Origin of the sequence: Mesorhizobium sp. B2-5-4 (assembly GCF_006441095.1) — a bacterium.
Lineage (GTDB): Bacteria > Pseudomonadota > Alphaproteobacteria > Rhizobiales > Rhizobiaceae > Mesorhizobium > Mesorhizobium salmacidum.
Genome location: NZ_VFUR01000008.1, coordinates 1 through 55,922, shown reverse-complemented (window position 1 = coordinate 55,922; position 55,922 = coordinate 1). Strand labels below are relative to the sequence as shown.

The window sequence follows — 55,922 nt, the reverse complement described above, 5'->3', positions numbered from 1 at the left end:
GAGGCAATGACATTGACGATCGATTCCAGCGCGTCCGAATAGAGCGCGACGGATCCGGTCACGTACCAGGCGGCGGCCTTGAGCGCGAGCACGACAAAGGCGACCACGATCGACCAGAAGGCGAGGTTGGCGACCTTGCGCTTCGCGGCGGTTTTCGCCGCGATCGCCATGGTGTTCTCGGCTTCGGCCATTACCGTCAGGCTGCCTTTTCCTTGGCCTTGCGCGGCAGGTGGGCGACGATGTTCTCGATGATGCGCATGCCGGCATTGTGGCCGAGCGTCATGATCGATTCCGGGTGGAACTGCACCGCGGCAATCGGCTCCTTGCGGTGCTCGAAGGCCATGATGACGCCGTCCTCGGTCTCGGCCGTGACCACGAAATCGTCAGGCAGGCGCACCGGATCGGCGAAGATCGAGTGGTAGCGGCCGACGGTGACTTCCTTGGGCAGGCCGGAGAAAATGATGCCCGGCTTCGAGACGCGGATACGCGACGGCTTGCCGTGCATGGGAGTGTGCAATTGCCTGAGTTCGCCGCCATAGGCTTCGGCCAATGCCTGCAGGCCAAGGCAGACGCCGAAGATCGGCAGGTCGCGGGCGCGCGCTCGTCTGATGGTCGCCGCGCAGTCGAAATCCTTGGGCGTGCCGGGTCCGGGCGACAGCACGACGAGGTCGGGCTTCAGCCGCTCGAAGACTTCCTCCGGCACCGGCGTGCGCACGGTCGAGACATTGGCGCCGGTCTGGCGGAAGTAGTTGGCCAGCGTGTGGACGAAGCTGTCCTCATGGTCGACCAGCAGGATGTTGACGCCGTCGCCGACGCGCGCCGTGGTGCGCTCGGTGCTGGTCGAATTGCCCATCTTGGCGTCGCGGATGGCGGAGAGCATGGCGGATGCCTTCAGTTCGGTTTCAGCTTCTTCTTCCTCGGGAACGCTGTCGAAGAGTAATGTAGCGCCGGCGCGCACCTCGGCGATGCCGTCCTTGATGCGGATGGTGCGCAAGGTGAGCCCGGTGTTCATGTCGCCGTTGAAGTTGACCATGCCGATGGCGCCGCCATACCAGGCGCGCGGGCTCTTCTCGTTCTGCTCGATGAAGCGCATCGCCCATAGTTTCGGCGCGCCGGTGACCGTGACCGCCCAAGCATGCGACAGGAACGCGTCGAAAGCGTCCATGCCTTCGCGCAGCCGGCCCTCTATGTGATCGACCGTATGGATCAGGCGCGAATACATCTCGATCTGGCGGCGGCCGATGACGCGCACCGAACCTGGATCGCAGACCCGCGACTTGTCGTTGCGGTCCACGTCCGAGCACATTGTGAGCTCGGATTCATCTTTCTTGGAGTTGAGCAGCTTGATGATCTGCTCAGAGTCCGAAATGGCATCGTCGCCGCGCTTGATGGTGCCGGAGATCGGGCAGGTCTCGACGCGGCGGCCATTGACGCGCACGAACATTTCGGGCGACGCGCCGATGAGGTATTCGTTCTCGCCCAGATTGATGAAGAAGGAATAGGGCGACGGGTTGATCGACTTCAGCTTGCGTGAAATCTCGGATGGCTGCGTCTCGCAGCGTTCGTAGAACATCTGGCCGGGGACGACCTCGAACAGGTCGCCGCGCTTGAAGCTGTCCATCGCCCGGCGCACCAGATTGGCGTATTCGCCCGGCTCATGGTCGCCGCGCGGCGGGATGCGGTCGGCGGTCTTGAACGGCTCGGCGATTTGATCGCGTGGCAGGCCTTCGGTCGAAAAACCCTCGCCCGCATAGTCGTAGCGGTCGGTCCAGGCCTTGGCCGAATAATGGTCGACGACCAGGATCTCATCGGGCAGGAACAGCACGAGATCGCGCTGGCTTTCTTTGCGAACGAGCGTGTGCTCGACCGGGTCGAACTGGAAGGCAAGGTCGTAGCCGAAGGCGCCGTAGAGGCCGAGATTGGCGTCTTCGGCAGTCCTGAACAGAGCGGTGATGGCGCGCAGCACGGTGAAGATGGAGGGAACGCGGCTGCGTTCCTCCTCGGTGAAGACACGGCCGGGCTTGGCGACGTCGAGGCGGATCAGCTTTTTGGTGGTCTCGGCGATCGTGACTTCGGCGAGACCGCCCAGTGTCCTGCCGATGACCGGCAGCAGCGCCTCGCCGCGGCCGTTCAGCGCCTCGATGCGCATGGCGCGACCGCGTGCGGAGATAACCAGCGGCGGATCGATGATGGCCGTATCCCAGCGCGTATAGCGGCCGGGATATTCGTAGTTCGAGGAAAATACCGCGCCCCGGCGCGAATTCAGCCCGTCGACATAAGCGTCGATCGCACCTTCATAGGGCCGGCCATGGCGCTCGCGGGTGATGGTGATGCCACCCCCCGTCACGAAGCTTTCAGCGCCGGTTTCCAGAACCTTCAACGTCATTGCCGTCTCCATCAGCTACTTGGGCAACGGACCCGGGAATGGCTTTGAAAAACAAATGGCCGCCCGGACATTCCGTTGCGGCCACCTCTATTTTCACGCGCACGCGTTCGAACAGGCCGCTGTCAGCAGGCCCACCACCAAATGGTCTTGATCGAACGCATGTTCATGGCGATTCCCTTAGCGGCGATTGGGCGGCCGCGCAACTGGATTCGACGGAGGCTAATCCTCCAGCGTACCCGACCGGGCGTCGGTGCTCTTCCTGTCGCCGACCAGTTTCAACAGGTCTTCGCCGGCGCGGATGATGCGGCGCGAGCGGCGGGTCAGGATGATGCCGTCCTGCGGCGCGAAGACTTCGGTGCGGCCGTCGGCTTCGCCCGGCGCGTGGACGATGGTGGCGAGGCGCGCGCCCCTGGTGACGCGGTCGCCAGGCTTCACGTCGTAGAGGACGGCGCCGCCCCGGGGTGCCGGCATCATGTCGATGTTTTCCAGCGGTGCCGCGACACCCTTGAACGGGCCGGGCGCGGGCAGGGCGCTGTCGGATATCACGCCGCGCGCCGCCAGCAGCCGGTAGAGGCCTGCCGCGTCGGCCGAGGCAAGCACGCCGTCGACATCGAGGATGCCGCGATATTCGACGGTGGTGGCGACGCGCCTGTCGAACTTCGCCACATCGGCGGCAGCGTTCTGGTAGGGCATGATCGAAGCGCCTTCGAAGGTGCCGTCGGTGTCCTCGCTCCACAGCACCACGGCATCGACGCTCATGGCGGCGGCGCAATCGGCCATTTCAGGCCACAGGCTGGTGTGGACGTAGAGATAGGCAAGGCCCTCATCGTCGCAATGCAGGTCGAGTACGATGTCGTGGCCCAGCGAAAGCTGCACCAGCCGCGACTTCAGCCGCTGGTCGGCGCCGCCAAAAGAGGCGTCCGGCAAAAGCCTGGTGTCGGGCGCGGCAAGCAGCGGAAAGCCGCGGTTGAAATTGGTGCGGGTGCCCAGATGAAAGCGGCCCTGGTGCTCGCCGAAATGATATTGCGCGCGGCCGATCGGGTTGGCCCAGGGCACGATGGTGATGTTGCCCTTGATGCGACCTTCGGCCTCGGCTTTGTTCAGCATCGGCATCAATGCATCGATGGCGACGACGCCAGGCAATTCGCCGGCATGGAGCGCCGCCTGCAGATAGCCCGAAGGTGCTGCCTTGTCGGCACCGGCGAAGCGGAACACCGGGAATTCGTAGGAAACGCCTTCGCTGTCCCCGGCGATGCGTTCGATCGATTTCTGCATGATATCCTCCATCAAGCGCGAGAAGACATGCCCATGTGAAGGCGCCGATGTCGATTGGTCCAGCCCGCCGCGCCATGGGCGCAAGCGAGTCTTTTGCCTTGCTGCATGTCGTTGTCCCAAAACCGCTTCGCACTTTTGGGCGACAGGCAGTTACTCCGCGGCAGGCTGAAGGGCGGCGACCGGCGCGCGCCGGTCAAGCGTCTGCGACAGCACCGCGACGGCGACCGCCAGCAGGGCGAGCACCGCGCCGACCAGTGGCAGATTGGCGTAGGAAACGCCCGCGGACAGCGCCACGCCGCCGATCCACGCGCCGCCGGCATTGCCGACGTTGAAGGCGCCCTGGTTCAACGTGGCGGCAAGGTTCGGGCCTTCCGACGCTGCCTCGACGACGCGGATCTGCAGCGGCGGCACGACGACGAAGATGAGCAGGCCCCACAGGAAGACGATGCCGACGGCAACACTGGCGATCGCGCCGAACTGCATGAAGCCGACGAACAGCAGGGCCATCAACAGCAAGGTGGCGATCACCGTCGGCATCAGTTTCCAGTCGGCCAGCCTGCCGCCAATGATGTTGCCGATGGTCATGCCGGCGCCGAACAGCAGAAGCACCCAGGTGACCGCCGCGGTCGACAGGCCCGACACGTCGGTGAGGTAGGGTTTGATGTAGGTGAAGACGGCGAACAGGCTGGCAGAGGTCAGCGCCGCGATCAGCATCGCCAGCCAGACCTGCAGCTTGCCGAGCACTCGGACTTCGGCGCGTAGGCCGCCGCCGCTCGGTTCCGTGACGTCGGACGGCACCAGCCAGGCGATGGCCGCGACCGAGATCAGGCCGATGCCGACCACGGCCAGGAAGGTGGCCCGCCAGCCAAAGGCTTCGCCAAGCGCCGTTCCAGCGGGAACGCCGAGGATATTGGCCAGCGTCAGCCCGGCGAACATCAGCGCGATGGCGCTGGCGCGCTTGTTGCGCGGCACCAGGCTGGCGGCGACGACCGAGCCGATGCCGAAGAAGGCGCCATGGCCGAAAGCGGTGAAGACGCGCGCGGCCATCAGCAGCCAGTAATTGGGCGCGATGGCGCAGAAGAGATTGCCGACGACGAACAGGGCCGCAAGCCCCACCAGCACGGGTTTGCGCGGCAAATGCGCGGTGGCCATGGCCACGACAGGCGCGCCGAAGACGACGCCCAGCGCATAGCCGGTGACCAGCAGGCCGGCGGCGGGGATCGTCACGCCCAGATCGGCGGCTACTTCCGGCAGCAGGCCCATGATGACGAATTCGGTGGTGCCGATGCAGAAGGACGCAATGGCAAGCGCAAGGATTGGCAAAGGCATGGGGGTCCAGACTGAATCGGTTCAATTTGAAGACTGCGCGACGATCCCGACTGGGCGCAACAGACATTGCCGCAATGCAGCAATGCAGAAAGCGTGGAGCTGATTGAAAACGGGCGCCGAGGCGCCCGTAGAGCGGCTCGGCAGTTTGCCAACGCTGAACCGCTCCAGTCTCAGGCCAGCGGCTTGAGTTCCTGGGCTATCGTCGGCAGCAGTTCCGAAACCGTCGGGTGGATGTGCATCGCGCGCGCCAGCGTGTCGACCGGCGCCTTGGCGTACATCAGGTCGAGCACGCAATGCACCGCCTCGTCGCCGCCGGGGCCAAGCACCGAGCAGCCGAGGATTTCCCTGGTGTCGGCATCGACGAGGATCTTCATGAAACCTTGCGTCTCGCCCTTTTCGACGGCGCGGCCGACGCGGGTCATCGGCCGCTGGCCGACCAGCGCGCGGCGTCCCGATTTCTTCACAGCGGTCTCGGTCATGCCGCAGCGGCCGAGCGGCGGGTCGATGTAGAGTGCGTAGGCCTCGATGCGATCACTGACCTTGCGCGGATCATTGTCGAGCAGATTGGCGGCGACGATTTCATAATCGTTGTAGGAGGTGTGGGTGAAGGCGCCCTTGCCGTTGCAATCGCCCATCGCCCAGATGCCTGGCACGCTGGTGCGCAGCTGGTCGTCGACGACAACCGCGCCGCGTCTGTCGACCTCGACGCCCGCCTTGTCGAGGCCGAGATCGTCGGTATTGAGCGTTCGGCCCAGCGCCAGCAGCACATGCGATCCGATCGCGGGCGGCTTGCCGGCGGAGAAGGTCACGGCAATATCCCCACCATGTTTGACGAAGCCAATGTTGTCGGCGCCGACATGGACCGCGATGCCTTCGTTTTCGAGGATCGACAGGATGGCGGCCGAGACGTCCTCGTCCTCGCGGCCGGTCAGGCGCGGGCTCTTTTCGATGACGGTAACTTCCGAGCCGAAGCGGCGGAACATCTGCGCGAATTCGAGCGAGACGTAGCTGCCGCCGACGACGATGAGGTGGCGCGGCAAAACGTCGAGATCCATCATCGACGAGTTGGTCAGATAGTCGATGTCGTGGATGCCAGGCAGGTCCGGCACCGAGGCGCGGCCGCCCGTGTTGAGGAAGATCTTTTCGGCGGTCAAAAGGTCGTCGCCGACACGCACCGTGTTGGCGGATTCGAAGCGTGCGTGGCCGCGATAGAGCGTGCAGCGCTCCATTCCGGCGATCCAGGTCTCCAGATTGCCACGGGCGTCGTTGGTGACCTTATCCTTGCGCGCCTTGATCCTGTGATAATCGACCCCGACGGGACCCGGAAGCGTCACGCCATAGTCGGCGGCGCGCCGCGCCAGATGCGCGGCATAGGCGCTGGCGACCATGGTTTTGGTCGGCATGCAGCCGGTGTTGACGCAGGTGCCGCCGACCAGCTTGCGCTCGATCAGCGCCACGCTCATGCCCGCGGCCGTCAGGCGACCGGCCAGGGGCGGCCCCGCCTGGCCAGCGCCGATGATGATGGTGTCGAAGGTTTTCGCCGTCATGCCACCGCCGCCACGATCAGCAGGCCGCCGACAATCGCCACCGCGTCCTCGATGAAGGCCGCGGGCTGGTCCTTGCCGAAAGCAGCCGCCAGCCGGCCTCGCGCTTCGGCACCGCCCAGCGTGCCCATGACCGCGCCGATGGCGCCGGCGATCAGGCAGACGATAGTGGCGCCGCCGGCCGCGCCGAGCACCGCGCCGGAAAAGGCGCCGAGCAGGATGCGGGCGCCGAACTGCTGCGGCACTTTGCGGCTTGGCGTCGACGGCAGCTGATCGGTGACCAGTTCGACAATGGCCAGGATTGTGAAGATGCCGACTGCCGCCCAATGGCTCATGAAGCTCGCCCAGCTGCCGGCAACCGGCAGCCAGCCGAGATAGGCGCCCCAGGCGATGGCGGCAGGTGCCGTCATGGCGCGCAGGCCGGCAACGACGCCGATCAGAAGTGCAAGAATGTAGAGCATGCCGATCCCCTCGATGCCGGGCCGGAAGAGCCCTGAAACGGCAAGCTACCATAGGTCGGATATTTGGCTAGGCCGCACACTCATGAGCGCAGCCACAGCGGATCGAGGCGAGTCAGTTGCTTGATGGAGCGTTGACCGCAAATTGCGCGGCGAAGGCCCTGATATAAGCGGGCCGAGCTTCCCCGCGCGCCACATAGGCGGCCAGGTTTTGGTATTCGTCCAGAATGCCTGATATTCTCAGTCGCAGCAGCACGGACACCATCAGCAGGTCGCCGGCGCTGAACGCATCATTGAGCCAGTCGTCGACGCCAAGGTGAGCCGAGAGGCTGTCCAGCCGGGACCGAACACGGTCCTTAACCAGCGGCAAGCGCGCCTCGCTCCAGGGCTTGTCAGCTTCGAATATCCTTGCCGTGGTCAATTCGAGGATCGGCGGCTCGACGGTGTTCAGTGCGGCAAACATCCACGTTATCGCGCGGGCGCGGGCATTGCGATCCTTTGGCAACAGGCCCGCATGCTGCTCGGCAAGATGAAAGACGATCGAGCCGGTCTCGAACAGCGAGAGAGAACCCTCCTCATAGGTGGGAATCTGCCCGAAGGGATGGATAGCCAGATGGTCAGGCGCCTTCATCCTTGCAAAGGAAACAAAACGAACCTCGTAAGGCTGTCTCACCTCTTCCAGCGCCCAGCGAACACGGGTATCGCGCGCCAGCCCCTTGCCGCCATCGGGCGATCGTTCAAATGCCGTGATGGTGATTGTCATCGCAGTCGTTTCCTTGCTCGGGCGAATTTCTCCGGCTTCCTATCGAGGACGAACGAGTTACCCGGAAATCGACAGTGGTTTTGAACTATTTCATTGCCGGGCGCGGATCGCGAATGTCCGCTTGCGATCGAAGGTCGTGAGGGCACGGTGACCAGTTCCGTAAAGCCGCTATCCCGGTTTATAAGTTCACGTCCTGGTCCTTGCCTCGGCGCTGTTCGCAATGATGTCAAACGGAGGCACTGCCATGGTTCAGAGCGAACATGCGAAAATGGCGGCCGGCGAGTGGTATACGTGCCTGGATGACGACCTTGGCGTTTTGCGCGGCTTGGCCGCGGATGCCGTGTTCGAGCACAATACGCTCCCGCCCCGTCAACGCGGGAGCCTCGGGCCAGCCCTGCGGACACTGCTGGGCGGCGTGGGCGAGAGGGTCCGGATCGAGGCGCCGTTTCACTGTGCCTACGGATTCAACATTTTCCTCGGCGACCGCGCTTTCCTCAATGCCGGCTGCACTATTCTCGACACCGCGCCGGTGCGCATCGGCAAGGGGACGCTGCTTGGCCCCAATGTGCAGATTTATTGTGCCGAGCACCACAAGGAGCCGGCAGGGCGGCAGGCGGGACTGGAGATCGCCAGGCCGGTCACGATCGGCGACAATGCCTGGATCGGCGGCAGCGCGGTCATCCTTGGCGGTGTCAGCATTGGCGAGGGCGCCATTGTCGGCGCCGGGGCGGTGGTGACACGCGACGTGGCGGCGAACACGACGGTGGTCGGCAATCCGGCGCGGGTGGTCAGTCGGGGCTGAGTGCGCTCACGTGCCCAATCAATGCAGCCGGGAGATGCACCATGCGCTCGCCGACATCGGCCCGCCTGGAAAATTCACGCCGGTATTGCGCCGGCGAGGTCCGGAGCCGTGCGGAAAAGTGCTGGCGCAGCGATGTGGCGCTGCCGAAGCCGGCCTCGAAAGCCACGATGTCGATCGATTTGTCCGTGGTTTCCAGCAGCCGTTGCGCCAGTTCGATCCGCTGGCTGGTCAGCCAATCGCCAAAACTGGTGCCGATCGATTTCTGAAAACGGCGGGTGAAAGTGCGCCGTGTCAGGCCTGCGGCGTCGGCGACGCTGTCGAGGCTGTGCGTTTCGCCCGATGTCGCGCGAACCGCGTCGAGCGCCTCGGTGAAACGGTCGGCATTGGCGCTTTTTGCCACCGGGCGCTCGATGAACTGCGCCTGTCCCCCCTGCCGGTGCGGCGAAAGCACGACGTGCCGGGCGAGCCGCAGTGCCGCCTCGGCGCCATAGCGGGCACGCACGACGTGCAGGCAGCAGTCCAGCCCGGCGGCCACGCCGGCGGAGGTGACGATGTCGCCATCGTCGACGTAGAGCACGTCGGCATCGACTGAAATGTCGGGATGAAGGGCCTGCAACTGCTCAGTATAGGCCCAATGCGTGGTCGCCTTCCGTCCCGAGAGCAGGCCGGCGGCGGCGAGGGCAAAGGTGCCGAGACACAGGCCGACGATCAGCGCGCCGCGCCGGTGGGCGCGGCGGAGCGCTTCCTCGATCGGTTTTACCAGAGGTGCTTCGAGGTCCTTCCAGCTCGGGATGATGACGATATCGGCGTCTTCGAGCGCGGCAAGCCCGTGCGGGACCAGGATGCTCAGGCCGGCATCGGTCCGGATCAGCCCTTCCTCGACCCCGCAGACACGGAAGTCGAAGCGTGGCAGGCCGAGGTTGGTGCGGTCCGCGCCGAACACCAGGCAAGGCACGGAGAGATGGAACGGGCTGATGCCGTCGAAGGCGAGGACGGCGATGATGGGAGTGGTCATGGGAGCGTTTCCAGTAAGAGCTTGGATTGTCCCAATTCTTTCGGATGATGTCAATCGGGACACTGTTGGCACGTAAGCCAGCAGGCTATTTTCGGCCCATCGCATTCAAGCCTGAAAGGAAACATCATGTCTGACCCAGCCAACGCCGCGCCGCGCCGCGCGCTCGTCGTCATCGACGTCCAGAACGACTATGACGGCGGCAATCTGGCCATCCAGCATCCGCCGTTCCGCGACAGCGTCGTCAACGTGGCGCGCGCGATGGACGCCGCGGCGGCCGCAGGCATCAAGGTGGTGATCGTCAAGCAGATGGCGCCCGAGACGTCGCCGATCTTCGCCAAGGGCAGCCATGGCGGCGAACTGCATCCGGAGATCGCCAAGCGTGGCCGCGACCATTATGTCGAGAAGAATTTGCCGAGCGCCTTCACCGGCACCGACCTCGAGGACTGGCTGCGCGCCAATGCCGTCGATACGATCGCGGTCATCGGTTACATGACGCATAATTGCGACCTGTCGACCATCATCCACGCCGTGCATATGGGCTTCGCGGTCGAGTTCCTGTCCGACGCGACCGGCTCGGTGCCTTACGCCAACAGCGCCGGCTATGCCTCTGCAGAGGAGATCCATCGCGTGGTGAGCATCATCCTGCAGTCGCGTTTCGCCGCGGTGCTCAAGACCGCCGAATGGATCGACTGCCTCAAGACCGGCGCGCTGCCGGAACGCGACACGATCCACGCGTCCAACCAGCGGGCGCTGGCGCGCAGCGCCGCGTAGGACGATCGGCAAAAAAAGGGCGCCGCAGCGATGCGGCGCCCTTCTTAATTATCGGGACAATATCAGAACAGGCCTTCGATCTGGCCGGCCTCGTTGAGGAAGATCTTTTCCGAGGATGGCGCCTTTGGCAGGCCGGGCATGGTCATGACCTCGCCGCAGATGATGACGACGAAGCCCGCGCCCGCCGAAAGCCTGACCTCACGCACCGGCACGGTGTGGCCGGTCGGCGCGCCGCGCAGGTTCGGATCGGTCGAAAAGGAATACTGGGTCTTGGCCATGCAGACCGGCAAATTGCCATAGCCTGCCTCTTCCCAGACCTTGAGCTGATCTCGCACCGACTTGTCGGCGATGGCTTCCGAGCCGCGATAGATGCGCTGGACGATTGTGTTGATCTTCTCGAACAGCGGCATGGCGTCGGGATAGAGCGGCGCGAACTGCGAGGCGCCGGATTCGGCCAGCGCCACCACCTTGTTAGCGAGATCCTCGATGCCGGCGGAGCCCCTGGCCCAGTGCTTGCACAGGATCGCCTCTTCGCCCATCGAGGCGACATAGTCCTTCATCGCCTGGATCTCGGCATCGGTGTCGGAGTAGAAGTGATTGATGGCAACCACCGCCGGCACGCCGAACTGCCTGATGTTCTCGATGTGGCGGCCAAGATTGGCGCAGCCCTTTTTCACCGCCTCGACGTTTTCCTTGCCGAGGTCTTCCTTCTTGACGCCGCCATTCATCTTCATGGCGCGCACGGTGGCGACGATGACGGCCGCCGCCGGTTTCAGGCCCGCCTTGCGGCACTTGATGTCGAAGAATTTCTCGGCACCCAGGTCGGCGCCGAAGCCGGCTTCGGTGACGACATAGTCGGCGAGCTTCAGCGCCGTCGTGGTGGCGACGACCGAGTTGCAGCCATGCGCGATGTTGGCGAACGGGCCGCCATGCACGAAGGCCGGATTGTTCTCCAGCGTCTGCACGAGGTTGGGCTGCATGGCGTCCTTGAGCAGGACAGCCATGGCGCCGTCGGCCTTGAGGTCGCGGGCATAGACCGGCGACTTGTCGCGGCGGTAGGCGACGATGATGTCGCCAAGGCGCTTTTCCAGGTCCTTCAGGTCGGTGGCAAGGCACAAGATAGCCATCACTTCCGAGGCGACGGTGATGTCGAAGCCGGCTTCACGCGGGAAACCGTTGGCGACACCGCCGAGCGAGCAGATGATCTCTCGCAGCGCCCGGTCGTTCATGTCCATGACGCGGCGCCACACGAGGCGGCGGGTGTCGATGCCGAGTTCATTGCCCCAGTAGATGTGATTGTCGATCAGAGCCGACAGAAGATTGTGCGCCGTGGTGATGGCGTGGAAGTCGCCGGTGAAATGGAGGTTCATGTCTTCCATCGGCACGACCTGCGCGTAGCCGCCGCCGGCGGCACCGCCCTTGACGCCGAAATTCGGGCCAAGCGAAGCCTCGCGGATGCAGACGATCGCCTTCTTGCCAATGCGGTTCAGGCCGTCGCCGAGGCCGACGGTGGTGGTGGTCTTGCCTTCGCCGGCCGGGGTCGGGTTGATGGCGGTGACGAGGATCAGCTTGCCGTCCTTGTTGCCCTTCACCGACTTGATGAATTCTGCTGAGATCTTGGCCTTGTCGTGGCCGTAGGGCAGCAGATGTTCGGTCGGGATGCCGATCTTCTTGCCGATCTCCTGGATTTGCTTTTTCCTGGCGCCACGCGCGATCTCGATGTCGGACTTCACTTCGGCCATGACGGCGTTCCTCTGGATTGGACGGTGGAGGGGACGGGTTGATCTTACTCACAAGAAGGCTGGAGCCGGACGCGCGGGGCATCTAACCCTGTCGCTGCGGCGGCGTCAACTTTCATGCAACTATGTTTCCTAAAGAGAAAATTCCTCTGCGGCGGGCCGGCCTATTCCCGGTTCTTTATGGCTCCGCTTGCCGCGCCGTATAGAAGCCAGAGCAGGGGCGCTTCCGCCGTCTCAAAACAGCCGCACAATGCACGGAATGCGACAGACGCGACGGCGCAAATTCGCCATCGCTGGTGTTGCGGTGGGACAGCGCTACTGCGTCAGCACGTTGCTGATTTCGACCATGTTGGAGCGCACCCGAAGCACGTAGAAGCCCATCGTCGTCAGATGGGTCGGCAGCAGCCAGCCATCCTCGCGACCGTTGGCGATGATGAAGGGCTGGATACGCAGGGCCGACACGAACTGCGCGTCCATCGTGTCCCAAAGGCTCTGCAGGTGCTTTTCCTTGATGACGTTCTCGAAGTCGGCCTGGGCGCCTTTCATCAGGCCGTAATAGGCATAAAGCTGGCCATAGGCGAACCAGTAGCGGTCGTCGGCGCGGGTGTCGAACCAGCCATTGTTGTGGTTCTCGGCGCGCTCCTTGAGGATTGCGGACGTTGAGCCGATATCACTGGCGATGCGGTCGATATACTGCTTCAAATTGTCGGCGCGGGCGTCGAAAGTGGCCTGGCAGGTGGCAAGCCGGGCATTGAACGAACGCAGCTTGCGCACCGCGTCGCGATAGTAGCTCGGCGTCGGCGTCTTCGGTCCAAACGGGCTCACGCCGAAGTACCAGGTATACTCGTCGAACTGCAGATTGCCGCGCGCGTCCTGCAGGTCGGCATCGATCTGCGAGGTCGTACGTACGCGGCCGAGATTGTCGGCAAGCTCGGTCGCCGTACGTCGCACCGCCTGGTTGATGCCGCGCTGGAAAGAGGCCTTGTTGTCCATCCAGGGAGTGTTGTCCCAGTCGATGCCGAACAGGCCGAGCTTGTAGAGGATCATCGACGAGATCCAGGCGTTCTGGTTGACGTTGAAGTCGGTCAGGTCGGCCGCCACCTGGGCGATGCCGGAGTTGCCGCAGGTCTTGGCCGTGTCGGTGCCGGCGCCGGCAGCCACCTGCTCACCGGCGGAAACGTTGCGCTTCTCGAAAGTATAGGTGTCCGGGTAGTTCGGGTTGAAGTTGTTCCACCACTGGGTGGCATAGAAGAAGTTTGCGTAAAGGCCGATCAGCACCAGCACGGCGAGGCCGACTATCGCCTTGAGGATCCAGCCGCGCTGCGTGTACCAGCGGCCGGCCCACATGAAGGGCCACAGGATCACGCCGATCAGAAGACCGATGCCGCGGCCGATCCACTGGAAAATCCGGGTGAAGAAATTCACGATCGGATCGAGCATGGCTGTATCACCCCCTCAACATGTCATCCAAAAAGTTGCAGACTTTTTGGATAACATCATGCATCAAAACAACAAGTTAGAACGGAATGACGGTTCATTTCGTTCTAGTCGGCCAGGCCGTAGAGGCGTGTGCGAAACGCCACCTTGTCCTTCAAATATGTGGTTTTCAGAACGTCCACAACATGCGATCGCCAGGCGTCGCTGAAGCCGTCATAGTCCTTGTAGAAGCCGTCCTTGTTGAAGATGTAGCGCGAGACGAAGTCCGACGGCACGAAATCCGAGATCAGCCGGTTGGTCAGCCAGGCGTCGGGATGGTCGGGCTTGGCGCGTACCACCAGGAAGCGCTGCTGCGGGGAGACATCCTCGACCTTGAGATGGCCGAGCTGGGCGATCTCGCGTTTGGCGGCGTTGAGGAAGGGGAAATTGCCGTCCGAGGTGATCAGGTCGGCATGGCTCTGGATCCATGTCTGCAGCCAGACCTTGTCGACATCGGTCAAATTGCGGTCCGGCTCGGCGTCGCGGATCAGCGCGCGCACCACCATTTCGGCGCGGTGCTCGAGATAGCCCGAGGCCTCGATCCAGGAAGCGCGCGGCAATTCGATGCGGCCGGTGGCAGCCAGGAACTTGAACACCTTGTCGGCGTCCTTGATCGAGAGATAGCTCACCTGCCAGGGCCGCGAGCGGCGAAAACCGGGGGCGGCCGGATCGCTGATCACCGTCGTCATGTCGGGATCGACAAAGACATAGAGCCCGCCGAAATGGCTGGTCCAGTAGGCGTTGTGGCGGAAGATCACCTGGTCCGGCACCAGCGCGTTCTCGCGGATGTCGCCGCAGACCTTGGCGAGCTCGACCATGCGGGTCAGCATGGCATCGTCGCGCCAGGCGTCGGGCTCCTGCTTCAGCCGGTCGACGAGCTTGCCGAGTTCGGCGGCCTTGCCCAGCACGTCTTCCGCCGACAGCACCTTGAATTCGACCTGGCTGATCGACAGCAGGTCCTCGATGTCGTTGACCTTGGGAACGGAATCCTCGATCTCGCCGTAGATGACGTCCTTGATGGTCAGCGCGTCGATGGCGCGCTGGTTCCTGGACATGAACTCGAACATCAGCTGCGAGGTGTTGGAGAAGGCGGTGTGCACCACCGGCAGGTCGATCTGCGACGGCGTCAGGATGATGAAGCGGCGGTTGACCTCGTTGGGATCGAGATAGTCGTAGTCGCCACACTCCTCGGCCACTTCGGGCGAAAAGCCGGTGCGGTCGATCTGGAAGCTCTTTAGCCTGGTGGGCTTGAGGCCGAAAGCAGCCAGCGCCTTGTTGTAACGCTGGATGAGATGCGCCTCGTCGACGGTGAGCAAACGGCCGTAGATGAGCTCGTTGTCGCGAAGGAGGTCGGGTTTGCGGGCATGGGTCAATCTTCCTTCTCCCCGTTCACGGGGAGAAGGTGCCCGAAGGGCGGATGAGGGGCGGCGCAAACGCTCATCATCTCGTCTCCAACATTGAAGGCAGAAACTTCGCGTCGATGCCAATCATCTTCTTGTTCAGCCGACCATCCACGGCCGCAACGATCGTTTCCAATACGCTCTTTCGGCCGCTCAAAACATCAGCGTGCCAAATCCTCAATACCGACCAACCATTAGCGTTCATCGTTTCGTCCCTCCCGGGATCGACCTGCATGCTGGCTGCCATCGACCTCCAAGACCAGATTAGCCTCACGACAGGCAAAGTCGGCGAAATAGGGACCGATCGGCAGTTGGCGAATGAATTTGTGGCCATTCAATCGTCGCCCACGCAGTTCATGCCAGAGCTTTTCCTCGGCATCGTTCTCGATCTTCCGAAGCTCGCGGGCTCTTGCCACCTTGGGCTCGTTTCCACCACGCATGGCGCTGCCCCTCATCCGCCCTTCGGGCACCTTCTCCCCGTGAACGGGTAGAAGGAAGAAGAGCTCGCCTCACGCATTCCACAGACCCTTCTTCTTCATGTCTTCCATCTCACGCGCAGCGCGTTCGCGCAGCCTTGCGTCACGCAGCAGCTTCTCGACCGCGGCGTCATCGGATTTGTCGGAATAGCGGAATTCGGAATCGGCGTAGCGGTTGATCTCCTGCATGACCATGTCCATCGAGAACGGCCCGCGCAGTTCCTCGATCATCGCCTTCTTGTCGTCGTAGCTCTTGTGCATGAAGGCTTCCGGCTTTTCGAACCAGTCGTCGGGAAGCTCGATGTCCATGGCGCGCATCTTGATGGCGTCGGTGACGTTCTTGATGGCGCGGCCGGTGAAGCGCGGTTCGGCGTCCTTGATCAGGTGCAGGTAGGTGCCGATGTCGGCCATGGTCTTGGGCGCGCCGTTTTCCTTCATGTAGCGCTCATAGACCCGCATCAGCCCGTCCTCCTGCGGTTTTTCATGCTCCTCATAAGCTTCGGTCACGGCGCGCTGGATTTCCTGCGCGGCGTAGAGCTCGTGCTTGCCCAGGGGGATCTCGTGGTTCTTGCCGGCGAGCAGCACGAAAATGTCGATATAGTCGTCGCGGGTCTGAGGCCCGTCGACCAGCCAGCGGGCGCCGGCGCGCTGGCGCAGTGCGTCGTCGACATTCTCCGGATAGTTGGAAAACATGCCGAACGAGCAATTGCCGCGCACCACGGTGGCGGCACCGGCGAAGGCATCCATCAGCACGCCGGTGATCTCCTGCTGGCCGGCCGAGGCGCGGTCGTCGGAGCGTCTAGCGGCCACCTGGTCGATGTCGTCGATGGTGCCGAAGCCGATGACGCGCGGGTTCAAGACATTGTTGATGAACTGGCGGCAGTTCTGGCCTGATTTGCCCTGGTAGGACGAGATCTGGTCGACGCCGAAATTCTCGTAGGCGAAGGGGTAGCCGGCGACCTGGCAATAGCCGTTGACGAGACCGGCGATCATCTGGATCAGCGTCGTCTTGCCGGTGCCGGGCGCGCCATCGCCGATGAAGGTGAACAGGAAGCCGCCAAGCTCGACGAACGGGTTCAGCTCGCGCCCGAAGTCGTAAGCCATCAGCATCTTGGCCAGTTTGACCGACTGGTATTTGGCGATGTGGTTGCCGACGACCTCTTCCGGCGTCTTGAAAGTCATCACCAGCGGCTTGGAGCGCTTGCCCGGCGCGACATCGAAGCCGTCGAGGGTGAAGTCGTCGGCGTCGATGCTGATATGGGCGTTCTCGAACGGACCGATGCCGTCGAAGCGGCCTTTGCGCGCCAGAAGCCCGTCGATGGCGACGCGGGCGAAGGCGCGGGCACGGGTCATCAGGTCGGCATCGTCTGTCGAGCCCGATATAGCCTTGTCGAGACCGGCCAGGATCGATTTCACCGCGTCCTGCGGTGTGTCGAACAGGAAGTCCGGTTCGGGGATGTCGTTCGGCGCCTCGCCGTCACTGTCGATGAGCTGGAACAGGTAGGAGGCAAGGCTGAAGGCCGAGATATAGGCCGAGGCCGACAGCAGTTTCTTGAAGGTGGACGCCTCCTCGCCTTCGAGCGGGGCGCGGGTGTTCCTGGCCTGCAGGCTTTCAAGATCGGAGCCTTCGGCGAACACGTCCGAGACCGCCAGCGCGATCGCCGTGCCGCGCCGGGCGCGAAAGAGCAGCGTGTGCTGCGGGATGGTGAGCAATTGGTCGTCGGGATGGACGGCCCCAACGGTCTTCGACAGCTCGACCTCCCGCGTGCGGCGCACCGAACCGACCGAGACGGTGGAAACGAAGCGCCGGTTGGTGCCGGCGAGCGCTGTACCGGATTCGCGCGAGGGATCCTCCAGCACGACGATGCGGGTGATGAAGCTTTGCGCGGTGGCGCGGTGCTTTTCGATAGCCGCTTCCGGGATGGTGGTCAGGCCGGTGTCCATGAAGGGTGCTCCGTGGTGTGACGGTCAGACATCCGATATCACCTGCCCATTCGACAGGATGTGAACCTTGTAGCCGGCAAATATCTTTTGTGCTTCGCCCGCGGCGTAAAGCGCCTGGTAGGCCTCGTGCGGGATCAGCGCGTGGTTTTCGTAGCTCGACACGCCCTGGCGAGCGGCCTCGAGGTCATCGGTGTTGATGAAGAATTCCTGCGTCGTCTTCTCGCTTGAGAACAGGCCCTTGCGGCCCGGCTTCTCGCCCTTGGAATAGACTTCCTGGATGGTCCAGGTCAAAAGCCATGCGTTTTCGGGCTTGCGCACCTTGGCCAGCACTTCCGTCACCGTCGAATTGTTGTCGGTGATGCCTGCTGAGTAGAAGGGACCGAGCACCACCCGCCTCAGCTGCTTGGGGTGCAGTGGCTCGAAGTCCTTGTCGAGGTTGACGGCGATGGTCGCCGGCGACAGCGTATAGGCCGAATTCTTCTCGGTGAAATCGTCGAAACGATGGGCAAGTTCGGGGTTGAGCAGGCCGTCGACCGGCAGCGGAATGTCGACCTTGTCGTTGAGCTTGCCGCTCCGGTCGACAAGCTGGCTGACCATGCTGTCCGACGAATCCTCCACCGTCACCATGTAGACCAAAGGCAGGTTGGCACTGCCGTCGAAGGTGGCCCAGTGGACGAGATAATAGGGCCGCGCCGTCTTCGGATTGACCGACACCTTGGCCGTCTGCGCCAGCGTGAACGGACCGAAGGTCTGCTCGCTCTTGACGTCCTCGAGATAGAGCCGCTCGGCCATCGATTTCTGCAGTGCGTCGGGGAACTGCTTGTGGCGCAGGATGAAGTCGGCCATCTCTTCGCGCAGCTCGCCGGCCTGGGGAATGTTGGCGAGCCGGCCGTCGGCCTGGCGGCGGTCGTTTTCCAGTTCGAGCAGGTTCTGGAACACCGGGTAGCCGCTTTCGGCGCGCGAAATGCGGAACGTGTCCATGAAGCCCAGCCGGTTGCGCCAGCAGGAAAAGGACTTGTCGAGCCGGGCGATGTATTCGGCAACGATCCTGGCGACAATGCCATGCCGGTAAAGCGGCGAGCGGTCGTCGCGCATGAACACTTCAAGGCCGCCGAGCGCGGCCGTGATTGCCGAGAAATACCGCGCCGCCGCGTCGTTTTCGGGTGTCATGCTGTCAGCCCTGCGATTGTCGCACCGGTGCGCGCGGCAATTATGACTGCACGTAGTTGGCCGAATTGTGCTTCTTCAGCACCTCGTCGAAGCGGCGGGCGAAGGCATCGTCGGCCAGCTTCTTGCGGCGCTGGATGTCGGCGCTGGCCACCATGTTCTTCTCGTGCATCTCCAAGAGGTCGCCGATGTGCTTCTGCGAGGCTGCGCCGATGCCGGCCATGGTTTCCTCGGCCGTGTTGTCGACCTGGCTGCCCAGCGTGTTGATCTTGTGGGCGACGTCCTGCTGCGCGGCGGTCTTCAGTGAATCCTCCAGCGCCTTGTAGAGCACGATGCGCTGCTCGGTATCGATGGTCAGTTTGTTGATCAGCGTCGACTGCGCGGCGATCTGGTTGTTGAGCGAATCGACGAAGGTCTGGAACATCGAGGTGTAGCGCTCCAGAGTCTGGCTTTCGGCCAGCAGCTCCTGCTCCTTGGCCTGCTTTTCATTGTATTCGGTGGCGAGCTTGGAACGTTCGCCCTCGAGCTGCGTGCGGTCTTTCTGGCTGGTCGAGGCGGCGATCTTGTTTTCGATGTCGAGCAGCATCGGGTTGAGCTCCTCGATGCGCTTCTGCACGGCTTCGAGGTTCGTCATCGTGGTCTTGCGGCGCTCGATAACCTGCGACAGGCTGGCTTCGGAGGTCTTGTAGCGCTGGTCGAGAACTTCCTTCTGCGCCTTCAATATGCCGACGATGGTGTCGGACTTGGCCAGCAGTTCCTGCAGATTGCCGGCGAGCGACATGTTGCGCACGCGGTCGGTGCGCATGCGCTGCTTGCGCTGCGCCGAAAAGACGCCGACGAAGTTTTCCCAACCGGTATAGTTCTTCATGCTCTCGAACTCGGCGCCGAAGACATTGGTGGCGTCCTCGAGGCCGATGATCAGGTCGGCGATGTTGCCTTCCATCACCTTCTGCTGCTTCAGCACATCCTCGATGCGGGCGTTCTCGATGTCGAAATTGGCGTCGCCGATCTTCTTGTCGGCGGTTGCGAGTGTGTCGAGCACGGTGCCGGATTGCTCGATCTTGGTGCGCATATCCTGGACGACCTGCTTGGTCTTGGCAATTTCGGCATCGAAATTCTGCAATGTCGCCATAGGGGCCTCCCGCATCGGCTTCCGCTCGCTGGTTGCGAACAGCGGCGAATATATGTGGGGTACCAGGGGATTGAAAGACGTGAAAACAGTGCGCTGCGCGAAACAAATATTCGGCCGAACCCTTGAAAGGCAATGGAGCCGTGTTCATGGCGTGATCAACTGGTCGGCCAAGCCTGGTTCAGCTGATTTTGAACTTTCATGTCGGCAAAGCAATCAGTCCACGCCGAAGCGGAGGGCTCCGAAACTTGACAACAACTGACCCTTGCAGCCCCACAGGCCGGCGCAAGCCGGTCCGTCCCACTCCGGACGGCGTCTGTTCAGGGCTTGGGATCAGCCTTCAGATAGGCAATGACGTTGGCGATGTCGTCGTCATTGCTCAGGCCGCTGAAGGCCATCCTGTTGCCGGGCACCTTCAGCTTGGGCGATTTGAGGTATTCGGCAAGATTTGCCTCGTCCCAGACGAGACCGGCAGCACCCGCGCTCATCATTGCCTCCGAATAATGGCCGAGGAAGCTTTCGGCGGTTCCCGCCGTGCGACCGACGACGCCCATAAGATGTGGGCCGACCTTGTCGCGGTCGGTGGCCGCCTCATGGCAGGCCACGCACCGGTTGAAAACATGTTTGCCCAGCACAGGATCGCCCCCGGCCTGGGCGGCAATGGAAGTGGCCAGGAGAAGAAGGCTGGCGGACAAGACGGCTCGAAGCATGGCTGACCCCGGGGAGTTCTGGCTGAGACGGGAAATAGGGCGCTGACCTTAACAAAGGCACCATGGAATGGCGCGGCTGCAAGAGATGGCAGCCGGCTGCCCGATGCCGGCGTCCGGCGGGCCTTCGTTTCAGCCGCTGACAAAGCCGATGAAGTCGTCGGGTGCCGCGCGGCCCATTTCCTCTTCCCAATGGCGGCGGCAGAGCGAGACATAGACATCCTTGCCGATCGCCACCTGTTCGCCCTGCCGGGCCACCTTGCCGTCGGGACCGAGGCGCACGACCATCGTGGCCTTGCGGCCGCAACGGCAGATGGTGCGCACCTCGCGCAGATCGTCGGCGATGGCCAGCAGCGCGCGCGAGCCGGGAAACAGCTTGCCCTGGAAATCGGTGCGCAGGCCGTAGCACATGACGGGGATGTTGAGCCGGTCGGCGATGCGGGCAAGCTGCCAGACCTGTTCTTCCTCCAGGAACTGCGCCTCATCGACGAAGATGCAATGCACCGCCGTGTGCTGGTGATGCTCGGCGACGCGGGCGAACAGGTCGTCGCCATCGCGAAACATCTCGGCTTCCGCCTCCAGCCCGATGCGCGACGAAATCAGGCCGGTGTCGCCCATGCGGTAGTGACCGGCGACGAACAGCATCGTCGTCATGCCGCGTTCGCGGTAATTGTACGATGCCTGCAACAGCATGGTCGTCTTGCCGGCATTCATCGTCGCGTAGTGGAAGTAAAGCTTGGCCATGCCGCCCTTTTAAGCCGACTTCCCGCCACGCGGGGAGAGGCCGCGGCCGCATTCCCCTGAAAAAGCAGCCACTGCCGAGGCAGATTGCGCTTGGGCCTGGCACGGAAAGCGTCAGCGGTGTCGCTGATTGGCCAGCCAGCGCCGTTGATCGTGATTGTCTTAGTGCTTGAAACCACTTCAGAATGGTGTTTGGCTGACGAAACAAGGCGGGCACAAAGACCGAAACTTCGCTTCGCCAAAGAATCGAAATGGGAGAATACAGATGTCGCGTATGAATTCCTTCGTCGCCGGCCTAGGCTTGGCGGCTTTCCTGTCCACGGGTTCTGCCTTCGCCGGCGATCCGGCAAGCTGCAAGGCGGTTCGCCTCTCCGACGTCGGCTGGACCGACATCCAGGCTACCACCGGGCTGGCCTCCGTGCTGCTTACCGCGCTCGGCTACGAGCCGCAGGTGATCCAGCTCTCGGTTCCGGTGACCTATGCGTCGCTGAAGAACAAGGACCTCGATGTCTTCCTCGGCAACTGGATGCCGTCGATGACCAACGACATCAAGGATTACACGGCCGACGGTTCGGTCGAGACCGTCAGCCAGAACCTGGCCGGAGCCGGTTACGGCATCGTCGTGCCGACCTATGTCGCGGATGCCGGCGTCAAGTCGCTGACCGATCTCGGCAAGTTCAAGGACAAGTTCAACGGCAAGATCTACGGCATCGAGGCCGGCAATGACGGCAATCGCATCATCCTCGACATGATCAAGAACCCGAAGGACAATCTCGACGGGTTCGAACTGGTCGAATCCTCGGAGGCCGGCATGCTGACGCAGGCCGAGCAGTCGATGAAGAACAATGAGTGGATCGCCTTCCTCGGCTGGACGCCGCATCCTGTGATGGGCGCCATGAAGATCACCTATCTCGATGGCATGGGCGACAGCGGTTTTGGCGCGGCCACCGTCTCGACCAATGTGCGCAAGGGCTACATGACCGAGTGCCCGAATGTCGGAAAGTTCATCGCCAACCTGAAATTCAATCTGGATATGGAAGGCCAGATGATGGACGCGATCCTGAAGGGCAGCGATGCAAACACGGTGGCAACCGACTGGCTGAAGAAAAATCCGGATGCGGTCAAGCCCTGGATCGCCGGCGTGACCACCTTCGACGGCGGCGACGCGGCGGCGGCGGTCAAGACCGCGCTCGGGAGCTGAGCCGACTTTGATTTCGGCGTGACCGAAACAGAGGGCAGCCATTGTGGAAAGGCTGCCCTTTTTCGTATCCTGTGACAAGATGACGTTGCGACAATACGGGGCCGAAGGCAGAGCTCTGGCAAACGAGGGGTGAGATGGATCCGATTTCCAAATTCATGGTCGATCACAAGATCCCGATCGGCGCCTGGGGAAAGGCGTTCTTCGGCTTCCTCACCGACAATTTCGACACCGTGTTCAGGGCCTTCTCGAACGGCCTCAATTTCCTGCTCGACGGGCTGGTCGACATCCTGCTGATGGTACCGCCGGTGCTGCTCGCTTTGGTGATCGCCGTCATTGCCTGGCTGCTGCAGCGCTCGCGGCCGCTCGCCATCGCGGTTTTCCTCGGCCTGATCTTCATCATCAACCAGAACCTCTGGAAGCAGACGGTGCAGACGCTGGTGCTGGTGGTCGCGGCCGCTGCGGCGGCGATGGCCATCGGCGTGCCGCTCGGCATCTGGGCGGCGCACAAGCCGAAGGTCTATCGCATCATGCTGCCGGTGCTCGATCTGATGCAGACGCTGCCGACCTTCGTCTACCTGATCCCGGTGCTGACGCTGTTCGGCCTCGGCAACGCGCCCGGCCTTATCGTCACCATCATCTTCGTCATCCCGACCGCGGTCAGGCTCACCCATCTCGGCGTCGTCTCGGTGCCGAAATCGATCATCGAGGCCGGCGAGGCCTTCGGCGCCACCAAGAGCCAGCTGTTGTGGAAGGTCGAGCTGCCCTCGGCGCTGCCCACCATCATGGCGGGCCTGACACAGTCGATCATGCTGTCACTGTCGATGGTGGTGTTCGCCGCCCTGATCGGCGCCGGCGGTCTCGGCACGGAGATCAACCGGGCGCTCGGTTCGCGCCGCATCGACCTTGGCCTTGAGGCCGGTCTTGCCATCGTCGTGCTCGCCATCGTGCTCGACCGGATGACCCGCATTGGCGTTGGAGGCAAGAAATGACCGTCGCCGTCGATTTCAGGAATGTCGATATCGTCTTCGGCGCCGACCAGGCCGGTTCGCTGGCGATGATCGACAAGGGTGCTACCCGGGCCGAGATACTCGAGAAGACCGGCAATGTGCTCGGCTGCGCTGGAGCCAGCCTGACCGTGCATGAAGGCGAGATTTCCGTCCTCATGGGCCTGTCCGGTTCGGGCAAGTCGACGCTGCTTCGGGCGGTCAACCGGCTCAACGTGGTGTCGCGCGGCCAGGTGCTGGTCAAGGACGGCGACCGCACGGTCGATGTCGTCACTTGCGATGAGCCGACCTTGCGGCGGCTGCGGCAGAAGCAGGTGGCGATGGTTTTCCAGCAGTTCGGCCTGTTGCCGTGGCGCACGGTGGAGGAGAATGTCGGCCTCGGCCTCGAACTCGCTGGCGTGCCGGATGCCGAGCGCAAGGAGCGGGTGCACAGGCAGCTCAAGCTGGTCAACCTCGACCAATGGTCGAACAAATACGCGCATGAGCTCTCGGGCGGCATGCAGCAGCGCGTCGGCCTGGCGCGCGCCTTCGCCACTGAGGCGCCTATCCTGTTGATGGACGAGCCGTTCTCGGCCCTCGATCCGCTGATCCGCACCAAGCTGCAAGATGAACTTCTGCAGCTGCAGGCGGAGCTGAAGAAGACCATCATCTTCGTCAGTCACGACCTCGAGGAGGCACTGAAGATCGGCAGCCACATCACCATCATGGAGGGCGGCCGTATCGTCCAGACGGGCGCGCCGGAAGACATCGTGCTGCGCCCCGCCAACGATTATGTCCGCGACTTCATCGCCAATGTGAACCCGCTCTCGGTGCTCACCGCCTGGAACGTCATGCGCGACCGTCGCGACCTCGAGCATGGCGACAATGGCTGGGTGTGGCTCGACCGGCGCAAGACGACGCGTTTCAAGATCGACGAGCACGGGCTGGTGGCGGCGGCCGAGCGCGACGGCAAGCCGGCAGTATGGGTGTCCTGCGCCGATGTCGAGGGCCAGCCCGAGGAGCTGGCGCAGGTGTTCTGGGCCAATCCCGGCACGTCGCTGAAGACCGTGATGCTGGCCATGCACCGGTCGCAGACGGCACCGGTAGCGCTGTTCGACGATCAGTCCCGCTTCGTCGGTGCCATCGGCATTCGCGACGTGCTGAGCGCGGTGCTGCGGCGGTAGGCCGGCAACGTCAACCGAAAGGCTTTCGGGTCGCGTCGGGAGGCGCCTTGAAACGGATATTGAACTGGCTGTCGACGGCGCGCGCGGCGCAAGCGGCGCTCGGCTTGCTGATCGTGATCGCGATCCGGTCGATACTGGAGTTCTTCCGTGTCGGAAGCGCAAGCGGCGGGCCGATTGACGGCGCACAGCTCTTCTATGTCGAAGGGGCACTTGCCGCGTCGATCGCGGCCCTGGCCGTTCTCGTTCTGCATGCGTTCGGGCGGCATCGCTGGGCAACAATGCTCGCGGCGGCGGTCATCATCGCGCTGTTGGCCTGGAAGATCATCGCGACAAGTTGACGTTCGATGCGGCCTGATCAGTCTCAAGCCGCCAGCGGCAGGCGCAGCTCCGTCAGCAGGCCGCCGTCAGGATGGTTGGACAGGCGGACTTCGCCGCCCGCGGCACGCGCGATGTTGCGGGCGATGGTCAGCCCGAGCCCGAGGCCGCCGGTCTGGCGGTTGCGGGACTGTTCGAGGCGCACGAAGGAGCCGAACACGGCGTCGATCTGGGCCTGGGGTATGCCCGGCCCTTCGTCGCGGATGGCGAGCGTGATCGTGCCGTCGGAGCGGCGCAGGCTGAGATGCGCCTTCTTGCCATAGGTGACGGCGTTCTGTACCAGATTGGTGACGCAGCGCTTCAGCGCCACCGGTCGCGCCATGCAGATCAGGCCGCGTGAGCGGGTGTCGTCATTGTCGAACGAGACGTCCGGATAGGCGTCGGCGATCGATTCCACGAGCGACCAGAAGTCGATGCGTTCGCTCTTTTCCTCGTTCACCTCGAAGGTGGCGAAGTCGATCACCGAACTGGCGATGCTCTCGACATCGGCGAGATCATGCGCCAGCGCCTCGCGAACCGCCGATTTGCGCAACAGCTCCAGGCGCAGCCGCATGCGCGTCATCGGCGTGCGCAGATCATGCGCGAGTGCGGCGGCAAGATGTTCACGGTCCTCGACATATTCGCGCAGCCTGGTCTGCATGGCGTTGATCGCCCTGGCGGCAGCACGCACCTCACGGCTGCCGCTCTCGGCGATCGGCGGGCTCTTCAGGTCCTTGCCGATCCGGTTGACGGCGGTTTCCATCATCCGGTAGGGCGCGGTCAGCCGGCGCAGCGACCAGATCGACATGATCACCACCAGCCCCGCGATCAGCGCATAGAGCGGCAGACTGTCGACGCTCAGGATCGGGCCGACGGGGGTGATCGGTTCGGTGAAGTTCAGCCATTGGCCGTCGGCGAAGCGCAGCGAGGCCGTCAGCTTGTCGCTCTGGGCGAAATTGGCGGCCAGCACCAGAAGGTCCCGCTCGACCTGGCCGATATCGGGCGCCGGCGCCGCGCCATTGGCATCGTCGGCTTCGCGCGTCGCCGGATCGCGGCGCACGCGCGCGTCGGTGATGCCGAACTTCGACAGCCGGCCGACGAGGATGTCCTCGAGCTCGGCCAGTTCATCGTCGCCGGCGATCGAGGAGGTGACGGCGGGCGTGTCCGAGACGGTGAGCGCGTATGTCGAGTTGAACAGGCCTGCGGCGGTCGCCTTGCGCTCCTCCGGCGAGGCGCCACTCATCAACTGTACGAGCGAGAAGGCGCGGTCGTTGAGACGGTAGAGGTCGACCACGTCATTGGCGGCGGCGCGGTCGCGCGACACGATGTAAAGCGTCGCGACCTGGCTGATCAGCAGGCCGGCAATGACGATCAGCAGCACCCAGACAGGCAAGGTCTGCGGCAGGAAACGTCTCATTCGGAGGTCGTCTCGGGCAGGAACTGGTAGCCGCCGCTGCGCACGGTGAGGATCAGTTTGGGCGTCTTGGGATCATCTTCCATCTTGCGCCGCAACCGGCTGACCAGGATGTCGATGCTACGGTCGAAGGAATAGTCGCTGTCGCCGCCGGACAGTTCGATGAGCTGGTCGCGGGTCAGCACGCGCTGAGCGCTCTTGACGAAGGTCTGCAAGAGGTTGAACTCGGCCATGGTCAGTTCGACCCTGACGTCGTCGGGCGCGGTCAGCCGGCGGCGCGAACAATCCATGGTCCAGCCGGCGAAACGGTAAATCTGCTTTGTGGTGGCGCGCTTCGGCTCGGCGGCGCCGTTGCGCCGCAGCACGGCGCGGATGCGCGCCAGCAACTCGCGCGGGTCGAAGGGCTTGGGCACATAGTCGTCGGCGCCCATCTCGAGGCCGACGACACGGTCCGTTGTCTCGGTGACGGCGGTCAGCATGATGATAGGCGTCGTATACTGGGCGCGCAGGTCGCGGCACAGTTCCAGCCCGCTCCTGCCGGGCAGCATCACGTCGAGCACGATGAGATCCACCTGGGAACGGCGCAGGACGGCCTCCATCTCGGCGCCGTCGGCGGCAACCGAGGTGTGCAGGCCCCGCTTCTGGAAGAACTCCTGAAGCAGGTCGCGGATGCCCTTGTCGTCGTCGACGATCAGTATGTGTGTCTCGGATTTCACAGGTGCGCTGTCCCGGTTGCCGGCCAAGCCATGATTGGCTGGTGAGCCACACGATAGAATTCGGGCCATATGTTGGCCAGTACCTTGCTTTTCAAGGGAGAATTAATTCCGCCTTCCCCACATGGAAAGCGACGGTCAGCTTGGCGTGGCCTGGCCAGACACAATCCAGAAACAAAATTCTACAATCGGGAAAAACTCCTGAAAAAGTAGGCCGGCATAACGGTGCCGTGGCGGTCAGGTCATCGGCTGCGACGCTAGTCTCCGGGTTTACGGATAAACCAATGCCAAGATTGTCGATCAGTTTGTTGGGAGTTCTGCTGGGCCTTGGCCTGCTCACTGCCGCTGTCGACCAATCGGATGCAAAGGCGCCGCTCACCCGGAGCGAACGGTGCGCCAATCTCAGCCACCAATTTGATGAAGCCCTCGAAACCCATGCCACGGCAACGCAGGTCACCGCGGCAAAGGCACTTCAGAGAAAGGGCAACCGGTACTGCGCCGCCAAGAAACAGGCGCAGGGCATCCGGATGCTCGCCAATGCTTTGAAGCTGCTCGGAGTGACACCGAACGACCCGGTCCAGTGACACTCAAAAACGACCCGCAGAAAAAAGGAAATGAAGCCATGAACAAGTCCATCCTGTCCGCCCTTGGTCTCGCCGTCGCTCTCGCCTTCTCGATGCCGGTTCTCGGCAACGCAGCCGCCACCACGACCGCTGCCCCGGCTGCCGCCACCACGACCACCGCTCCGGCTGCTGCCGCGATGACCACCGCTCCGGCCAAGGCTGCTCCGAAGAAGGTCGCCAAGAAGACCGTCTGCAAGGTGACCACGAAGCACAAGTGCCCGGTCAAGAAGGCTCCCGCGATGGCTGCTCCCGCGAAGGCGGCCCCTGCGAAGGCTGCTCCCAAGAAGCCCTGATCAGCTTCGAGGTTAGTTCAACCAAGGCCGCCCCAGCCGCAAACCGGCTGGGGCGGCCTTCTGCCAAGGGCACGGTCGATAAGCTGAACACCCGGCGGCTTCCAGCCACGCATCTCGATCGTGCTTAACCCGTTTGCAATGCCGGCCCTGTAGGACAATCCGCATGAAAAAGCGGCTTTCGTCCATTTTTCGCTCCATGGTGATCGGCGGCCTGGTTGCCACCGGCGTCGCCAGAGTGCTGATTCTGCTCACCGCCAGCCCCGTGCCGGACCCGGCAAGCGGGCGCACCGAGCCTTCGCTGTTCGCGCCGGCGATTTCCAGCAACTGGGATTACATCACGCCAGTGCAGGCGTGGCTTTTGATCGTGCTCGCCGGCGTGACGCTGATCTGCGTTGCCGGATGGCCGATCGCGGCATGGCTGGAACGCCGGGCGGATGCCGACGCAAGTCGCCGGATCTTCGGCCGTCAGGGCCGTTGAACCGCGACAGACCATTTCCCACATGATCGTGAAGGACCGGGCGTGCCCGCCGACGGTCCGCAAATGGACGGTCGCTGCCACCCGTGGCAAAATGCGGGCTTAAGTTTGATCGCGAAACAGTCGGTTCGAATGCCTGAAATCACCACAAAACCGCGCGTCAAGGTGAAGCCGCAGACAGAGCGGCCGAAGCTCTACAAGGTCATCCTCATCAATGACGATTTCACCCCGCGCGAATTCGTGGTGACGGTGCTGAAGGGCGAGTTCAAGCTCAGTGAGGACCAGGCGCACCGGGTCATGATCACCGCGCACCAGCGCGGCGTCTGCGTGGTCGCGGTCTTCACCAGGGATGTCGCCGAGACCAAGGCGACACGGGCCACCGACGCCGGCAAGGCCAAGGGCTATCCGCTGTTGTTCACGACGGAACCGGAGGAGTGAGGACCGGTCGCCCGGAGGGCGATTGGTCGACAACGATTTGTCGACTAAAGCGACGAACGCCCGGAGCCATAGCGGAGGGCAGGAGCAGGGCGCTTTTTCCTTCTCCCACAAGGAAGGGAACAACGCCCCGCTACCGTCCCTCGCGGTACCACATCGAGCCCATTGCCAGAAGCAGCAGGCCGAGGCCGAGGAAGCCGCCGAACAGCGGTACGCGCGACACGGCCTTCAAGACGCTGTCGTCGGTGGTGCGCAGGCCGATCCAGTCGCTGCCCGACGCTTCGCCGGCCGAACGCACCGGTACGATGGAAGGCAGCGTCACGTCGCTGGCCGTGGACGGGGCCAGCCGGCGCACGCTGCCGCCGGTGGCTTCCGCCGGCGCCTTCAGCCGCTCCTGCGTGGAGACGACGTCGGCGAATTCCGGCGCGTTGACCGGTCCGACATGGGCGAGCGCGGTGAGATCGCCATTGGCAACCTGGAAGAGGCCGATCTCGCTGGTCTGGACGCTGCCGAGGAAGACGCCGGGTTCGGATTTGTCGAGCTTTACGGTGAGTGTCTTGCCGGACGGGGTGATGATCTGCGCCGTGCCGGGATCGTCGGCCATCGTCTGGCGGCGGATCTCCAGCACCATGCCGCGCCCCTCGGCGGTCAGCCGTTCTTCCTCGAGCTCGGGCTCCTTCATCAGCCAGTGGGCAATGCGCCGGTAGAGCTGGACATGCGGACCGCCGCCCTCGAAGCCGCGCGCCCACAGCCAGCCCTGATCGGACAGAAGCATGCCGACGCGGCCTTCGCCCTTGCGGTCGAGCAGCAGCAGCGGCCGGTTGTCGGCACCTTTCATCACCACTTCGCCTTGCGGGTTCTGCACGCCGATGGTGCGGAACCAGCGGCTCCAGTGCGGTGGCTCGGTGGCCGAACCGTCAAGGCCGCGCGTCACCGGATGACGCTGGCCGAGTTCGGTCAGGCGCGGGTAGAACGCCTTGTCGACTACTTCGCCCGTCGGCATGGCCGGCAGAGCCGACATCAGCGGCGTGCGCGCGATCGAAGCCTCGCCGGCATATTCGGGGCCGGCGGCGATCAGCAGCGCGCCGCCCTTTTCGACATATTCGGAGATGTAATCGTAATAGAGGATCGGCAGCACGTCGCGGTGCTGGTAGCGGTCGAAGATGATGAGGTCGAAATCCTTGATCTTCTCGACGAACAGCTCGCGGGTCGGGAAGGCGATCAGCGACAATTCATTGATCGGCGTGCCGTCCTGCTTCTCCGGCGGCCGCAGGATGGTGAAATGGACGAGATCGACCGAGGCGTCGGATTTCAGCAGATTGCGCCAGGTGCGCTCGCCCGCATGCGGTTCACCCGATACGAGCAGCACGCGCAGGTTTTCGCGGATGCCGTCGACCAGCGCGATGGCGCGGTTGTTGGCATCGGTCAGTTCGCCCGGTTCGCGGTCGATGGCGAGTTCGATGATGTTGCGGCCGGCACTCGGGATGGTCACCTGCAGCGGCATGGTCTGGCCGACGGTGGCATGCTCGACCGAAACCTGCTCGCCGTTGACGGAGACGCGGACATCGACCGGCCCGGTTTCGTTTTCGGTCGAGATGACGCGGTATGTCATGTCGAGCGGCTTGCCGACAAGGCCGAAACGCGGCGCGTTCTCGAAACGTATGCGGCGGTCCTTCTCATGCTCGTTGCCGGTGATGAGGGCATGCAGCGGGGCGTTGAAATCGGGCGTGCCCGAAGGCGTGTCATGCACCTCGCCGTCAGTGATCATGATGGCGCCACCGATACGCGAGGGCGGCACGTCGCGGAAGGCGCCTTCCAGCGCGCCGAACAGCCGCGTTTCGGTGCGCTCCTCGGCGGCGTCGGACTTGCCGGCCTCGACGACGCGGACATCGAACTGCTTGAAGCGGCCAAGACGCTGCTGCAGCCCGGCCACGGCCTCGTCGGTCTGTTTGGTGCGGTCGCCAATGTCCTGGCTCTGGCTACGGTCGACGATCAGCGCGACGACGCTCTTTAGTGGCTCGCGCTCCTCGTTGAGGAACACCGGGTTGAAGAGGGCGGCGGCGAGCGCCAGCAGGGCGACGAAGCGCAGGACCGCGCCGCGCTGGCGAAACCCAAGGCCGACAAGCGCGAGCAACGCCAAGGGCACCAGCACCAGGGCCAACAGCGGCCAGGACAAAAGCGGTTCGAAGGAGATCGACCAGTTCATGCCTTATCCTCCCGCATCAGGGCAGGGTCGATCGGCGTGGGTGCAAGAAAGAGCATCATCCTACTGCCCTAACCGTTCGAGCAGGATGGGAACATGCACCTGGTCGGATTTGTAGTTGCCGGTCAGCATGTACATCATGATGTTGACGCCGGCGCGCAGCGCGTAGACCCGCTGCATCGGGTCGGCCGGCACGGTCGGCAGCAGCGGATCGCCATTCTCGTCGACCGCCCAGGCGCCGGCGAAATCATTGGCGGTGATCATGATCGGCGACACGCCGTCGCCGGTGCGCACCGGCCGGTTGTCGGCATTGCTGGCGTCGAGGGATGCCTCGACCCAGAGCGGGCTGCCGGCGAAACGGCCGGGAAATTCGGGCAGGATGAAGAAGGACTTGGTCAGCACATGGTCCGACGGCACCGGCTCCAGCGGCGGTACGTTGAGGTTGCCGAGGATGTCGCGCAGCCGCTCGGTCGCCGGGCTGGTGGAATCGGCGCCGATGCCGTTGGCGAACTGGTCGCGCGTGTCGAACAGCACAGTGCCGCCCTGCTGCATATAGGCGTCGATGCGGGCGATCGCGGCCTGGCTCGGCATCGGTGCCGATGGGTCGATCGGCCAGTAGATCAGCGGATAGAAGGACAGCTCGTCCTTCGAAATGTCGACGCCGGCCGGCGCGCCCGGTTCGAGCGCCGTCTTCTCGATCAGGAAACGGGTCAGGCCCTCGAGCCCGGCGCGGCTGATCGAATCGACGCCCGGCACGCCGGTCAGCACATAGGCGATGCGGGTTTTTGAAATCGCCTCGATAGCGACCTGGTCACCCGGCTTGGCATCGTCGGCGCGCGCGACATCGGCATGGCCGAACAGTGCGCCAAGCCCGATCAATACAGCGGCGGTGGTTGCAGCGGCACCGGCCCGGCGCGGCCGGCGCGAAAACAGGCCGCCCATCCACAACACCGCCAGCGTGTCGAGCAGCATCAGCAGCAGAGCCGCCGCGACCAGCGCACCTTTCAGGTTGCGCGATTCGTCAAAGGCATACTGGACCGTGGTGACCGGCACCGACACTTGCGGGCGCGCCAGCGGCTCGAACGTGCTTGCGGCGTCGAGCAGATTGTGGGCGTAGACGCCGGTCTCCGAGCCATAGAGGCCGGGCGGGTTCTCGAAGGTGACCGGCAGTGCCCCGGCGCCCGGCACCAGCGGCCGCGCGTCCGGTGTCGGCGGCACCAGCGAGCCGTCGGCCGCAATCATGCGATAGGGTGCCAGCGACGTGGCGGCGGCTTCGGCATTGGCGATCGCCGCGCCCTGGTTGCGGGACAATTGCACGATGCGGCGCAGCATCTCGACGAAGCTGCCCGAGATCGGCAGGTTCGACCATGTCGCCTCGGGCGTGACATGGAACAGCACCAGTGTGCCCTTGCCCTTCTTCAGCCCGGTGACCAGCGGCGTGCCGTCGGCAAGGGCTGCCCAGGTGCGCTCGACGATGTCGGGTGTCGGCTCGGCCAGCACCTGCCTGGTCACCGTGACCTCGGTCGGCGGCGCCAGGTCAGCGAAAGGGCCGGCCTTGGGAAATTCGGTGACCGGCTGCGGCGAGGTCCATGACAGCGCGCCGCCGAGCGAGCGCTCGCCGGTGCGCAGGCGGACCGGCAGCAAATCGTCGTCATTGCCGGCGGCCGCCAGCCGTGAGCCGGCGAAACGCACCAGCGTGCCGCCATTGTCGACCCAGTCGACCAGCCTTTGCCGAACCTGCGCGGGAATGGTGCCGATATCGGCCATGACGATCATCGCCGGCTTCTGGTCGAGGATCTGCGGGATGGCGTCGGCGAGATCGGCGCTGGAGGGCTCGACCAGATCGGCGAAGGGCTGTAACGCGCGCCTGATGTAGTAGAGCGGCGACAGAAGCGGCTGCGCCTGGTCGGCCTCGGCTTGCGACAGCAACCCGACGCGGCGGCGTTTGGAGCTTTCGTCGAGCACGCGCACCGCACCCGCATGGCGTTCGCCATCGAGCGCGATCGAGGCGAAGTCGTTGCGCAATTCGAACGGCACCGCCATGGTGCCGGTGGCCGTGGCCTCGCCCGGCGCGAAGGTCAGGGTCGCATCGGCGATGCGGCGGCCCTTGTCGTCGAAGGCGCCGGCGGTGACCTGCGCCGGGGCGGGATCGCCGGGCGCGCGGACGGCGGTCAGACCAAAGCCGTCGACCTGGTTTTCAGCTGATCTCAGGCCGGTCAGGGAAAGCCGGTCGGCCACCGCCCATACAACGCGGGCGGCATTTTTGGACAACAGCGTGTTGAAAGCGGCCTCGTCGCCCTTGGCCGCCAGGCCATCCGCCAGCACGGCGACGCTGGCGCCGGGCAAGCTCTCCAGCACACCAGCGACGCGGGCATAGACGGCCGGCCGGTCGGTTGGGATCGGCCGCGGCTTGGCGGCGCGCAGCCGGTCGAGCGCGGCGGCGGCGTCAAAAGGGCCGATCTCCGCATTGGGCTTTTCGGCGGTGAAGGCGATGATAACAGGCAAGCCGTTCGAGCCCGCGTCGTTGATCAGCCGCTCGGCGGTGGCGATGCGCTTGTTCCAGTCGGCGGCGCTGGCCCAGTCATTGTCGATGACCAGCGCAAGGGCGGCGCCCTCGGCCGGCAGCTTTTCACGCGGGTTGAACACAGGTTCGGCCAATGCCGCGACGACGAGGGCCGCCATCAGCAGCCTGAGCAGCGTCAGCCACCAAGGGCTGCGCTGCGGTGTTTCCTCCCGTCTCAGCACACGGGCCAGGATCTTCAGTGGCGGGAACACCTCGGTTCGCGGCTTGGGCGGCGTCAACCTCAGCAGCCACCAGATCACCGGCAGCGCCAGCAGGCCCCACAGCACCATGGGAGCGCCGAAGGAGAGCGGCAGCCAGCTCATGCGGCGGTCTTCCCAGGCTTGCCGCCACCGGCGGTAATGTCAGGCTTACCGCCACCGGCGGCAATGTCAGGCTGATTGTCACCGGCAATCATGCCGGGAGTGGCGCTCGGCCCGGCATGACCAGAGGTCAGCCCGGCATGACCGCCATCGGCGGTCATTGCCATATGCAGGCGCACCAGTGCGTCGGAAGCCAGCCGGTCGGTGTGGTTGACGGTAAAGCTCCAGCCGAGCCGCTTGCACCAACTGGCCAGTTCCTGGCGGCGGGCGGTGTAGAGCAAGCGGTATTCGTCGGCCAACATCTCGGCGCGGCCGGCGGTCAGCTTGTCGCCGGTCTCGGGATCGGTGAACTCGGTGCGGCCGGCATAGGGGAAAGTTTCCTCGGCCGGATCGGCGACCTCGATCAGATGCGCGCGCACACCATGGCGGGCGAGCACGTCGAGCCAGGCCATGGTTTCCTCGACCGGATCGAGGAAATCGCTGGCGATGACGATGTCGCAGAAGCGCCTGATGTCGGACAGATCGGGTTTTGCCGGCATCTCGCCGGCATGCATGAGTTGGGCCGCGATGCGCTCGGCGCCGTTGCGGGCAGTGAACGGATCGGTCAGCCCCGGCCAGGCGATGCGCTCGCCGCTGCGTGACAGGAGCTCGGCCATGGCCAGTGTCAGCACCAGCGCGCGCGATTGCTTGGAAACGCCGGCACCCGTCGATTTGTAGAGCATGGACGGCGAGGGGTCGGCCCACAACCAGACTGTATGAGCGGCTTCCCACTCGCGATCCCGCACGTAGGTGTGATCGTCGCGGGCCGAGCGGCGCCAGTCGATGCGCGAGGAATCGCCTTCGACATAGGGCCGGAACTGCCAGAAATTCTCGCCGATGCCGCGCTTGCGACGGCCATGCCAGCCGGCGATCACGGTGTTGACGATACGGCGCGCCTCGACCAGCAGGTCGGGGACAAGCGAAGCCCGCAACCGGCCGCGGGCGAGCGCGTCGCGCGTCGCTGCCGGAGCCTGGACTTCGCCGATACGCGCCATTAGGGTCTGGACCCGCTAATATGATCTAAATGGTGTGAGGTCATCTGTTCGGATACGCGGAGCGAAGGCGCAGGAAGCCATTCGGCTTTCAAGTCCTTCGCGACAAAGTAGGCGGGCAGATGGACCGGCTGCAAGCTGCGTCGTCGAACCGCTTGGCCGGGGGAAAGACCCCGACCTTCGCGGTTCTCCTCGCATTTTTTTGCCATTTCAGGCGCCATTTCGATCATATTAGCGGGTCCCGACCCTAAACGCCTTTCACGAGTTTCGCCACGACGTCGCGCACGCTGGTGCCCTCGGCACGGGCGGCGAAGGTCAGCGCCATGCGATGCTGCAGCACCGGCTCGGCCAGTGCCCTGACATCGTCGACCGAGGGCGCCAGCCGTCCGTCGTAGAGCGCGCGTGCCCTGGTGCACAGCATCAGCGCCTGGCTGGCGCGCGGACCCGGGCCCCAGGCGACATGCTTGTCGGTGTCGGCATTGCCCTGGCCCGGACGCGCCGAACGCACCAGGGTGAGGATCGCCTCAACGACGCTTTCGGGCGCCGGCATTCGGCGGATCAGCGTCTGGATCTCCTTCAGCCGTGCCGGCTGCAGCACGTTCTGGGCTTTCGCGTCCTCGACGCCGGTGGTTTCCAGAAGGATGCGGCGCTCGGCCTCGATTTCGGGGTAGAGGATGTCGACCTGCATCAGGAAGCGGTCGAGCTGGGCTTCGGGCAGCGGGTAGGTGCCTTCCTGCTCCAGCGGGTTCTGCGTCGCCAGCACATGGAAGGGCGAGGGCAGATCGTAGCGCGCGCCGGCAATGGTGACATGATATTCCTGCATCGCCTGCAGCAGCGCCGACTGCGTACGCGGCGAGGCTCGGTTGATCTCGTCGGCCATCAGCAGCTGGGCAAAGATCGGGCCGGAGATGAAGCGGAAGGAGCGCTTGCCGGTTTCGTCCTGCTCCATGACCTCGGAGCCGAGAATGTCGGACGGCATCAGGTCCGGCGTGAACTGGATGCGGCGTGAATCAAGCCCGAGCACGACGCCCAGCGTCTCGACCAGCTTGGTCTTGGCCAGGCCCGGCACGCCGACCAGCAGCGCATGTCCGCCGGCCAGCAGCGCCACCAGCGTGCGCTCGACGACGTTTTCCTGGCCGAAGATCACCCGGCCAACCCCGTCGCGGATCCTGGAGATGTCGGCAAGCGCCTTCTCGGCCTCGGCGATCATGTCCGTTTCGCTGATCGGGCTTTCCTTGACCATCACGCTCATGCCGCATCGATCCCTTTGGTTGGAATGTCATGGTTTGGAAATACTGGTCCGCACCATACCATAGACCGCCGCGATTCGGCCTCGCGGAGCGCCTATGGTTGAACTTAAATCACAGACTTAGGCTGACAAGCGGAACAACAGTGACTATTTCGTGACGATGACGGAACACCACGAACATCGCCAACAAAGCCTTACGCAGGCCACCGAGGCTCGAGGCCTCGAGGCGCTGATCTCGCGCGCGGCCCGTGCCGGCAAGGGCGCGGCGCCGGTCGAGCGCTGGAATCCCGACTTTTGCGGCGATCTCGACATGGAGATCAGGGCCGACGGGACCTGGTTCTACCTGGGCACGCCGATCGGCCGCATGCCGCTGGTACAGCTTTTCTCCTCCGTGCTGCGCAAGGACGCCGACGGCAGGACCTATCTGGTGACGCCGGTGGAAAAGGTCGGCATCCGCGTCGCCGATGCACCGTTCATCGCCGTCGAGATGAATGTTTCGGGCGAAGGCGAGGATCAGGTCATCACCTTCCGCACCAATGTCGGCGACGTGGTCGAGGCCGGACCGGAGCGGCCGCTGCGCTTCGTCGACGAGAACGAGACCGGCGGTTTGAAGCCCTATCTGCTGGTGCGCGGCAGGCTGGAGGCGCTGGTGGCGCGGCCGGTCATGTACGAACTGGTCGGGCACGGCGAGGAGATCGAGATCGACGGCAGGGCGATGTTTTCGGTGCGCTCGAAGAACGCCGTGTTTCCGATCATGCCGGCGGATCAGTTGGAGCGGTTGAGCGCATGATGGACCAGGTGTCGCCGGCACCGTTCTCATCGGCGGATTTTCGCGCGCGCTTTGCCGCGCAGCCGGACGCGCATGCCGGCGACGACTATGGCGATCACCGCTTCAATCCCGGCCACCCGCGCCTTAACCCAGGCAAGCCGCTCCGCAACGCGGCGGTGCTGATCCCGGTGGTCGACCATGACGGCGAGGCGACGGTTCTCCTGACCAAACGGGCCGAGAAGCTGCGCAATCATTCCGGCCAAGTGGCTTTCCCGGGCGGCGCGATCGATGCGACCGACGCGAGCCCGGAGGCGGCGGCGCTGCGCGAGACCTTCGAGGAGATCGGTCTTGCCCCGGATCGCATCGAGATCATCGGCCGCATGCCCGATTACGTCGCCGGCAGCGGCTATCGCATCGCGCCGGTGCTCGGCATCGTGCGGCCGGGTTTCCAATTGGCTTTGAACGTCGACGAGGTCGATGCCGCCTTCGAAGTGCCGCTGCGCTTCCTGATGGACACCGCCAATCACAAGCGCGACAGCCGCATGTGGAACGATCTCGAATGGTTCTTCTACGACATGCCCTATGGCGACCGGCGTATCTGGGGCGTCACCGCCGGTATCATCCGTACGCTCTATGAAAGGCTCTATGCGTGAGTGTTTCGATCGCGGGCAGGGCCGACTGGCTCTCCGACAAGCATTTGCAGCGCCTGCTGGGCGTGCTTACCGAAGGCGGTGAAGAGGCACGCATTGCCGGCGGCGCCGTGCGCAACGTGCTGATGGGCCAGCCTGTCACCGACATCGACATCGCCACCTCTTGCCTGCCGCAGGAAACCATTCGTCGCGCCGTGGCGGAAGGCTTCAAGGCGGTGCCGACCGGTATCGAGCACGGCACCATCACGGTGGTCGCCGGCGGCAAACCCTACGAAATCACCACCTTGCGCGCCGATGTGGAGACCGATGGCCGCCGCGCCAAGGTGTCGTTCGGACGCGACTGGAAGCTCGACGCCGAGCGGCGCGATTTCACCATCAACGCGCTCTACGCGGAGGCCGACGGACGGGTTGTCGACCTTGTCGGCGGCATTGCCGACATCGAGGCGCGCCGGCTGCGCTTCATCGGCGATCCGGAGGCCCGCATCCGCGAGGATTATCTGCGCATCCTGCGCTTCTTCCGTTTCTTTGCCTGGTATGGCGATGGCCGGCCGAACGCCGAGGGACTGAAGGCCTGCGCCCGGCTGAAGGAGGGCCTCAGCCAACTCTCGGCGGAACGCATCTGGTCCGAACTGAAGAAGCTTTTGTCGGCCCCCGATCCTTCGCGGGCGCTGCTCTGGATGCGGCAGGCCGGTGTCCTGACCGCCGCGCTGTCGGAAAGCGAGAAATGGGGCATCGACGCGATCCACGGGTTGACCAAGGCCGAGAAGGACCTGAGCTGGGCGGTGGATCCGATGCTGCGGCTGGAGGCAATCGTGCCGCCGGATGCGGCGCGCATGAAGACGCTGGCCGAGAGGCTCAGGTTCTCGACCGCCGAAGCCGACCGCATGCTCCACTGGGCGCTCTCCACGGCCATCGAGCCGAAGACGACCGAGGGCGAACTGGCGAAAAAACTCTATCGCGGCGACCGGCAAGGGTTTGTCGACCGCCTGCGGCTTGCGCTTGCCGCGGCGCGGGTGCGCGCTGTCGAGGACAATAATGCATTGCTTCAAGCGGGCGGCTTTTCGCGCCTGCTTGCCTTTGCGCTCAAATGGGAAAGGCCCGAATTTCCGCTGCGTGGGGCCGATCTGACCGCGCTCGGCGCAACGCCAGGGCCGAAGCTCGGCGAAATCCTGAAAAACATCGAGGCGGAATGGATCGAAGCGGGATTTGCGCCTGATCGCGCCGCGCTGCTCGAACGCGCCGCGCAGGCCCTTGAAACGTAGGCCAGAACCGCAAGGTCTCTGCCGGTGCCACCATGCGATTCCGTGCCGCTACCTGATCGACAGCGGAGCGAGGGCACGCGAAAGGCTTGCCTCGCCCTTGCCATAGACGGAGGCGCTATAGTTGGCCAGCGTGTCGGTACGGGCCGTGTTCAGCAACTGGTTGGTGATCTGGGTCGGCGTTGCCTTGGTGAACTTGCTGCCCACGATGGCGGCGTAGCCGGCAACGATCGGCGCGGCGAAAGATGTGCCGTAAAGGCCGGTCTTGTCCCCGGTGACACCCACGACCAGGAAATGGCTCTGCGCAGCCTGGTTGGAGCCGGCGATGTTGGAGTACCAGGCCATGCTGGCCTTGTTCGACGTCGTGCCGTTGCTGTTGAGCGCGCCGACGAAAATCGCGGATGCCTTTCCGACCAGGGCGAGGTCGAGATAATCCTGCTGGCCGCTGGTGACGCCGCCCACGGCAACCGCGTCGTTGCCCGCGGCCTTCGAAACCACGGCCGTTCCCTTGGTGGCATAGGAGATGATGGAGGCTTCCTCGGCGCTCCATCCGATCTGGCTGGGGCTGTAACCCGCATTGGTGTACATGCCATAGCTCAGATTGAGCACGTTCAGGCCCGGCGACAGCGCGACCGATGAGCTGGTGGAAAAGTCTTTCGACCTTATGGTTGCCAAGGGCGCAACCATGCTGGCTTCTTCGCGGGTCCATTCGCCGTGGCGCTGGGTCTGCGTGCCGATGCCGAAATTGCCGCTGAACTTCGATGTGCTGGAGAAATCGTCGACGATCGTGATGGTGACGCCTTGGCCCTTGTAACCGGCACTCCATGCGGCTCCGACATCCGGGCTCATCCAGCCCTGCAAAGTCTGCGATGTGGCCGCCGGCAAGGTTGCGCTCAGGCATATGGAAGCGTTCGTCCGACCGCCCAGGCAGAGCGCGGATAGCGGATCCGGACCGCCAGCTTCTTGAGCCGCCGCCATGGAAGCCGGCAGAAGGGCGAGGGCCGTGGCGACACCGAACTTCCAACGCGCATTTGACATGATCTTACCTCGGTTCAAACGGAAGCTAGGACGGACGACCGCGTATCTCCGGCGGCTACGCCACATCTCGTGCCCGGCCCCTCGCGATCAGAAAGTAACACGGTAATTCAGCCAGAGATGCTGGCTCTCCGGTTTAGCGTTAACCAGATATTTCAAGGTTTCCTCGGGCGCCATCTCGCCGGCGGCGAGCCGGCAATTGACGCTGTAGGTGCCCAGATCGCCATAATCGGCCTGGCAGGGCTTTTCGGTGAGCTTACCGCCGAAGGTCGTGGTGAACGACAGGGACAGTATGCTGTTCGCACTCGGATGCAGCTGTGTGAGGAAACCAAGCTTGAGGCTGGGCTCGATCCGATACTTCTCGCCTTGTTCCCCAGTGCCAAACCCCCAAAGAATACCGGTGTCCTGCGTGATCTGCGTCATCAGGTCCACATGCATGTCGACCCAGTTTGTCTGGTACCACTGATTGAACGATATCCGGCTTCCGGTCTGCAACTCATACCCGCCGTCACCCAGACCTCTCGCCTTGTCGCTGAGCGGCGAGCCCTGGTGGATGTCGATGAGCGATGTCGCCCATTCCTGGGCAACCGCCGGCGGCGCGCCGAGGAGCGCCCACGGCAGGAGCGCCGTTGCGCACAAACTCGCACGATTGCCGAACTTTTCGCGCATCCGCGAAACACCTCGCCCCACCGATTCCGGACCAGCGCCTGACGGCGACGGGCTCCTCTGGCAGCCCCTGTAGTCTGGATATCAGTCTGAACGATCGCACGGGTTCGGTTACCGCACGGTTTATTTTAGCTGGAGCAAATATGATTTTTGGAGGCGCAGGCCATACGTCGAAAGAAACCGATGCGACGCACGTTACCCGAGCGCCACCGCGGTTCCTTTGTTAATACCGACAGCCCCCGCCGCGCCCTACGCCGCGTCGCGGGCCTTCTCAATTCGGGAGCGGATAGCCTCGATCATCGTCTCGCGGATGATCGTCTCGCCATGCGTTTCGCGCATATGCTCGACGGCACGGCGCATGATCTCGGCCTCCTCGTCGGCACGGGTGTGCCAGTCGCAGCCGGGAACCAGCGATCCGCAGTGGAACTGCTTCATGGGATTTCTCCTCTTCCTCCATGGAGCCGGATCGACTGCCCTGCAGGGACAGGCCGGAGCTCCGCATCTTCTTGGCCCGCTGTGCGGCCTCGGAACCGGACCACGGGCAGGGTGAAGACCATAACACAGATGGGGTGGTATTGGTTGCGGTCAACGGTGAAAAGGCGGAGCAGCGCTGCTCCGCCTTCTTTACGCTAGCCCTGCGGGCAGGCCATCACTTCACGATCTTGACTGCCTCGGCAACCTTGTTCTTGCCGCTCATGTCCCACGTAATTCTGACCTTCTCGCCGACCTTCAGGCCAGGATCCTTGAAGGTCTCGGGAAGCGTAAAAGACGATCCATTGTCGAGAACCAGGCTCTTGGACGCCGTATCGAAGGTCTTGACCGTTCCGGTGGTATGCTTGACGGCGGCGAACGCCACCGAACCGGAAGCAAGAAGAGCGGCGGCGGCAGCGGAAACAATGATCTTTCTCATGCTGATACTCCTGGAAGAGCGGGCATCCTGTTTGACGAGGATAATCCGCATCGTCTTTGGGCCGTCCGGTCGCGTCGAGTCGCGGCCCGCCTCGTTCCGACGCAATTCCGAAGGGACAGCGGTTGCATTTCCTGGAATTGCCCTCAGGCAAACCACCGGCGCTTCCCGACCCAAATGCGACAAATAACCCAATTTTTTCAGATGGATATTAGACGAAAAAGATATTCCTGGCGTCACATTCCGCGCCCATTTTCGACAAATGGGACATCAATGCGGCTTCACGTCGCGCTCACCATCTTGTTACGGCCAGCGCACCTCCGGCGGCAGGCTGGACAGGATCGAGGCGACATTGCCGCCGGTCTTCAGCCCGAAGATGGTGCCACGATCGTGAAGAAGGTTGAATTCGACATAGCGGCCGCGGCGGATGAGCTGTTCGTCGCGGTCGCCATCGGTCCAGTTCTCGTTGAAGTTGGCGCGCACCAAATGGCCGTAGACGACGAGGAACGAACGTCCGACGTCCTGGACGAAATTGAAATCGGCGTTCCAGCCGCCCTTCTCCTCAGCCGAATGCAGCCAGTCGAAGAAGATGCCGCCAGTGCCGCGCGGCTCGTTGCGGTGCGGCAGGAAGAAGTACTCGTCGCACCAGGCCTTGAATTTCGGATAGTCGGCGACGCCGGCGTTCTTCTCGCAAGCGAACTGCATGGCACGGTGGAAGGCTGTCGTGTCGGGATCGTCCTGCGTGCGGCGGCGGTCGAGCACCGGCGTCAGGTCGGCGCCGCCGCCGAACCAATGCCTGGATGTGACGACCATGCGCGTGTTCATGTGCACGGCCGGAACGTTCGGGTTCCACGGGTGCGCGATCAGCGAAATGCCCGATGCCCAGAAACGCGGGTCTTCCTCGGCGCCAGGCATCTGCTTCCTGAATTCGGGCGAGAACTCGCCATAAACGGTCGAAGTGTGGACGCCGACCTTCTCGAAGACACGGCCATGCATCATCGACATGGTGCCGCCGCCGCCCCTGCCTTGATCGCGCTCCCACGGCGTTTTTTCGAAACGGCCCGGCGACCACGAAGCCAGTGGCCCGCCGAGATCCTGCTCGATCTGCTCGAAGGTGGCGCAGATGCGCTCGCGTAGCGCCTCGAACCAAAGCCGGGCCTTCATCTTCTTCTCTTCGATGTCGGCGGGCAGCCCCGCCGGTATTTCAGGTCGTTCCAAGTGCCGTCTCCGGTTGCGGGGCGGTGAGTCGACAAAAGACTCGTCTTTTCCGGGCGCGATCCCTAATCTCTTAAGGGACAGGGTCAAGTCACTTTGGTTTCGCGCATGATCCTTTCCGAACCTCGATTCCGATTTCGGGGTCATGCGCCAGGTGCAAGGAGTTGTTTCGTGCGCACCCCGGCAAGACCGCCGCTGGATGGACTGAAGAAAAGGCTCGACCAAAGCCGGGCCGAGCGCGCGCGCATGCCGCGCGACGGGTTCCTGCGCGAGACCTTCGTCCTGCCGCGCTCGGATGCCCGCCTCAAGGCCAAGGAATGGTTCGAACGCTTCCCAAAGCAGGCCTACTGGACCGAGATCGAAAGCTGGTTCGAGCGCCCGGGGGATTTGATCGAGTTTACGATCAGGCGCTTGCCGGCGGCGGATTAGGATTTCCTCGCCCCGTTTGCGGGGAGAGGATGCCGGTAGGCAGGTGAGGGACGGCGCGACCCTTCGAGTGCTGGCGCTGCCCCTCTTCCGCCTTTCAGGCACCTTCTTCCCGTGCACGGGAAGAAGGAAGAATCAGCCGCCGCGCGCCAGTTCCCTCCCGGGCCAGCCGATCCTCCTTATTGCGCAGCGGACATTTGTCGATCGACATGCAGCCGCAGCCGATGCAGTCGGTCAGCCCGTCGCGCAGTTTCTTCAACTGGGCGATCTTGTGATCGAGCCCGTCGCGCCAGGCTGTCGACAAAAGGTTCCAGTCGTCGCGTGTCGGCGTCCGGCCCTCGGGCAGGGATGCCAATGCCTCACCGATCTCGGCCAGCGAGATGCCAACCTCCTGCGCCACCTTGATGATCGCCACCCGGCGCAGCACGTCGCGGCCGTAGCGGCGCTGGTTGCCTGACGTGCGGTGGCTGCGGATCAGCCCGCGGGTTTCATAGAAATGCAGCGCCGACACCGCCACACCGCTGCGCGCAGCCACCTGGCCGACCGTCAATTCCAACGCTGGTGCCATCTCTCGATTTTCCGCTTGACCTCAAGTTAAGTTGAGCTTGTAGCCAAGAAAGCGTGGATGTGCAAACGAAGGAGAAGGCGGATGTGCGCCTGGGCAAAAATCACCGCGGACCGCACTGCCGCCGGTCCCCTAGCCGAGCTGCCGGATGGCTTCGCCCGCCACCATGGCCACGGAAAGGGCGACGTTGAGGCTGCGCGCGGTGGGCCGCATCGGGATTGTCAGCCGAACATCCGCCGCCTGATGGAGTGGATCCGGCACGCCCGCGGATTCGCGGCCGAACAGGAGGATGTCGCGGTTGGTGAAGCTGAAGTCGGTGTAGGGGGTCGTAGCCTTGGTCGACAGCAGCACCAGCCGATCCGCGCGCGCCTTGCGCCACTCCTCGAAGGCGTGCCAGTCGACATGCCGGGTCAGGGCAGCCATTTCGAGGTAGTCCATGCCGGCGCGCTTGAGCGCTTTGTCGGAGAGCGGAAAGCCGGCCGGCTCGATAATGTCGACGCCAAGCCCGAGACACGCGGCGAAGCGCAGGATTGTCCCGGTATTGCCGGCGATGTCAGGCTGGTAGAGCGCGATGCGGAGACCACGGTTCACTTTCGCGTCCTTCTAATAAGTGGCAGATCGGCCACAGCTGCTTCGCGGTTTTGGAAATTCCTGGACCTGCGGGTGGCCATTTTCTGCGAAGTCGAGTATACGACCAGCATTGTCAACCCGAACCGATGGAGGGGTAATTCATGATGGCCATGTACATCCAGCGCCCCACCCGTGGGCTTACTTGCGCCCTGGCGGTTTCGGTACGACGTTTCTCCTGATCTTTTAGATACTTCCGCACCGATTTCCGCCGAAACCATACCCTGGTCTTCGAAGGAATCCTGCGATGTTTTTTAAGCTGCCGAAGGGGCCGATGGCCCCGTCCCAACGCGTCCCGACTGATCCGCCGCCGATCCCGCGGCACGATGTCGATCATCCTTTTCATCTCTATTTTCACACGGAGGACGGACCGATGTTCGATCCCTACAGAATACCGGGCTCGAGGAGCCTGCATGTCCACCGGCTGCCGACCTGGGCGCTGCTGATCGGCGACACCTATTCGTCGGCGGTTCATGCCGAAGTGCGCAGGCGTCCGCATCGCGGCATGCTGCCGGATGTCGATTTCTCGCACGCGGTTCCCGATCCGAGCCGGCCGTCGCTGGTGCGCCGGATCGTCCGGCTGATCCGGCCGGGCGCGAAGAACCGGACTGGCGGCGCCGTGTCGTCAGGATCGACAAAGGTGCCTGTCGGCGAAAAGCCGGCGAACCCCTATATAGCGCGAAGCAGGGCCGACGCTCCGGATGATTCCGGAGCGTCGGCCCTCGACGCCATGCGGTCCGAGGACTTTGTACGTCGCCAAGCCGCGTAAGCGGAAAACAGATTTTACAGGCGTATCCTATGTTTTTGTTTAGCTGGTTTGAAAGAAGGCTCGATCCGTTCCCGGCCGCGGAACCGGTCGAGCCGCCCAAGACGCTGGTTGCCTTCTGCCTGCATTATACGCGCGGGGCATGGCCCTATATCCTTGTCGATGCGGTGCTGGTGGCGGCCATCGCAATCGCGGAAGTGTGGATGTTCGGCTTCCTCGGCCGCATCGTCGACTGGCTGTCGGGGCAGAACCGCGAGACTTTCCTGCAGACGGAGGGCTGGAAGCTCGCCGGCATGGCCTTCATCGTCTTGTTTGCGCTGCCCGGCACGGTTTGGCTGCATTCGCTGCTCAACCAGCAGACGCTGATGGGCAACTATCCCATGCGCATCCGTTGGCAGGTGCATCGCTACCTGCTCAAGCAATCGATGAGCTTCTATCAGGACGAATTCGCCGGCCGCATCGCCACCAAGCTGATGCAGACCGCGCTCGCCGTGCGCGAATGCGTCATCAAGGTGATCGACGTCCTGAACTACGTCATCGTCTATTTCCTCGGCATGCTGTTGATCGTCGGTTCGGCCGACTGGCGGCTGGCGGCGCCGCTCGGCGTCTGGCTGGTCGGCTACATCCTGTTGCTGCGCTTTTTCATCCCCCGCCTGGGCAAGGTCGGCGAGGAGCAGGCCAATGCGCGCTCGACCATGACCGGCCGCGTCGTCGACAGCTACACCAACATCCAGACGGTCAAGCTGTTTTCCCATTCGCGCCGCGAGGCCGCCTTCGCCAGGGAAGGCATGATGGGCTTCCTCGACACGGTCTACCGGTCGATGCGGCTGGTGACGGTGCTGTTCGGCTCGCTCTACATACTGAACGCGCTGCTGCTGTTCTCGGTCACCGCCATCTCGCTGTGGCTGTGGATGGGGCAAGCGGTGACGATTGGCGCGGTTGCAGTGGTCATCGGCCTGGTGCTCCGGATGTGGGGCATGTCGCAGTGGATCATGTGGGAAATGTCGGGCCTGTTCGAGAATATCGGCACGGTGCAGGACGGCATTGCCTCCATCTCGCTGCCGCGCCTCGTAGAGGACAGGCCGGATGCCAAGGAGATCAGCGTTTCCAAAGGCGATATCCGCTTCGAGGACATCCGCTTCCACTACGGCAAGCAGAAGGGCGTCATCGAAAACCTGTCGCTGACGGTGAAGCCGGGCGAAAAGGTCGGCATTGTCGGACGCTCGGGCGCCGGCAAGTCGACGCTGGTCAATCTCCTCTTGCGCTTCTACGATCTGGAGTCCGGCCGGATCCTGATCGACGGCCAGGAGATCGCCGGCGTGAAGCAGGATTCGCTGCGCGCCCAGATCGGCATGGTCACACAGGATACCTCGCTGCTGCATCGTTCGGTGCGCGAGAACATCCTTTATGGCCGGCCCGATGCCAGCGACGACATGCTTGTCGAGGCGGCGCGGCGGGCAGAGGCGCTGGATTTCATATCGGCGCTTTCGGACCATAGCGGCCGCCAGGGCTTCGATGCCCATGTCGGCGACCGTGGCGTCAAACTGTCCGGCGGTCAGCGGCAACGCATCGCCATTGCTCGCGTTATGTTGAAGGACGCGCCCATACTTATCCTTGACGAGGCGACGTCGGCGCTCGATTCCGAGGCGGAAGCCGCCATCCAGGAGAATCTCTACAAGCTTATGCAGGGCAAGACCGTCATCGCCATCGCGCACCGGCTGTCGACCATCGCGGCGATGGACAGGCTCGTCGTGATGGACCAGGGCCGCGTCATCGAGGAGGGTTCGCACGAGGAACTGGTCGCCAGAGGCGGGCTCTACGCGCAGCTCTGGCAGCGCCAGTCGGGTGGATTCCTGCTCGAAGACGGCCCGGTCGACGCCGCCAACGACGCAGTTGTAAGGGGGCAAGCCGCAGAATGATGGCCGCCGCATGATGACAGCCGTCTACCGCTGGTTCGAGACCTGGGTCTACCCGTTCAGAGAGCCGGCGAATCTTCGGCCACCGGCCAGCGTCGCCGGCTTCCTCCGGCACTATGTCGGGCAGGCGAAGTTCGCCTTCTTTGCCATGCTGGTCATCGGCGGCATCGCGCCGCTGGTCGAGGCCGGCCTGTTCTATTTCGTCGGACGGCTGGTCGACATTCTCGACCAGTTGCCCGGCGAGCGGAGCTGGCACGCGCTGTGGACCGCCGCCGGCCCCGAACTTATGTTCATGGTCGCGGTGGTGCTGGTCATCCGCACGGTGGTCGTCGGGCTGTCGGCGCTGGTCGACGAACAGACGATCACGCCCGGCTTCTACAATCTGGTGCGCTGGCAGGCGCACCGGCACGTATCGCGCCAGTCCTATGCCTTCTTCCAGAACGATTTCGCCGGCCGGATCGCGACGAAAGTCTGGCAGGCCGGGCAGGCGACCGGCGACCTGATGGAAAGCTTCATCGAGGTCGTCTGGTTCATGATCGTCTATACGGTGACGACGCTGGCGCTGGTCGCGGGGCTCGACCTCAGGCTCGCGGTGCTGGTGATGATCTGGATCACCGCCTTCGGATTTCTGGCCAAGCTCTATCTGCCGGCTATCCGCAAGCACGCCGAAGCGACGGCCGAGGCGGGCTCGATGATCAATGGCCGCATCGTCGATTCCTATTCCAATGTACAGACACTGAAACTGTTCGCGGCCGACGGAGACGACCGCTACATCAGGAACGGCTTCGACATCTATCTCGACGCATTGCGTCCCTTCACCCGCCGGTTGACCGGCGTGCGCATGGCGTTGACGACGCTGTCGGGCATCATGATCACGGCGATCGGCTGCTTTGCCGTCTATCTGTGGGTCGAGGGCTCGATCACCGTCGGCGCCGTCGCCTTCACGCTGTCGCTGGTGCTGCGCCTCAACATGCTGCTCGGACGGCTGATGATGCAGATGAACGGTATCTTGCGAAACCTTGGCGTGCTGGAGAACTCCAAGGCGCTGATCTCGCAGCCGCTCGGCCTGACCGACGCACCGGGCGCGAAAGAGCTGGTGGTGACGGGCGGACGCATCGACGTGAAGAATGTCGAATTCCACTACGGCAACGGGTTTGGCGTGCTGAACGGCATCGACCTTGTCGTTAAGCCGGGTGAGAAGGTCGGGCTGGTCGGGCCATCGGGCGCCGGCAAGACGACGCTGGCCAACCTGATCCTGCGTCTCTACGATCTCGAGAGCGGCCGGATCACTATCGACGGACAGGACGTCTCCGGTGTGACGCAGAATTCGCTGCGCGCCAACATCGGCGTCGTCAGCCAGGACACCGCTCTGTTTCATCGGTCGCTGCGCGACAACATCAAGCTCGGCATGCCCGATGCGACCGACGCGCAGGTGATCGCGGCGGCCAGGAAGGCCGAGGCCCATGAATTCATCCTGACCTTGCGCGACAACAGGGATCGCCAGGGCTACGAGGCCTTCGTTGGCGAGCGCGGCGTCAAACTGTCGGGCGGCCAGCGCCAGCGCGTGGCGATCGCCCGCGTCTTCCTCAAGGATGCGCCGATCCTGATTCTCGACGAGGCGACGTCGGCGCTCGATTCCGACATCGAGGCGGCGATCCAGGAGAATCTGACGCGGCTGATGGAGAACAAGACCGTTATCGCCATCGCGCACCGGCTGTCGACGATCGCGGCACTGGATCGCCTTGTGGTACTCGACGGCGGCCGCATCGTCGAGCAAGGCACGCATGACGAACTGGTGGCGCTCGACGGGCTCTATGCCCGGCTGTGGAAGCGCCAGTCCGGCGGCTTCCTCTATCACGAGGAAAGCGTGCTGGAAGAGACGCGGCCGGCGGAGTAGGCGCATGGTTGGATCGCCAGAGTTCGGCCCAGAGGTCGGCTATGTCCTCAAGCGTTTACGACCAACCGTGGTGGCCTTCGGCGCGTTGAAGGAAGAGAGCCGGCTGGAAGGCTATTGGATGCTGGTGCGCCTGGGCGATGGCTGGGCAAGCGGCCGCAACAAGTTCCTGAAGCGGGGCGAGGGACTGTTCGGGATGTGGCATGGCCGGGAACTCGCCGGCGTGTGCGGGCTGAACATCGATCCCTATTTCGAGGGCAGGGACCAGGGCCGGGTCCGGCACCTGTTCGTCAGTGCGCGCCACCGCCGCAACGGCCTTGGCCGCATGCTGGTCGAGACCGTGATCGGCCGGGCCGGCCAATATTTCGCTGTGTTGAACACCCGCGCGCCGCCGGAAGCCTTCGGTTTTTATGAACGGCTTGGTTTTCAGCGCGTGGAAGGCGAAGAATTCGTCACCCACCGCATGGTGCTCGGGAAGGGGAACTGAAATGTCCTTGCGTCCGCCATCTCATCTTGCCGGCGCGTCGGCCGCCGACGCGGCCTTCGACGCGCTTGGCCATGAAATCCTCGCCGAGAAGGCGGCGGCACTCGGTCGCGCGGGGCAGCGCGTGGAAGAAACCTTGGCCCGGCTGCGCGACAATGGCGACGATGAGTTGCGCCCCCGTCTGCTCAAGGAGGCCGCCGCCGCGGTGCATGGCTATTTCATCCAGCGCGAATTGTGCGGCTTTCGCAAGCATGACGCCGTCATCCGCGAATACAACATCCCGAAAGCCGTGCTGGTCAGGCTTGGCGCCATGTAGAGTTGGAGCTTGCCGCGCTGATTTCCCTGTGGAAGCGCGCCAGGCGGGCGGCAAGCGCTTCGGGATTTTCATCGGCAACGAAGTGTCCGCTGCCGGCTATGATGTCGCCCTCGACATTTGAGAGCCCGGCTGCACGCAAGCCATCGACATAGTCGCCGATGTCGCCGGACTCGGCCGCACCCCTCAGATACAGCACCGGAACCGCAATCGGTTTCGCGGGCCGCGCGGCATTGACCTTGGCATCCTCGGGAAAGGCACGATACCAGTCGAACCCCGCCTGGAGGCTTTCCGGCCGTGAATAGGCCTTGGCGTAGATTTCCCTGGCGTCGTCAGGGATCGAGGCTCGATCCTTCGAAAGCACATTGAAGAAGAAGTCGAAATAAGCGCTCTGATGGCCGCTGACCAGCGTTTCCGGCAAGGCGGGGACGGCATGGAAGGCGAAGTGCCAGATCCGCGGATCGCGAATGACCTTCTCCCACGGCGCGATGCCTGGAATGACGACATCCATGATCGCCGCGCCGGAAAGGATGTCCGGATGGTCTCTCAACAAGGCAAACACGATCTGGCCGCCGACATCATGGCCGGCGGCCACGAGCTGGCGTAGTCCGCAAGTCTCTGCGACGCCTCTCATCAGTCTCGCCAGGGTTCTCTTGTCGCCAGCCCCGGGCAGGCCTTGCGAGCCGCCGATGCAGGGCAGATCAGGGGCGACGACCCGGTAGTCGGCCGCCAACCGGCCGATCACCCGCTCGAAGGCGTAGGAGCTTTGCGGCCATCCGTGCAGCAGGAGGAAAGCCGGTGCTCCGGCAGGGCCTGCCTCGCGCATGGCAATGCTCAGGCCTTCGATTTCGATGGTCGAGGTTTGCATGTCCTGGCCCTGACGGCTTTCCGGTTGGCTCCCATGCCTTAGATCTAGGCGCCGACCGGGAAGCCGCCAGGGTTATGCAGGAGTTACTCCAGCCATTCGGTTATGAAGCTGCCGTTCTCGTGGATGTCGGTCGTTTCCAGCGGACCCGGGCCGAGATTGGAGAATTTGTGCGGCGTGTGCGGCGGCACGATGACGATCTGACCGGCGGTGGCCTCGATTTCCTGGTCGCCGACCGTGAACAAGGCGGTGCCCTGGCGGATGATGAAGATCTCCGCATAGGGATGGGCGTGCAGCCGCGGGCCGCCGCCGACGTCGGGCAGGTAGTTGAAGATCAGGCAGGAGTTCGAGCCGTAGGCGCCGCATTGCAGTTCGCCCTTCCAGTGGTTGGAACGAACAGCCCATTCCTCGCGATCGATGACATGCGCCATGCGGCCAAGGATAGATCACGCCGATGCTCCGTGTCGAGGCGAGGCATCGGATTTGCGGTTGTTTCCCGGTTGTTTAGCCGCCTTTCGCGGCGCCTGGCCGTCCCGCCCGGCGACAGGGTATTTCGTCCCCGCGACAATCTGCCCTTGTGCCTTCACCCGTCTGGACAAAAACGGGCTTCACGCATAAACCGAAGTCCAAATGCCGGAGGAATTCGCTAGCCTGTTCGCCATGCGCTGTCGGGTTGGCGTGATTGAGCGGGGACAAGGCTCGGCCACCGGCGCGGAAGAGGCGAAAGGATCAGGCACCCGTGAGCGCAACCGACATCCACGATCCCAACCGTCGAGATTTTCTCTACGTCGCCACCGGCATGGCCGCCGTGGTTGGCGCCGGTGCCGTCGCCTGGCCATTCATCGACCAGATGCGCCCCGACGCCTCGACACTGGCGCTCGCTTCGGTCGAGGTCGATGTCTCCTCGCTGACGCCTGGCAGCTCGCTGATCGTCAAGTGGCGCGGCAAGCCGGTCGTGGTGCGCAACCGCACCGAGAAGGAAATGAAGGACGGCGAGGCCGTCAGCCTCTCCGATCTCAAAGATCCGATCGCGCGCAACGCCAATTTGCCATCCGATGCGCCGGCAACCGACGCCAACCGCACCACGCCCGGCAAGGAAGCCTGGATGGTGATGGTTCAGGTCTGCACCCATCTGGGCTGTATTCCGCTCGGCCAGGAAGGCGATTTCGGCGGCTGGTTCTGCCCGTGCCATGGCTCGCAATACGACACTGCCGGCCGCATCCGCAAAGGCCCGGCGCCGGAGAACATGGCGATTCCGGTATTCAAGTTCGTTTCCGACACCAAACTCCTTATCGGTTGAGGCAGGGGATATTTCGATGAGCGAGGGACACTCGACCTATACGCCGAAGACCGGTATCGAACGCTGGTTCGACGCCCGCATGCCGCTGCCCAGGATGGTCTATGACAGCTTCATCGCCTATCCGGTGCCGCGCAACCTGAACTATATGTGGACCTTCGGCGGCATCCTGGCGATCATGCTGGTGGCGCAGATCCTGACCGGCATCGTGCTGGCCATGCACTATACGGCCGACACCAATCTCGCCTTCGGTTCGGTCGAGAAGATCATGCGCGACGTGAATTCGGGATGGCTGTTGCGCTACATGCATGCCAACGGCGCCTCGTTCTTCTTCATCGCCGTCTACCTGCACATCTTCCGCGGTCTTTATTATGGCTCCTACAAGGCGCCGCGCGAACTTCTGTGGATCCTCGGCTGCATCATCTACCTCCTGATGATGGCGACCGGCTTCATGGGCTATGTGCTGCCATGGGGGCAGATGAGCTTCTGGGGCGCCACCGTCATCACCGGTTTCTTCAGCGCCATTCCGCTGGTCGGCGACTGGATCCAGCAGCTGCTGCTCGGCGGCTTCGCCGTCGACAATCCGACGCTGAACCGCTTCTTCGCGCTGCATTACCTGCTGCCGTTCATGATCGCCGGCGTCGTGGTGCTGCATGTCTGGGCGCTGCATGTCGTCGGCCAGTCGAACCCGACCGGCATCGAGGTCAAGTCGAAGACCGACACCGTCGCCTTCACCCCCTACGCGACCATCAAGGACGCGTTCGGCATGATCGTGTTCCTGTTCGTCTTCGCCTATTTCGTCTTCTACCTGCCGAACTATCTCGGCCATCCGGACAACTACACGGTTGCCAACCCGTTGAAGACCCCGGCCCATATCGTCCCGGAATGGTACTTCCTGCCGTTCTACGCGATCCTGCGCGCCATCACCTTCAATGTCGGGCCGATCAATTCCAAGCTCGGCGGCGTGCTGTGCATGTTCGGTGCCATCGTCATGCTGTTCCTGGTGCCGTGGCTCGATACTTCCAAGGTGCGCTCGGCGGTCTACCGGCCCTGGTACAAACTGTTCTTCTGGCTATTCGTGGCCGATGCCATCCTGCTGGGCTGGCTGGGCTCGCAGCCGGCGGAAGGCAGCTATGTGTTCATGGCGCAGATGGCGACGCTGTTCTACTTCGCCTTCTTCCTCATCGTCCTGCCGGTTCTTGGCCTGATCGAGACACCGCGCAGGCTGCCGAACTCGATCACCGAGGCGGTGCTCGAAAAGAACAAGGGTGGCAGCGGACATCCGGTGGGCGCCACGGCAGCACCTGAGACCAAGGGCTGAGCGGTAGAGAATCTAAGGGGATTTGGCATGAAGAAGATTCTCACCTCGCTGGCGCTGATCGGCCTTGTGGCCGCCGGCACCGGAGTAGCAGGCACTTGGGCGTTAGCGGCTGAAGAAGCGCACAACGCGGCGGCACCGACGCATTTCCCGATCAACGAGCCGAAGGAAATGAGCTGGAGCTTCACCGGCCCGTTTGGCACCTATGACAAGGCGCAGCTGCAGCGCGGCCTGAAGGTCTACAAGGAAGTCTGCTCGGCCTGCCATTCGATGAACCTGGTGGCGTTCCGCACGCTGTCGGACCTCGGCTATAGCGACGCGCAGATCAAGACGCTGTCAGCCGAATACACCATCCACGACGGCCCCAACGATGCCGGCGACATGTTCGACCGTCCCGGCAAGCCATCCGATCATTTCCCGGCGCCGTTCGCCAATGAGGAAGCCGCCGCTGCCTCCAATGGCGGCGCGGCGCCGCCGGATATGTCGCTGCTGGCAAAGGCGCGCGGCGTCGAGCGCGGTTTCCCGCAGTTCGTCTTCGACATCTTCACCCAGTATGATGCCGGTGGTCCCGACTACATCCATTCGCTGCTGACCGGCTATGACCAGACGCCCCCGGCCGGAATGGTCATCCCGGAAGGCACGCACTACAACCCGTATTTCATGTCGGGCGTGTCGCTGAAGATGCCCAAGCCGCTCTCCGACGGCCAGGTGACCTATGACGACGGTTCGCCGCAGACCATCGACCAGTATTCCCGCGACGTGGCTGCCTTCCTGACATGGGCGGCCGAGCCGCACATGGAAGACCGCAAGAAGATGGGCTTCCGCGTGCTGGTGTTCCTGCTTCTGTTCGGCGCCCTGGTCTACATGACCAAGCGCAAAGTATGGGAAGCCGTCGCACATTAGGCGTTGGGCCGTTCAAGGCACGACATGGGGCGCCGCGAGGCGCCCTTTTCTGTTTTTCGGGTGGATTGCACCGCCACGTCTCGGCGGTGTCACATGGCCGTCACCACACATCGCGATCCTGCGGCGCTCTCATCAAAGGATTACGCCCATGAATAGATACGCATCGCTAGCGGCAGGCCTGCTGCTGCTCGTCGTTGGTTCCACTGCCCGCGCCGAAGACGCAAAGCCCTTCATCACCAACAAGGACGTCGACCTGACGATGATCCTGCCGCCGCCGCCGGCCAATGATTCGGCCGAGACCAAGGCCGAGCTTGGCGAGGTGCTGACCATGCAAGTCACGCGCACACCCGAAATGGAAGCCCGCGCCATCGCCGATGCCGAGGAAAACGTCTGGCGTTTCGCCGACGTCATGGGACCGAATTTCAACAAGGACAAGCTGCCGAAATTCAGCGCCTTCTTCGATCGCGTGGTGGAGACCGAAGGCGCCGTCGTCGATCCGGCGAAGGACGTCTGGAAGCGCCCGCGTCCGCACCAGCTCAGCGATCTCGTGAAGCCGGTGGTGAAGCTGTCGAGCTCCGGTTCCTGGCCGTCGGGCCATGCGACCGTCGGCACGATGATGGGCATCATCCTGGCTGACATGGTTCCGGAGAGGCGTGCCGAGATCATGGCGCGCGCGGCCGAGTTCGCCCATAACCGCATCGTCGGCGGCATCCACTATCCGTCCGACGTCGAGATGGGCAAGATTTCCGGCAGCGTCATCGCCGCGGTCTTGCTCAACCGCGATGACTTCAAGGCCGAGTACGAAGTAGCCAGGGCGGAGCTTCGTTCCGATCTCGGCATGTAAAATTGGCCGATAGCCATCTGTTCGAGCGGGGCGCCTTCGGGCGCCCCTTTTCGTGTCGGCCAGGGCCTGCGGCCCACGGCAAGGAAATCGCCTGGCATCGCTGCCAAATCCTTTGTCGGATGCGCTTGTCTCGACCGTCACATCGCGCTAGCCGTTGTCGGTCGCGCCGGGTTACGATCGGCCCCGCGCCGTTTCGCTTCTGTCAGCTGGATCATCCGGAGCCGCTTCATGAAATCCTCGCTCGAAGACACGCTGCTGGCGTCGATCCGCACCATCCCCGACTATCCCAGGCCCGGCATCCTGTTTCGCGACATCACCACACTGCTCGGCAACGCACGCGCTTTCCGCCGCGCCATCGACGAGCTGGTGCATCCCTATGCCGGGCAGAAGATCGACAAGATCGCCGGCATCGAAGCGCGCGGCTTTATCCTGGGCGGCGCCGTCGCCCACCAGCTCTCGGCCGGCTTCGTTCCGATCCGCAAGAAGGGCAAGCTGCCTTATGAGACCGTGCGCGTCGCCTACAGCCTGGAATACGGGCTGGACGAGATGGAAATGCACAAGGACGGCGTCGCGCCCGGCGAGAAGGTGATCCTGGTCGACGATCTGATCGCCACCGGCGGCACGGCGGAAGCGGCGGTCAAGCTGCTGCGCCAGATCGGGGCGGATATTCTCGCCGCCTGCTTTGTCATCGACCTGCCGGATCTGGGTGGGCGCGCCAAGCTCGAGGCGCTCGGCGTGCCGGTGCGGACGCTGATCGGCTTCGAGGGACATTGAGGGGTCGAGTCTGTTCCTTCTCCGCTTGTTGTGGGAGAAGGCGGATCGGCGCGCAGCGCCGAGACGGTTGAGGGATGGGTGACGCAGTGCCGTCGGCGCCAAGCTGGAGCACCCCTCATCCGACCTCGCTTCGCGAGGCCAGCGCCCTGGGCGAGTCACGGGCCTCGCCCGCCCTTCAGGCCCCACAAGGAGGCCTTTGCACGGGAGCCGATATTTGGCGCACGTGATGCATGGGCGTTTTTTGAAAGGCGATCGGGCCGCCTTGG

The 55,922-nt window shown here is 63.7% G+C and carries 55 protein-coding genes and 1 pseudogene (1 of these 56 running past the window's edge); 24 read left to right on the top strand and 32 right to left on the bottom strand.

The features are described from left to right. From FJ492_RS12205 to FJ492_RS12175, 7 genes are all read right to left on the bottom strand, one after another. Positions 1-191, bottom strand: partial view of a cation diffusion facilitator family transporter gene (locus FJ492_RS12205; protein WP_140504840.1) — the 5' end (the start) only. The gene continues 757 nt to the left of window position 1, outside the view; the window shows 191 of its 948 coding nt (coding positions 1-191); it begins with the start codon at positions 189-191; its stop codon lies beyond the left edge, outside the window. Between the two features lie 5 nt (positions 192-196). Then, positions 197-2,386, bottom strand: a complete 2,190-nt coding sequence (locus FJ492_RS12200) for an anthranilate synthase (RefSeq protein WP_140770033.1) — start codon at positions 2,384-2,386, stop codon at positions 197-199. 219 nt (positions 2,387-2,605) lie between these two features. Next, the gene (locus tag FJ492_RS12195; RefSeq protein ID WP_140751321.1) at positions 2,606-3,661 is read right to left on the bottom strand and encodes a succinylglutamate desuccinylase/aspartoacylase family protein; all 1,056 of its coding nucleotides are present in this window, start codon (positions 3,659-3,661) and stop codon (positions 2,606-2,608) included. A 150-nt stretch (positions 3,662-3,811) separates the two neighbouring features. Next, positions 3,812-4,990 carry an MFS transporter gene (locus FJ492_RS12190; protein WP_140712530.1) on the bottom strand — a complete coding sequence of 393 codons (1,179 nt, stop codon included), beginning with the start codon at positions 4,988-4,990 and terminating at the stop codon, positions 3,812-3,814. Positions 4,991-5,160: 170 nt separating this feature from the next. After that, on the bottom strand, positions 5,161-6,537 hold the full coding sequence (locus FJ492_RS12185) for an FAD-containing oxidoreductase (RefSeq protein ID WP_140770031.1): 1,377 nt from the start codon (positions 6,535-6,537) through the stop codon (positions 5,161-5,163). Continuing rightward, the gene (locus FJ492_RS12180) at positions 6,534-6,995 is read right to left on the bottom strand and encodes a DUF4126 domain-containing protein (RefSeq protein WP_140712526.1); all 462 of its coding nucleotides are present in this window, start codon (positions 6,993-6,995) and stop codon (positions 6,534-6,536) included. The genes FJ492_RS12185 and FJ492_RS12180 overlap by 4 nt, the downstream gene beginning before the upstream one ends. A 112-nt stretch (positions 6,996-7,107) precedes the next feature. Further along, positions 7,108-7,755 (bottom strand): glutathione S-transferase family protein, encoded by a 648-nt coding sequence (locus tag FJ492_RS12175; RefSeq protein WP_140770029.1) that lies wholly within the window; start codon positions 7,753-7,755, stop codon positions 7,108-7,110. A gap of 244 nt (positions 7,756-7,999) precedes the next feature. On the opposite strand from FJ492_RS12175, the gene FJ492_RS12170 reads away from it, so the two are divergent. After that, entirely contained in the window at positions 8,000-8,557 is a 558-nt protein-coding gene (locus FJ492_RS12170; protein WP_140770027.1) for a sugar O-acetyltransferase, read from the top strand. On the opposite strand, the gene FJ492_RS12165 is transcribed toward FJ492_RS12170, so the two are convergent. After that, positions 8,544-9,572, bottom strand: a complete 1,029-nt coding sequence (locus FJ492_RS12165) for a helix-turn-helix domain-containing protein (protein ID WP_140770024.1) — start codon at positions 9,570-9,572, stop codon at positions 8,544-8,546. The genes FJ492_RS12170 and FJ492_RS12165 overlap by 14 nt on opposite strands. Positions 9,573-9,698: 126 nt before the next feature. On the opposite strand from FJ492_RS12165, the gene FJ492_RS12160 reads away from it, so the two are divergent. Continuing rightward, entirely contained in the window at positions 9,699-10,343 is a 645-nt protein-coding gene (locus FJ492_RS12160; RefSeq protein ID WP_140770021.1) for a cysteine hydrolase family protein, read from the top strand. A gap of 62 nt (positions 10,344-10,405) precedes the next feature. On the opposite strand, the gene FJ492_RS12155 is transcribed toward FJ492_RS12160, so the two are convergent. From FJ492_RS12155 to FJ492_RS12115, 9 genes and pseudogenes are all read right to left on the bottom strand, one after another. Then, positions 10,406-12,085 carry a formate--tetrahydrofolate ligase gene (locus FJ492_RS12155; protein ID WP_140770018.1) on the bottom strand — a complete coding sequence of 560 codons (1,680 nt, stop codon included), beginning with the start codon at positions 12,083-12,085 and terminating at the stop codon, positions 10,406-10,408. 312 nt (positions 12,086-12,397) lie between these two features. Beyond that, entirely contained in the window at positions 12,398-13,522 is a 1,125-nt protein-coding gene (locus tag FJ492_RS12150) for a DUF2333 family protein (RefSeq protein ID WP_027143407.1), read from the bottom strand. 104 nt (positions 13,523-13,626) lie between these two features. Next, the gene (locus FJ492_RS12145; protein ID WP_140712514.1) at positions 13,627-14,931 is read right to left on the bottom strand and encodes a DUF6638 family protein; all 1,305 of its coding nucleotides are present in this window, start codon (positions 14,929-14,931) and stop codon (positions 13,627-13,629) included. 67 nt (positions 14,932-14,998) lie between these two features. Then, positions 14,999-15,398 (bottom strand): annotated as a pseudogene (locus FJ492_RS12140) (DUF559 domain-containing protein). A 69-nt stretch (positions 15,399-15,467) separates the two neighbouring features. After that, complete coding sequence (locus FJ492_RS12135; protein WP_140770015.1) at positions 15,468-17,378, bottom strand: ATP-binding protein; 1,911 nt, start codon at positions 17,376-17,378, stop codon at positions 15,468-15,470. Between the two features lie 24 nt (positions 17,379-17,402). Continuing rightward, positions 17,403-18,548 carry a hypothetical protein gene (locus FJ492_RS12130; protein WP_140504868.1) on the bottom strand — a complete coding sequence of 382 codons (1,146 nt, stop codon included), beginning with the start codon at positions 18,546-18,548 and terminating at the stop codon, positions 17,403-17,405. A gap of 40 nt (positions 18,549-18,588) precedes the next feature. After that, positions 18,589-19,677, bottom strand: a complete 1,089-nt coding sequence (locus FJ492_RS12125; protein ID WP_027143401.1) for a hypothetical protein — start codon at positions 19,675-19,677, stop codon at positions 18,589-18,591. A 317-nt stretch (positions 19,678-19,994) separates the two neighbouring features. Then, on the bottom strand, positions 19,995-20,384 hold the full coding sequence (locus tag FJ492_RS12120) for a cytochrome c family protein (RefSeq protein ID WP_140770012.1): 390 nt from the start codon (positions 20,382-20,384) through the stop codon (positions 19,995-19,997). 129 nt (positions 20,385-20,513) lie between these two features. After that, on the bottom strand, positions 20,514-21,125 hold the full coding sequence (locus tag FJ492_RS12115; protein WP_140712510.1) for a thymidine kinase: 612 nt from the start codon (positions 21,123-21,125) through the stop codon (positions 20,514-20,516). Positions 21,126-21,387: 262 nt separating this feature from the next. On the opposite strand from FJ492_RS12115, the gene FJ492_RS12110 reads away from it, so the two are divergent. The 4 genes from FJ492_RS12110 (at position 21,388) to FJ492_RS12095 (ending at position 24,828) form a co-directional block, all read left to right on the top strand. Continuing rightward, positions 21,388-22,323, top strand: coding sequence for a choline ABC transporter substrate-binding protein (locus tag FJ492_RS12110; protein ID WP_140770010.1), 936 nt, complete (start codon positions 21,388-21,390; stop codon positions 22,321-22,323). Positions 22,324-22,457: 134 nt separating this feature from the next. After that, entirely contained in the window at positions 22,458-23,312 is an 855-nt protein-coding gene (gene choW, locus FJ492_RS12105) for a choline ABC transporter permease subunit (protein WP_027143397.1), read from the top strand. Continuing rightward, positions 23,309-24,490, top strand: a complete 1,182-nt coding sequence (gene choV, locus FJ492_RS12100; protein ID WP_027143396.1) for a choline ABC transporter ATP-binding protein — start codon at positions 23,309-23,311, stop codon at positions 24,488-24,490. Before choW ends, choV begins: the two co-directional genes overlap by 4 nt. A gap of 59 nt (positions 24,491-24,549) precedes the next feature. After that, a complete protein-coding gene (locus tag FJ492_RS12095) occupies positions 24,550-24,828 on the top strand; it encodes a hypothetical protein (RefSeq protein ID WP_140712508.1) in 279 nt (92 codons plus the stop codon). Positions 24,829-24,851: 23 nt separating this feature from the next. Here the strand turns inward: FJ492_RS12095 and FJ492_RS12090 are convergent, their stop codons facing one another. Both FJ492_RS12090 and FJ492_RS12085 read right to left on the bottom strand, forming a co-directional pair. Next, positions 24,852-26,261, bottom strand: a complete 1,410-nt coding sequence (locus FJ492_RS12090; RefSeq protein WP_140770008.1) for an ATP-binding protein — start codon at positions 26,259-26,261, stop codon at positions 24,852-24,854. Further along, positions 26,258-26,974: a response regulator transcription factor gene (locus FJ492_RS12085; protein WP_140504880.1), complete on the bottom strand. Its 717-nt coding sequence runs from the start codon at positions 26,972-26,974 to the stop codon at positions 26,258-26,260. Before FJ492_RS12085 ends, FJ492_RS12090 begins: the two co-directional genes overlap by 4 nt. A 281-nt stretch (positions 26,975-27,255) precedes the next feature. Here FJ492_RS12085 and FJ492_RS12080 point away from each other — a divergent pair, with 281 nt between their 5' ends. From FJ492_RS12080 to clpS, 4 genes are all read left to right on the top strand, one after another. Next, a complete protein-coding gene (locus FJ492_RS12080; protein WP_015316050.1) occupies positions 27,256-27,555 on the top strand; it encodes a hypothetical protein in 300 nt (99 codons plus the stop codon). Positions 27,556-27,593: 38 nt separating this feature from the next. Continuing rightward, positions 27,594-27,887 carry a hypothetical protein gene (locus tag FJ492_RS12075; protein WP_140770006.1) on the top strand — a complete coding sequence of 98 codons (294 nt, stop codon included), beginning with the start codon at positions 27,594-27,596 and terminating at the stop codon, positions 27,885-27,887. A gap of 163 nt (positions 27,888-28,050) precedes the next feature. After that, positions 28,051-28,365, top strand: coding sequence for a hypothetical protein (locus tag FJ492_RS12070; protein ID WP_027143391.1), 315 nt, complete (start codon positions 28,051-28,053; stop codon positions 28,363-28,365). Positions 28,366-28,494: 129 nt separating this feature from the next. Continuing rightward, entirely contained in the window at positions 28,495-28,800 is a 306-nt protein-coding gene (clpS, locus tag FJ492_RS12065; protein WP_027143390.1) for an ATP-dependent Clp protease adapter ClpS, read from the top strand. 130 nt (positions 28,801-28,930) lie between these two features. On the opposite strand, the gene FJ492_RS12060 is transcribed toward clpS, so the two are convergent. The 4 genes from FJ492_RS12060 to FJ492_RS12045 all read right to left on the bottom strand — a co-directional run bounded on the left by FJ492_RS12060 (position 28,931) and on the right by FJ492_RS12045 (position 36,166). Next, positions 28,931-31,003, bottom strand: a complete 2,073-nt coding sequence (locus tag FJ492_RS12060; protein ID WP_140770004.1) for a hypothetical protein — start codon at positions 31,001-31,003, stop codon at positions 28,931-28,933. A 60-nt stretch (positions 31,004-31,063) separates the two neighbouring features. Then, the gene (locus FJ492_RS12055) at positions 31,064-33,886 is read right to left on the bottom strand and encodes a DUF4159 domain-containing protein (RefSeq protein ID WP_140770002.1); all 2,823 of its coding nucleotides are present in this window, start codon (positions 33,884-33,886) and stop codon (positions 31,064-31,066) included. Then, positions 33,883-34,917 (bottom strand): DUF58 domain-containing protein, encoded by a 1,035-nt coding sequence (locus FJ492_RS12050; RefSeq protein ID WP_140770000.1) that lies wholly within the window; start codon positions 34,915-34,917, stop codon positions 33,883-33,885. Before FJ492_RS12050 ends, FJ492_RS12055 begins: the two co-directional genes overlap by 4 nt. Before the next feature lie 244 nt (positions 34,918-35,161). Beyond that, complete coding sequence (locus tag FJ492_RS12045; RefSeq protein ID WP_140769996.1) at positions 35,162-36,166, bottom strand: MoxR family ATPase; 1,005 nt, start codon at positions 36,164-36,166, stop codon at positions 35,162-35,164. Between the two features lie 157 nt (positions 36,167-36,323). Here FJ492_RS12045 and FJ492_RS12040 point away from each other — a divergent pair, with 157 nt between their 5' ends. Genes FJ492_RS12040 through FJ492_RS12030 form a run of 3 tightly spaced genes read left to right on the top strand, consistent with a single transcriptional unit; the run spans position 36,324 to position 38,844 of the window. Beyond that, a complete protein-coding gene (locus FJ492_RS12040; protein WP_140770251.1) occupies positions 36,324-36,953 on the top strand; it encodes a DUF1285 domain-containing protein in 630 nt (209 codons plus the stop codon). Next, positions 36,953-37,585, top strand: a complete 633-nt coding sequence (locus FJ492_RS12035) for a CoA pyrophosphatase (RefSeq protein ID WP_140770249.1) — start codon at positions 36,953-36,955, stop codon at positions 37,583-37,585. The genes FJ492_RS12040 and FJ492_RS12035 overlap by 1 nt, the downstream gene beginning before the upstream one ends. Further along, on the top strand, positions 37,582-38,844 hold the full coding sequence (locus tag FJ492_RS12030) for a CCA tRNA nucleotidyltransferase (RefSeq protein WP_140769994.1): 1,263 nt from the start codon (positions 37,582-37,584) through the stop codon (positions 38,842-38,844). The genes FJ492_RS12035 and FJ492_RS12030 overlap by 4 nt, the downstream gene beginning before the upstream one ends. Positions 38,845-38,892: 48 nt before the next feature. Here the strand turns inward: FJ492_RS12030 and FJ492_RS12025 are convergent, their stop codons facing one another. The 5 genes from FJ492_RS12025 to hemF form a co-directional block, all read right to left on the bottom strand. Continuing rightward, positions 38,893-39,690 (bottom strand): S8 family serine peptidase, encoded by a 798-nt coding sequence (locus FJ492_RS12025; protein WP_246673755.1) that lies wholly within the window; start codon positions 39,688-39,690, stop codon positions 38,893-38,895. Positions 39,691-39,966: 276 nt separating this feature from the next. Continuing rightward, positions 39,967-40,545, bottom strand: coding sequence for a hypothetical protein (locus tag FJ492_RS12020; RefSeq protein ID WP_140712494.1), 579 nt, complete (start codon positions 40,543-40,545; stop codon positions 39,967-39,969). Between the two features lie 246 nt (positions 40,546-40,791). Continuing rightward, entirely contained in the window at positions 40,792-40,977 is a 186-nt protein-coding gene (locus FJ492_RS12015; RefSeq protein WP_140504895.1) for a DUF1059 domain-containing protein, read from the bottom strand. A gap of 214 nt (positions 40,978-41,191) precedes the next feature. Further along, positions 41,192-41,452: a DUF1344 domain-containing protein gene (locus FJ492_RS12010; RefSeq protein ID WP_140504897.1), complete on the bottom strand. Its 261-nt coding sequence runs from the start codon at positions 41,450-41,452 to the stop codon at positions 41,192-41,194. Positions 41,453-41,752: 300 nt separating this feature from the next. After that, complete coding sequence (gene hemF, locus FJ492_RS12005) at positions 41,753-42,667, bottom strand: oxygen-dependent coproporphyrinogen oxidase (RefSeq protein ID WP_140769992.1); 915 nt, start codon at positions 42,665-42,667, stop codon at positions 41,753-41,755. A 168-nt stretch (positions 42,668-42,835) separates the two neighbouring features. Between hemF and FJ492_RS12000 the strand changes: the two genes are divergently transcribed. Then, positions 42,836-43,093: a hypothetical protein gene (locus FJ492_RS12000; protein ID WP_023770299.1), complete on the top strand. Its 258-nt coding sequence runs from the start codon at positions 42,836-42,838 to the stop codon at positions 43,091-43,093. A gap of 94 nt (positions 43,094-43,187) precedes the next feature. On the opposite strand, the gene soxR is transcribed toward FJ492_RS12000, so the two are convergent. Together soxR and FJ492_RS11990 are read right to left on the bottom strand one after the other, a co-directional pair. Next, positions 43,188-43,658 (bottom strand): redox-sensitive transcriptional activator SoxR, encoded by a 471-nt coding sequence (gene soxR / locus FJ492_RS11995; RefSeq protein WP_140769990.1) that lies wholly within the window; start codon positions 43,656-43,658, stop codon positions 43,188-43,190. 129 nt (positions 43,659-43,787) lie between these two features. After that, complete coding sequence (locus FJ492_RS11990; RefSeq protein WP_140769988.1) at positions 43,788-44,246, bottom strand: tRNA (cytidine(34)-2'-O)-methyltransferase; 459 nt, start codon at positions 44,244-44,246, stop codon at positions 43,788-43,790. Positions 44,247-44,655: 409 nt separating this feature from the next. On the opposite strand from FJ492_RS11990, the gene FJ492_RS11985 reads away from it, so the two are divergent. The 5 genes from FJ492_RS11985 to FJ492_RS11965 are packed head-to-tail and all read left to right on the top strand — an operon-like array spanning position 44,656 to position 49,658. Beyond that, the gene (locus FJ492_RS11985) at positions 44,656-45,051 is read left to right on the top strand and encodes a hypothetical protein (protein ID WP_140505189.1); all 396 of its coding nucleotides are present in this window, start codon (positions 44,656-44,658) and stop codon (positions 45,049-45,051) included. A 29-nt stretch (positions 45,052-45,080) separates the two neighbouring features. Then, positions 45,081-46,967 (top strand): ABC transporter ATP-binding protein, encoded by a 1,887-nt coding sequence (locus tag FJ492_RS11980; RefSeq protein WP_140769985.1) that lies wholly within the window; start codon positions 45,081-45,083, stop codon positions 46,965-46,967. Positions 46,968-46,977: 10 nt separating this feature from the next. Continuing rightward, positions 46,978-48,861, top strand: a complete 1,884-nt coding sequence (locus tag FJ492_RS11975) for an ABC transporter ATP-binding protein (protein ID WP_140751061.1) — start codon at positions 46,978-46,980, stop codon at positions 48,859-48,861. A gap of 4 nt (positions 48,862-48,865) precedes the next feature. Then, positions 48,866-49,345 carry a GNAT family N-acetyltransferase gene (locus FJ492_RS11970; protein WP_140769983.1) on the top strand — a complete coding sequence of 160 codons (480 nt, stop codon included), beginning with the start codon at positions 48,866-48,868 and terminating at the stop codon, positions 49,343-49,345. Between the two features lies 1 nt (position 49,346). Further along, a complete protein-coding gene (locus FJ492_RS11965; RefSeq protein WP_140712483.1) occupies positions 49,347-49,658 on the top strand; it encodes a DUF6665 family protein in 312 nt (103 codons plus the stop codon). Here FJ492_RS11965 and FJ492_RS11960 read toward each other — a convergent pair. Together FJ492_RS11960 and FJ492_RS11955 are read right to left on the bottom strand one after the other, a co-directional pair. Continuing rightward, positions 49,639-50,523: an alpha/beta hydrolase gene (locus FJ492_RS11960; protein WP_140769981.1), complete on the bottom strand. Its 885-nt coding sequence runs from the start codon at positions 50,521-50,523 to the stop codon at positions 49,639-49,641. The genes FJ492_RS11965 and FJ492_RS11960 overlap by 20 nt on opposite strands. A gap of 83 nt (positions 50,524-50,606) precedes the next feature. Continuing rightward, the gene (locus FJ492_RS11955) at positions 50,607-50,951 is read right to left on the bottom strand and encodes a cupin domain-containing protein (RefSeq protein WP_140504914.1); all 345 of its coding nucleotides are present in this window, start codon (positions 50,949-50,951) and stop codon (positions 50,607-50,609) included. 308 nt (positions 50,952-51,259) lie between these two features. Here FJ492_RS11955 and petA point away from each other — a divergent pair, with 308 nt between their 5' ends. The 5 genes from petA (at position 51,260) to FJ492_RS11930 (ending at position 55,656) form a co-directional block, all read left to right on the top strand. Beyond that, positions 51,260-51,820, top strand: a complete 561-nt coding sequence (gene petA / locus FJ492_RS11950; RefSeq protein WP_015316073.1) for a ubiquinol-cytochrome c reductase iron-sulfur subunit — start codon at positions 51,260-51,262, stop codon at positions 51,818-51,820. Positions 51,821-51,836: 16 nt separating this feature from the next. Further along, a complete protein-coding gene (locus FJ492_RS11945; RefSeq protein ID WP_140504915.1) occupies positions 51,837-53,138 on the top strand; it encodes a cytochrome b N-terminal domain-containing protein in 1,302 nt (433 codons plus the stop codon). 27 nt (positions 53,139-53,165) lie between these two features. Then, positions 53,166-54,038: a cytochrome c1 gene (locus FJ492_RS11940; protein ID WP_140504917.1), complete on the top strand. Its 873-nt coding sequence runs from the start codon at positions 53,166-53,168 to the stop codon at positions 54,036-54,038. A gap of 148 nt (positions 54,039-54,186) precedes the next feature. Then, entirely contained in the window at positions 54,187-54,882 is a 696-nt protein-coding gene (locus FJ492_RS11935; protein WP_140751069.1) for a phosphatase PAP2 family protein, read from the top strand. 228 nt (positions 54,883-55,110) lie between these two features. Beyond that, positions 55,111-55,656 (top strand): adenine phosphoribosyltransferase, encoded by a 546-nt coding sequence (locus FJ492_RS11930; RefSeq protein WP_027143364.1) that lies wholly within the window; start codon positions 55,111-55,113, stop codon positions 55,654-55,656. Positions 55,657-55,922: the final 266 nt, after the last annotated feature.

Bases quoted from the DNA above. Each gene is read 5' to 3' on its own strand.
- FJ492_RS12200 (WP_140770033.1), bottom strand. From the start codon at position 2,386: ATGACGTTGAAGGTTCTGGAAACCGGCGCTGAAAGCTTCGTGACGGGG.
- FJ492_RS12195 (WP_140751321.1), bottom strand. From the start codon at position 3,661: ATGCAGAAATCGATCGAACGCATCGCCGGGGACAGCGAAGGCGTTTCC.
- FJ492_RS12190 (WP_140712530.1), bottom strand. From the start codon at position 4,990: ATGCCTTTGCCAATCCTTGCGCTTGCCATTGCGTCCTTCTGCATCGGC.
- FJ492_RS12185 (WP_140770031.1), bottom strand. From the start codon at position 6,537: ATGACGGCGAAAACCTTCGACACCATCATCATCGGCGCTGGCCAGGCG.
- FJ492_RS12180 (WP_140712526.1), bottom strand. From the start codon at position 6,995: ATGCTCTACATTCTTGCACTTCTGATCGGCGTCGTTGCCGGCCTGCGC.
- FJ492_RS12175 (WP_140770029.1), bottom strand. From the start codon at position 7,755: ATGACAATCACCATCACGGCATTTGAACGATCGCCCGATGGCGGCAAG.
- FJ492_RS12170 (WP_140770027.1), top strand. From the start codon at position 8,000: ATGGTTCAGAGCGAACATGCGAAAATGGCGGCCGGCGAGTGGTATACG.
- FJ492_RS12165 (WP_140770024.1), bottom strand. From the start codon at position 9,572: ATGACCACTCCCATCATCGCCGTCCTCGCCTTCGACGGCATCAGCCCG.
- FJ492_RS12160 (WP_140770021.1), top strand. From the start codon at position 9,699: ATGTCTGACCCAGCCAACGCCGCGCCGCGCCGCGCGCTCGTCGTCATC.
- FJ492_RS12155 (WP_140770018.1), bottom strand. From the start codon at position 12,085: ATGGCCGAAGTGAAGTCCGACATCGAGATCGCGCGTGGCGCCAGGAAA.
- FJ492_RS12150 (WP_027143407.1), bottom strand. From the start codon at position 13,522: ATGCTCGATCCGATCGTGAATTTCTTCACCCGGATTTTCCAGTGGATC.
- FJ492_RS12135 (WP_140770015.1), bottom strand. From the start codon at position 17,378: ATGGACACCGGCCTGACCACCATCCCGGAAGCGGCTATCGAAAAGCAC.
- FJ492_RS12130 (WP_140504868.1), bottom strand. From the start codon at position 18,548: ATGACACCCGAAAACGACGCGGCGGCGCGGTATTTCTCGGCAATCACG.
- FJ492_RS12125 (WP_027143401.1), bottom strand. From the start codon at position 19,677: ATGGCGACATTGCAGAATTTCGATGCCGAAATTGCCAAGACCAAGCAG.
- FJ492_RS12120 (WP_140770012.1), bottom strand. From the start codon at position 20,384: ATGCTTCGAGCCGTCTTGTCCGCCAGCCTTCTTCTCCTGGCCACTTCC.
- FJ492_RS12115 (WP_140712510.1), bottom strand. From the start codon at position 21,125: ATGGCCAAGCTTTACTTCCACTACGCGACGATGAATGCCGGCAAGACG.
- FJ492_RS12110 (WP_140770010.1), top strand. From the start codon at position 21,388: ATGTCGCGTATGAATTCCTTCGTCGCCGGCCTAGGCTTGGCGGCTTTC.
- choW (WP_027143397.1), top strand. From the start codon at position 22,458: ATGGATCCGATTTCCAAATTCATGGTCGATCACAAGATCCCGATCGGC.
- choV (WP_027143396.1), top strand. From the start codon at position 23,309: ATGACCGTCGCCGTCGATTTCAGGAATGTCGATATCGTCTTCGGCGCC.
- FJ492_RS12090 (WP_140770008.1), bottom strand. From the start codon at position 26,261: ATGAGACGTTTCCTGCCGCAGACCTTGCCTGTCTGGGTGCTGCTGATC.
- FJ492_RS12080 (WP_015316050.1), top strand. From the start codon at position 27,256: ATGCCAAGATTGTCGATCAGTTTGTTGGGAGTTCTGCTGGGCCTTGGC.
- FJ492_RS12075 (WP_140770006.1), top strand. From the start codon at position 27,594: ATGAACAAGTCCATCCTGTCCGCCCTTGGTCTCGCCGTCGCTCTCGCC.
- FJ492_RS12070 (WP_027143391.1), top strand. From the start codon at position 28,051: ATGAAAAAGCGGCTTTCGTCCATTTTTCGCTCCATGGTGATCGGCGGC.
- clpS (WP_027143390.1), top strand. From the start codon at position 28,495: ATGCCTGAAATCACCACAAAACCGCGCGTCAAGGTGAAGCCGCAGACA.
- FJ492_RS12060 (WP_140770004.1), bottom strand. From the start codon at position 31,003: ATGAACTGGTCGATCTCCTTCGAACCGCTTTTGTCCTGGCCGCTGTTG.
- FJ492_RS12055 (WP_140770002.1), bottom strand. From the start codon at position 33,886: ATGAGCTGGCTGCCGCTCTCCTTCGGCGCTCCCATGGTGCTGTGGGGC.
- FJ492_RS12050 (WP_140770000.1), bottom strand. From the start codon at position 34,917: ATGGCGCGTATCGGCGAAGTCCAGGCTCCGGCAGCGACGCGCGACGCG.
- FJ492_RS12045 (WP_140769996.1), bottom strand. From the start codon at position 36,166: ATGAGCGTGATGGTCAAGGAAAGCCCGATCAGCGAAACGGACATGATC.
- FJ492_RS12040 (WP_140770251.1), top strand. From the start codon at position 36,324: ATGACGGAACACCACGAACATCGCCAACAAAGCCTTACGCAGGCCACC.
- FJ492_RS12035 (WP_140770249.1), top strand. From the start codon at position 36,953: ATGGACCAGGTGTCGCCGGCACCGTTCTCATCGGCGGATTTTCGCGCG.
- FJ492_RS12025 (WP_246673755.1), bottom strand. From the start codon at position 39,690: ATGAGCCCGGATGTCGGAGCCGCATGGAGTGCCGGTTACAAGGGCCAA.
- FJ492_RS12020 (WP_140712494.1), bottom strand. From the start codon at position 40,545: ATGCGCGAAAAGTTCGGCAATCGTGCGAGTTTGTGCGCAACGGCGCTC.
- FJ492_RS12015 (WP_140504895.1), bottom strand. From the start codon at position 40,977: ATGAAGCAGTTCCACTGCGGATCGCTGGTTCCCGGCTGCGACTGGCAC.
- FJ492_RS12010 (WP_140504897.1), bottom strand. From the start codon at position 41,452: ATGAGAAAGATCATTGTTTCCGCTGCCGCCGCCGCTCTTCTTGCTTCC.
- soxR (WP_140769990.1), bottom strand. From the start codon at position 43,658: ATGGCACCAGCGTTGGAATTGACGGTCGGCCAGGTGGCTGCGCGCAGC.
- FJ492_RS11985 (WP_140505189.1), top strand. From the start codon at position 44,656: ATGTTCGATCCCTACAGAATACCGGGCTCGAGGAGCCTGCATGTCCAC.
- FJ492_RS11980 (WP_140769985.1), top strand. From the start codon at position 45,081: ATGTTTTTGTTTAGCTGGTTTGAAAGAAGGCTCGATCCGTTCCCGGCC.
- FJ492_RS11975 (WP_140751061.1), top strand. From the start codon at position 46,978: ATGATGACAGCCGTCTACCGCTGGTTCGAGACCTGGGTCTACCCGTTC.
- FJ492_RS11970 (WP_140769983.1), top strand. From the start codon at position 48,866: ATGGTTGGATCGCCAGAGTTCGGCCCAGAGGTCGGCTATGTCCTCAAG.
- FJ492_RS11965 (WP_140712483.1), top strand. From the start codon at position 49,347: ATGTCCTTGCGTCCGCCATCTCATCTTGCCGGCGCGTCGGCCGCCGAC.
- FJ492_RS11960 (WP_140769981.1), bottom strand. From the start codon at position 50,523: ATGCAAACCTCGACCATCGAAATCGAAGGCCTGAGCATTGCCATGCGC.
- FJ492_RS11955 (WP_140504914.1), bottom strand. From the start codon at position 50,951: ATGGCGCATGTCATCGATCGCGAGGAATGGGCTGTTCGTTCCAACCAC.
- FJ492_RS11945 (WP_140504915.1), top strand. From the start codon at position 51,837: ATGAGCGAGGGACACTCGACCTATACGCCGAAGACCGGTATCGAACGC.
- FJ492_RS11940 (WP_140504917.1), top strand. From the start codon at position 53,166: ATGAAGAAGATTCTCACCTCGCTGGCGCTGATCGGCCTTGTGGCCGCC.
- FJ492_RS11935 (WP_140751069.1), top strand. From the start codon at position 54,187: ATGAATAGATACGCATCGCTAGCGGCAGGCCTGCTGCTGCTCGTCGTT.
- FJ492_RS11930 (WP_027143364.1), top strand. From the start codon at position 55,111: ATGAAATCCTCGCTCGAAGACACGCTGCTGGCGTCGATCCGCACCATC.